Source organism: Burkholderia sp. L27(2015) (assembly GCF_009765705.1).
Lineage (GTDB): Bacteria > Pseudomonadota > Gammaproteobacteria > Burkholderiales > Burkholderiaceae > LMUX01.
In genome coordinates this window covers 1-56,449 of sequence record NZ_LMUX01000020.1, presented here as the reverse complement: position 1 = coordinate 56,449, position 56,449 = coordinate 1, and the positions used below count along the sequence as shown (strand labels likewise).

At 58.6% G+C, this 56,449-nt stretch carries 55 protein-coding genes and 2 tRNA genes (1 of these 57 cut by a window edge); 18 read left to right on the top strand and 39 right to left on the bottom strand.

Going from position 1 to position 56,449, the window contains the following annotated elements; genetic code table 11:
* From GSQ77_RS17340 to GSQ77_RS17330, 3 genes are all read right to left on the bottom strand, one after another.
* On the bottom strand, positions 1-622 hold the 5' portion of the coding sequence (locus tag GSQ77_RS17340) for a TauD/TfdA family dioxygenase (RefSeq protein ID WP_158904026.1). Its footprint begins 326 nt before the window's first position; only the first 622 of its 948 coding nucleotides appear in the window; the start codon lies at positions 620-622; its stop codon lies beyond the left edge, outside the window.
* Between the two features lie 249 nt (positions 623-871).
* Complete coding sequence (locus GSQ77_RS17335) at positions 872-1,144, bottom strand: hypothetical protein (protein WP_158904025.1); 273 nt, start codon at positions 1,142-1,144, stop codon at positions 872-874.
* Between the two features lie 175 nt (positions 1,145-1,319).
* Positions 1,320-2,225 carry a LysR family transcriptional regulator gene (locus GSQ77_RS17330; protein WP_158904024.1) on the bottom strand — a complete coding sequence of 302 codons (906 nt, stop codon included), beginning with the start codon at positions 2,223-2,225 and terminating at the stop codon, positions 1,320-1,322.
* 193 nt (positions 2,226-2,418) lie between these two features.
* On the opposite strand from GSQ77_RS17330, the gene gcl reads away from it, so the two are divergent.
* The 4 genes from gcl to pyk all read left to right on the top strand — a co-directional run bounded on the left by gcl (position 2,419) and on the right by pyk (position 7,367).
* Positions 2,419-4,164 carry a glyoxylate carboligase gene (gene gcl / locus GSQ77_RS17325; RefSeq protein ID WP_158904023.1) on the top strand — a complete coding sequence of 582 codons (1,746 nt, stop codon included), beginning with the start codon at positions 2,419-2,421 and terminating at the stop codon, positions 4,162-4,164.
* 2 nt (positions 4,165-4,166) lie between these two features.
* On the top strand, positions 4,167-4,946 hold the full coding sequence (gene hyi, locus GSQ77_RS17320; RefSeq protein WP_158904022.1) for a hydroxypyruvate isomerase: 780 nt from the start codon (positions 4,167-4,169) through the stop codon (positions 4,944-4,946).
* Between the two features lie 85 nt (positions 4,947-5,031).
* Positions 5,032-5,940, top strand: a complete 909-nt coding sequence (glxR, locus tag GSQ77_RS17315; protein ID WP_301951170.1) for a 2-hydroxy-3-oxopropionate reductase — start codon at positions 5,032-5,034, stop codon at positions 5,938-5,940.
* Between the two features lie 5 nt (positions 5,941-5,945).
* Positions 5,946-7,367 carry a pyruvate kinase gene (gene pyk / locus GSQ77_RS17310; RefSeq protein WP_158904020.1) on the top strand — a complete coding sequence of 474 codons (1,422 nt, stop codon included), beginning with the start codon at positions 5,946-5,948 and terminating at the stop codon, positions 7,365-7,367.
* A gap of 108 nt (positions 7,368-7,475) precedes the next feature.
* Here pyk and GSQ77_RS17305 read toward each other — a convergent pair whose 3' ends face one another.
* Positions 7,476-9,047 (bottom strand): NADH-quinone oxidoreductase subunit M, encoded by a 1,572-nt coding sequence (locus GSQ77_RS17305; RefSeq protein WP_158904019.1) that lies wholly within the window; start codon positions 9,045-9,047, stop codon positions 7,476-7,478.
* 578 nt (positions 9,048-9,625) lie between these two features.
* Between GSQ77_RS17305 and GSQ77_RS17300 the strand changes: the two genes are divergently transcribed.
* Entirely contained in the window at positions 9,626-9,874 is a 249-nt protein-coding gene (locus tag GSQ77_RS17300) for a hypothetical protein (RefSeq protein WP_158904018.1), read from the top strand.
* A gap of 92 nt (positions 9,875-9,966) precedes the next feature.
* On the opposite strand, the gene GSQ77_RS17295 is transcribed toward GSQ77_RS17300, so the two are convergent.
* The 10 genes from GSQ77_RS17295 to oxlT form a co-directional block, all read right to left on the bottom strand.
* Positions 9,967-10,743 (bottom strand): fumarylacetoacetate hydrolase family protein, encoded by a 777-nt coding sequence (locus GSQ77_RS17295; RefSeq protein ID WP_158904017.1) that lies wholly within the window; start codon positions 10,741-10,743, stop codon positions 9,967-9,969.
* Between the two features lie 124 nt (positions 10,744-10,867).
* Positions 10,868-12,115: a formyl-CoA transferase gene (gene frc / locus GSQ77_RS17290; protein ID WP_158904016.1), complete on the bottom strand. Its 1,248-nt coding sequence runs from the start codon at positions 12,113-12,115 to the stop codon at positions 10,868-10,870.
* A 96-nt stretch (positions 12,116-12,211) separates the two neighbouring features.
* Entirely contained in the window at positions 12,212-12,643 is a 432-nt protein-coding gene (locus tag GSQ77_RS17285; protein ID WP_158904015.1) for a PAS domain-containing protein, read from the bottom strand.
* Between the two features lie 170 nt (positions 12,644-12,813).
* A complete protein-coding gene (gene frc / locus GSQ77_RS17280) occupies positions 12,814-14,067 on the bottom strand; it encodes a formyl-CoA transferase (RefSeq protein WP_158904014.1) in 1,254 nt (417 codons plus the stop codon).
* A gap of 40 nt (positions 14,068-14,107) precedes the next feature.
* Positions 14,108-15,814 carry an oxalyl-CoA decarboxylase gene (gene oxc / locus GSQ77_RS17275; protein ID WP_158904013.1) on the bottom strand — a complete coding sequence of 569 codons (1,707 nt, stop codon included), beginning with the start codon at positions 15,812-15,814 and terminating at the stop codon, positions 14,108-14,110.
* Between the two features lie 557 nt (positions 15,815-16,371).
* Positions 16,372-17,091, bottom strand: a complete 720-nt coding sequence (locus tag GSQ77_RS17270; RefSeq protein WP_158904012.1) for a GntR family transcriptional regulator — start codon at positions 17,089-17,091, stop codon at positions 16,372-16,374.
* Complete coding sequence (locus GSQ77_RS17265) at positions 17,081-17,302, bottom strand: hypothetical protein (RefSeq protein ID WP_158904011.1); 222 nt, start codon at positions 17,300-17,302, stop codon at positions 17,081-17,083. The genes GSQ77_RS17270 and GSQ77_RS17265 overlap by 11 nt, the downstream gene beginning before the upstream one ends.
* Before the next feature lie 214 nt (positions 17,303-17,516).
* Complete coding sequence (locus tag GSQ77_RS17260) at positions 17,517-18,497, bottom strand: 2-dehydropantoate 2-reductase (RefSeq protein ID WP_158904010.1); 981 nt, start codon at positions 18,495-18,497, stop codon at positions 17,517-17,519.
* Between the two features lie 339 nt (positions 18,498-18,836).
* Positions 18,837-19,823 (bottom strand): LysR family transcriptional regulator, encoded by a 987-nt coding sequence (locus GSQ77_RS17255; RefSeq protein ID WP_158904009.1) that lies wholly within the window; start codon positions 19,821-19,823, stop codon positions 18,837-18,839.
* A 40-nt stretch (positions 19,824-19,863) separates the two neighbouring features.
* Positions 19,864-21,177: an oxalate/formate MFS antiporter gene (gene oxlT / locus GSQ77_RS17250; RefSeq protein ID WP_158904008.1), complete on the bottom strand. Its 1,314-nt coding sequence runs from the start codon at positions 21,175-21,177 to the stop codon at positions 19,864-19,866.
* A 65-nt stretch (positions 21,178-21,242) separates the two neighbouring features.
* Between oxlT and GSQ77_RS17245 the strand changes: the two genes are divergently transcribed.
* The 3 genes from GSQ77_RS17245 (at position 21,243) to GSQ77_RS17235 (ending at position 22,827) form a co-directional block, all read left to right on the top strand.
* Positions 21,243-21,437, top strand: a complete 195-nt coding sequence (locus GSQ77_RS17245; RefSeq protein ID WP_158904007.1) for a hypothetical protein — start codon at positions 21,243-21,245, stop codon at positions 21,435-21,437.
* A 60-nt stretch (positions 21,438-21,497) separates the two neighbouring features.
* Entirely contained in the window at positions 21,498-22,421 is a 924-nt protein-coding gene (locus GSQ77_RS17240) for a LysR family transcriptional regulator (protein WP_158904006.1), read from the top strand.
* 130 nt (positions 22,422-22,551) lie between these two features.
* Positions 22,552-22,827: a LysR family transcriptional regulator gene (locus GSQ77_RS17235; RefSeq protein WP_158904005.1), complete on the top strand. Its 276-nt coding sequence runs from the start codon at positions 22,552-22,554 to the stop codon at positions 22,825-22,827.
* 271 nt (positions 22,828-23,098) lie between these two features.
* On the opposite strand, the gene GSQ77_RS17230 is transcribed toward GSQ77_RS17235, so the two are convergent.
* The 3 genes from GSQ77_RS17230 to GSQ77_RS17220 all read right to left on the bottom strand — a co-directional run bounded on the left by GSQ77_RS17230 (position 23,099) and on the right by GSQ77_RS17220 (position 25,212).
* A complete protein-coding gene (locus GSQ77_RS17230; RefSeq protein ID WP_158904004.1) occupies positions 23,099-23,980 on the bottom strand; it encodes an anti-sigma factor in 882 nt (293 codons plus the stop codon).
* On the bottom strand, positions 23,980-24,516 hold the full coding sequence (locus GSQ77_RS17225) for an RNA polymerase sigma factor (protein WP_158904003.1): 537 nt from the start codon (positions 24,514-24,516) through the stop codon (positions 23,980-23,982). Before GSQ77_RS17225 ends, GSQ77_RS17230 begins: the two co-directional genes overlap by 1 nt.
* Positions 24,517-24,849: 333 nt before the next feature.
* The gene (locus GSQ77_RS17220) at positions 24,850-25,212 is read right to left on the bottom strand and encodes a hypothetical protein (RefSeq protein WP_158904002.1); all 363 of its coding nucleotides are present in this window, start codon (positions 25,210-25,212) and stop codon (positions 24,850-24,852) included.
* A 272-nt stretch (positions 25,213-25,484) separates the two neighbouring features.
* Here GSQ77_RS17220 and GSQ77_RS17215 point away from each other — a divergent pair, with 272 nt between their 5' ends.
* The 5 genes from GSQ77_RS17215 (at position 25,485) to GSQ77_RS17195 (ending at position 27,806) form a co-directional block, all read left to right on the top strand.
* Positions 25,485-25,766: a hypothetical protein gene (locus GSQ77_RS17215; RefSeq protein WP_158904001.1), complete on the top strand. Its 282-nt coding sequence runs from the start codon at positions 25,485-25,487 to the stop codon at positions 25,764-25,766.
* Positions 25,767-25,875: 109 nt separating this feature from the next.
* On the top strand, positions 25,876-26,118 hold the full coding sequence (locus GSQ77_RS17210) for a hypothetical protein (protein ID WP_158904000.1): 243 nt from the start codon (positions 25,876-25,878) through the stop codon (positions 26,116-26,118).
* 391 nt (positions 26,119-26,509) lie between these two features.
* Positions 26,510-26,953: a hypothetical protein gene (locus GSQ77_RS17205; RefSeq protein WP_158903999.1), complete on the top strand. Its 444-nt coding sequence runs from the start codon at positions 26,510-26,512 to the stop codon at positions 26,951-26,953.
* 95 nt (positions 26,954-27,048) lie between these two features.
* On the top strand, positions 27,049-27,234 hold the full coding sequence (locus GSQ77_RS17200) for a type II toxin-antitoxin system HicA family toxin (protein WP_158903998.1): 186 nt from the start codon (positions 27,049-27,051) through the stop codon (positions 27,232-27,234).
* A gap of 152 nt (positions 27,235-27,386) precedes the next feature.
* Entirely contained in the window at positions 27,387-27,806 is a 420-nt protein-coding gene (locus tag GSQ77_RS17195) for a type II toxin-antitoxin system HicB family antitoxin (protein ID WP_158903997.1), read from the top strand.
* Between the two features lie 168 nt (positions 27,807-27,974).
* Here the strand turns inward: GSQ77_RS17195 and GSQ77_RS17190 are convergent, their stop codons facing one another.
* The 17 genes from GSQ77_RS17190 to GSQ77_RS17110 form a co-directional block, all read right to left on the bottom strand.
* Positions 27,975-28,439, bottom strand: a complete 465-nt coding sequence (locus GSQ77_RS17190) for a hypothetical protein (protein WP_158903996.1) — start codon at positions 28,437-28,439, stop codon at positions 27,975-27,977.
* 533 nt (positions 28,440-28,972) lie between these two features.
* Positions 28,973-29,049 (bottom strand) — tRNA-Pro (locus GSQ77_RS17185).
* Between the two features lie 61 nt (positions 29,050-29,110).
* On the bottom strand, positions 29,111-29,542 hold the full coding sequence (locus GSQ77_RS17180) for a MerR family transcriptional regulator (RefSeq protein ID WP_158903995.1): 432 nt from the start codon (positions 29,540-29,542) through the stop codon (positions 29,111-29,113).
* A 50-nt stretch (positions 29,543-29,592) separates the two neighbouring features.
* Positions 29,593-30,006 carry an integration host factor subunit alpha gene (locus tag GSQ77_RS17175; RefSeq protein ID WP_158903994.1) on the bottom strand — a complete coding sequence of 138 codons (414 nt, stop codon included), beginning with the start codon at positions 30,004-30,006 and terminating at the stop codon, positions 29,593-29,595.
* 57 nt (positions 30,007-30,063) lie between these two features.
* Positions 30,064-32,496 (bottom strand): phenylalanine--tRNA ligase subunit beta, encoded by a 2,433-nt coding sequence (gene pheT, locus GSQ77_RS17170; RefSeq protein ID WP_158903993.1) that lies wholly within the window; start codon positions 32,494-32,496, stop codon positions 30,064-30,066.
* A 163-nt stretch (positions 32,497-32,659) separates the two neighbouring features.
* Positions 32,660-33,673, bottom strand: coding sequence for a phenylalanine--tRNA ligase subunit alpha (pheS, locus tag GSQ77_RS17165; RefSeq protein WP_158904223.1), 1,014 nt, complete (start codon positions 33,671-33,673; stop codon positions 32,660-32,662).
* A gap of 167 nt (positions 33,674-33,840) precedes the next feature.
* Positions 33,841-34,200, bottom strand: a complete 360-nt coding sequence (gene rplT, locus GSQ77_RS17160) for a 50S ribosomal protein L20 (RefSeq protein WP_158903992.1) — start codon at positions 34,198-34,200, stop codon at positions 33,841-33,843.
* A gap of 24 nt (positions 34,201-34,224) precedes the next feature.
* The gene (rpmI, locus tag GSQ77_RS17155) at positions 34,225-34,422 is read right to left on the bottom strand and encodes a 50S ribosomal protein L35 (RefSeq protein WP_158903991.1); all 198 of its coding nucleotides are present in this window, start codon (positions 34,420-34,422) and stop codon (positions 34,225-34,227) included.
* A 219-nt stretch (positions 34,423-34,641) separates the two neighbouring features.
* The gene (gene infC / locus GSQ77_RS17150; protein ID WP_158904222.1) at positions 34,642-35,166 is read right to left on the bottom strand and encodes a translation initiation factor IF-3; all 525 of its coding nucleotides are present in this window, start codon (positions 35,164-35,166) and stop codon (positions 34,642-34,644) included.
* A gap of 51 nt (positions 35,167-35,217) precedes the next feature.
* Positions 35,218-37,125: a threonine--tRNA ligase gene (thrS, locus tag GSQ77_RS17145; protein WP_158903990.1), complete on the bottom strand. Its 1,908-nt coding sequence runs from the start codon at positions 37,123-37,125 to the stop codon at positions 35,218-35,220.
* Between the two features lie 270 nt (positions 37,126-37,395).
* Positions 37,396-37,472, bottom strand: a tRNA-Val gene (locus tag GSQ77_RS17140).
* A gap of 131 nt (positions 37,473-37,603) precedes the next feature.
* Complete coding sequence (locus GSQ77_RS17135; protein WP_158903989.1) at positions 37,604-39,874, bottom strand: bifunctional (p)ppGpp synthetase/guanosine-3',5'-bis(diphosphate) 3'-pyrophosphohydrolase; 2,271 nt, start codon at positions 39,872-39,874, stop codon at positions 37,604-37,606.
* A 96-nt stretch (positions 39,875-39,970) separates the two neighbouring features.
* A complete protein-coding gene (locus tag GSQ77_RS17130; RefSeq protein ID WP_158903988.1) occupies positions 39,971-40,324 on the bottom strand; it encodes a RidA family protein in 354 nt (117 codons plus the stop codon).
* A gap of 52 nt (positions 40,325-40,376) precedes the next feature.
* The gene (locus GSQ77_RS17125) at positions 40,377-41,213 is read right to left on the bottom strand and encodes an alpha/beta fold hydrolase (protein WP_254067690.1); all 837 of its coding nucleotides are present in this window, start codon (positions 41,211-41,213) and stop codon (positions 40,377-40,379) included.
* Positions 41,214-41,482: 269 nt separating this feature from the next.
* The gene (locus GSQ77_RS17120) at positions 41,483-42,124 is read right to left on the bottom strand and encodes a CoA transferase subunit B (protein ID WP_158903986.1); all 642 of its coding nucleotides are present in this window, start codon (positions 42,122-42,124) and stop codon (positions 41,483-41,485) included.
* 2 nt (positions 42,125-42,126) lie between these two features.
* The gene (locus tag GSQ77_RS17115; protein ID WP_158903985.1) at positions 42,127-42,837 is read right to left on the bottom strand and encodes a CoA transferase subunit A; all 711 of its coding nucleotides are present in this window, start codon (positions 42,835-42,837) and stop codon (positions 42,127-42,129) included.
* Positions 42,838-42,903: 66 nt separating this feature from the next.
* The gene (locus GSQ77_RS17110; protein WP_158903984.1) at positions 42,904-44,304 is read right to left on the bottom strand and encodes a GntP family permease; all 1,401 of its coding nucleotides are present in this window, start codon (positions 44,302-44,304) and stop codon (positions 42,904-42,906) included.
* 372 nt (positions 44,305-44,676) lie between these two features.
* Between GSQ77_RS17110 and GSQ77_RS17105 the strand changes: the two genes are divergently transcribed.
* From GSQ77_RS17105 to GSQ77_RS17095, 3 genes are all read left to right on the top strand, one after another.
* Positions 44,677-46,116: a sigma-54-dependent Fis family transcriptional regulator gene (locus GSQ77_RS17105; protein WP_158903983.1), complete on the top strand. Its 1,440-nt coding sequence runs from the start codon at positions 44,677-44,679 to the stop codon at positions 46,114-46,116.
* Between the two features lie 107 nt (positions 46,117-46,223).
* Entirely contained in the window at positions 46,224-47,828 is a 1,605-nt protein-coding gene (locus GSQ77_RS17100) for an FAD-dependent monooxygenase (protein WP_158903982.1), read from the top strand.
* Between the two features lie 114 nt (positions 47,829-47,942).
* On the top strand, positions 47,943-48,329 hold the full coding sequence (locus tag GSQ77_RS17095) for a potassium channel family protein (protein ID WP_158903981.1): 387 nt from the start codon (positions 47,943-47,945) through the stop codon (positions 48,327-48,329).
* Between the two features lie 189 nt (positions 48,330-48,518).
* Here GSQ77_RS17095 and GSQ77_RS17090 read toward each other — a convergent pair whose 3' ends face one another.
* From GSQ77_RS17090 to GSQ77_RS17075, 4 genes are all read right to left on the bottom strand, one after another.
* Positions 48,519-49,535 carry an alpha/beta fold hydrolase gene (locus GSQ77_RS17090; protein WP_158903980.1) on the bottom strand — a complete coding sequence of 339 codons (1,017 nt, stop codon included), beginning with the start codon at positions 49,533-49,535 and terminating at the stop codon, positions 48,519-48,521.
* A 13-nt stretch (positions 49,536-49,548) separates the two neighbouring features.
* Positions 49,549-51,252: an amino acid ABC transporter permease/ATP-binding protein gene (locus GSQ77_RS29835; RefSeq protein WP_158903979.1), complete on the bottom strand. Its 1,704-nt coding sequence runs from the start codon at positions 51,250-51,252 to the stop codon at positions 49,549-49,551.
* 59 nt (positions 51,253-51,311) lie between these two features.
* Positions 51,312-52,169: an ABC transporter substrate-binding protein gene (locus GSQ77_RS17080; protein WP_158903978.1), complete on the bottom strand. Its 858-nt coding sequence runs from the start codon at positions 52,167-52,169 to the stop codon at positions 51,312-51,314.
* Positions 52,170-52,239: 70 nt separating this feature from the next.
* Positions 52,240-53,142, bottom strand: a complete 903-nt coding sequence (locus GSQ77_RS17075) for a polysaccharide deacetylase family protein (protein WP_158903977.1) — start codon at positions 53,140-53,142, stop codon at positions 52,240-52,242.
* 586 nt (positions 53,143-53,728) lie between these two features.
* Here GSQ77_RS17075 and GSQ77_RS17070 point away from each other — a divergent pair.
* Positions 53,729-55,144 (top strand): MFS transporter, encoded by a 1,416-nt coding sequence (locus GSQ77_RS17070; protein WP_158903976.1) that lies wholly within the window; start codon positions 53,729-53,731, stop codon positions 55,142-55,144.
* Between the two features lie 181 nt (positions 55,145-55,325).
* Entirely contained in the window at positions 55,326-56,147 is an 822-nt protein-coding gene (locus GSQ77_RS17065; protein ID WP_158903975.1) for an alpha/beta fold hydrolase, read from the top strand.
* A gap of 100 nt (positions 56,148-56,247) precedes the next feature.
* Here GSQ77_RS17065 and GSQ77_RS17060 read toward each other — a convergent pair.
* Positions 56,248-56,449: cupin domain-containing protein (locus GSQ77_RS17060; RefSeq protein ID WP_158903974.1), on the bottom strand; the 202-nt coding region annotated here is incomplete at its 5' end.

Genomic DNA, 56,449 nt, shown 5'->3' with positions numbered 1-56,449 from the left:
GCTCGCCGGTTTCCGGATGAACGCGCACGAGCGGATGTTCGCTGACCAGTGCAGTACGCTGCACCGCATCATCGAAATCACGCGTGGGGGCGGCACCCGCCGGTGCGGTGAAACGATGCACGCCGCGCAGGCCATCGACCAGCCTGCGCACCGGCTCGGACAAAGTCTCGTACGCTCTCACCAGATTGGTCCATTGCGTGTCGCCGCCATACGGTGGAATCGTCACGCCGCGCAATATCGACGCGTAAGGTGGGTTGACCGCTGCGGTCACGTCGGTATGCCAGCCCGACCAGGGTCTGAGTACCGGCTGACCGGCGAAGCGGTTCGCCTTGCGATCCTTGCCGACCGAATAGATCTCGGGATGGCCGTCGACGTGTCCGAATACGGGGTGACCGACGGTCAGATCTCCAAAGTGACGGGCAAACGCGATCTGCTGCGCATGCGACAGAAACTGCTCGCGAAAAAATACCACTTTCCATTTGAGCAGCGCCGCGCGTATCGTCGCGACCTGCGAGTCGCTCAACGAGGCAGCGAGGTCGACGCCGGAAATCTCGGCGCCGATGTGGGCCGATAGCGGTTTTACTTCCACACTGGAATGATGCTCAAGTACGGCTGCGTTCATGCGGTGGTCTCCTGGTGAGTTCGAGACCCTGGCTCATGCCTGGATCACTCACAGGCATGTTAGGCGCCCCCGCCGCCTCGCCCAACCGACTTATTTTCATTTGCAAAGCAGGCTGGCTTGATTAAGCTTGTGACTCGAAGCTTGTGACTCGAAGCTTGTGACCCAAAGCTTGCGCCTCAACGCTTGCCGCCTGAGGCTGACGGCGTGACGCTACCACCGAGCGTTCCCGATCCAAGCGCCAGCCCGTGTCTAAATCGCGCCCTGCTGCGGTTCGCCGGTGCTGATCGCCCGATCGATCAAGCCTTCGTCTGCCGCTTTGCGCGCGGCGCGGTCGAGAAAATCGTCGGTCGATTCCAGTGCGCTCTTGATCGATCCGATCACGCCAAGGATATCCATCACCACCAGCGTCTTGGCCGAATCGGCGGTGCTGATCACCGCGCGCGCGCCGTCGGGACCTTCAGCCAACGCCACACAAAAAGGCGTCGGTTGGCCGTTGATCGTATGCTCGAAAGTTTTAATCATTGCAATTTCCCGGTTAAGAATGTGACGGCCAATGTGACGGCTAGCGATTGTGCTCAAGCCGTTTGGATCGCAGCGTCCCAAAATGGTTGCAATGATCATCGCCGCGCAGTTCGCGACGCACCACACGAACGATGTCAGCGCTAACGCGACGGGACCGCCAGCGCCAAAGGGGGCGCTACGTTTGCCAATAACCTTTCGCGCCATACGCGGCTTTGAGATGCTGGATAAACAAGCGGACTTTGGCCGGTACATGGCGTTGCTGCGAATACACCGCGAGGATGTCGTATTGCGGCAGCGCAAACTCATCCAGCACCGTTTCGAGTTCGCCGCTTTCCAATTGCGATTGGATTTCCCATTGCGAGCGCCAGCCCAGCCCCAGTCCCTCGCTCATCCAGCGATGCAATAGCTCGCCGTCGTTGCAATCCAGATTGCCGTCCACGCGCAGCGTCACCGGCTTGCCGCGTTGCCTGAAATACCAGCCGCGCTGCTGCCCGCCCTGCAGGTTAAAGGCAAGGCAATTGTGCTGGGCCAGATCCTCCAAGGTATGGGGCACACCATATTTTTTGAAATATTCGGGCGTGCCGCATACCACGCGCTGATTGGACGCGAGCTTGATCGCGACGAAACTCGGATCGATATTGCCGCCGATCCGTATCCCCATGTCATAGCCCTCCTGAACCAGATCGACCACGCGATCGGTCAGGTTGAATGAAATCTTCAGATCCGGATGCGCCGCGACAAACGCTCGTGCATGCGGTGCGACATGCTTGCGCCCGAACGCGGCCGGCGCCGACACCACAAGGTGGCCGGTCACCTTATGGCGCCCCTCGGAAATCGCATTTTCGGCAAGCTCCAGTTCGCCCAACAGCTTGCGGCACTGGTCGAGATAGACCGATCCTTCCTCGGTCAGCACCAGCCGACGCGTGGTCCTGTGCAGCAATCGCACACCCAGGCGCGATTCGAGCGCCTCGACACGCCGCCCGACGATTACCGGCGTGACATGCAGCACAGCTGCCGCGGCGGCAAAGCTGCTTTTGTCCGACGCCGTCACAAACGCTTCGATTTGTTTGAATTTATCCACGGTGCAGCGATCTCCCGGTTCAACTCATTACTTCACTCATTACTTCAGCTCATTAGTCCAACACATCGTCCCAGCCCTTCCATTCGATACTTTTGGTACGCAATCCCTATCTTAATCCTCCAATTATCAAATTTGTACCTAGCCACTACCATCGACCCAGGTGAAAAAAACGTTCGATCAGGAGGAAACCAGCATGCCGAAGATGACAGCAGCACAGGCCGCCGTATGGGTGATGCAAAAAGAAGGCGTCGCGCAGGCGTTCGGCGTACCCGGCGCCGCGATCAATCCGCTCTACGCCGCGCTCAAGACCCAGGGCACCATCAAGCATGTGCTCGCGCGTCACGTCGAGGGTGCATCGCACATGGCCGAGGGCTACACGCGTGCGCGTGCCGGCAACATAGGAGTGTGCATCGGCACGTCTGGCCCCGGTGGCACCGACATGATCACGGGCTTGTATTCCGCGCAGGCCGATTCGATTCCAATCTTGTGCATTACCGGCCAGGCGCCGCGTGCGCGCTTGTACAAGGAAGATTTCCAGGCAGTCGATATCGAATCGATCTCCAAACCGGTGACCAAGTGGTCGGTGATGGTGCGCGAGCCGGCGCTGGTGCCGCAGGTGTTTCAGCAGGCGTTTCATGTGATGCGTTCGGGCCGTCCAGGCCCGGTGCTGATCGACCTGCCCTATGACGTGCAAATGGCCGAGATCGAATTCGATCCCGACATGTACGAGCCGCTGCCGGTGTATAAGCCCCGTGCAACGCTCAAGCAAATCGAAAAAGCGTTGACCATGCTCAACGCCGCGCAGCGTCCGTTGATCGTATCGGGCGGCGGTGTCGTGAACGCGGACGCCGCGGCGCTGCTGGTGGAGTTTGCCGAGATCGTCAACGTACCGGTGATCCCGACATTGATGGGCTGGGGCACGATTCCCGACGATCACGCCTTGATGGCCGGCATGGCCGGGCTGCAGACCAGCCACCGCTACGGCAACGCCACCGTGCTGGCGTCGGACTTCATGCTGGGTATCGGCAATCGCTGGGGCAATCGGTTTACCGGTTCGATGGAAGTGTTCACCAAAGGCCGCACCTTTGTCCACGTCGATGTCGAACCGACCCAGATCGGCCGCGTGTTCGGGCCGGATTTCGGCATCGCATCCGACGCCGGAGCGGCGCTCGAACTGTTCGTCGAAACCGCCAGGAAGTGGCGCGACGCCGGCAAGCTCAAGGCGCGCGACACCTGGGTGGCCGAGTGCCAGCAGCGCAAGCGCACCATGCTGCGCAAGACCGATTTCGACAACGAACCGATCAAGCCGCAACGCGTGTACCAGGAAATGAACGCCGTATTCGGCCGCGACACGCGCTACGTCAGCAACATCGGCCTGTCGCAGATTGCCGGTGCGCAATTCCTGCATGTGTATAAGGCGCGCAACTGGATCAACTGCGGCCAAGCGGGTCCGTTGGGCTGGAGCGTGCCGGCCGCGCTCGGCGTGCGGGCCGCCGATGCGAATGCGGAGATCGTAGCGGTCACCGGCGACTACGACTTCCAGTTCCTGATCGAAGAGCTGGCCGCCGGTGCGCAATTCAAACTGCCCTACATCCACGTGCTCGTGAACAACTCCTATCTCGGGTTGATCCGCCAGGCGCAGCGCACCTTCGACATCGATTACTGCGTTTCGCTCGCGTTCGAGAACATCAATGCACCCGAGCTCAAAGGCTATGGCGTCGATCACGTCGCCGTGACCGAAGGTTTGGGTTGCAAGGCGATCCGCGTGTTCAAGCCCGATCTGATCCGCCCAGCGCTCGAGCAAGCGCGCAAATGGGTCAAGGAGTATCAGGTGCCGGTGGTCGTCGAAGTGATACTCGAGCGCATCACCAATATCGCCATGGGCACCGAGATCGACAAGATCAACGAGTTCGAAGAAATCCTGGATATCAAGGAATAGTCATGACCAAACTTGCCGCAAACCTGACGATGCTTTTTACCGAAGTGCCGTTTATGAAAAGGTTTGAACAAGCCGCACTGCATGGTTTTCGGGGTGTGGAGTTTCTGTTCCCGTATGCGTTCCACATGGCCGAGATCGGCGATCAGCTCAACCTGTATCAACTCGATCTCGTGCTGCATAACCTGCCGGCCGGCGATTGGGCCGCGGGTGAGCGTGGCATCGCCTGCCATCCGAAGCGAGTCGGCGAATTCAAGGAAGGCGTGGACGAGGCGATCCAATACGCCAAGGCACTTGGCGTGAAGCAGCTCAATTGCCTGAGCGGTATCGTGCCGCCGGACCTGCCACGGGAACAGGCGTTAGCCACCCTGGTCGAGAATCTGCGGTTCGCTGCAGACAAGTTGAAAAAGGAAAACATCCGTCTGCTGATCGAGCCGATCAATTGCTTCGATATTCCGGGGTTCGTGCTGACCGGCACGCACCAAGCGCTAGACCTGATCGCGCAAACCGGCTCGGACAATATTTTCGTGCAGTACGACATCTATCACATGCAACGCATGGAAGGCGAATTGGCCCAGACCCTGCAAGAGAACCTCGCCCGTATCAAGCATGTGCAGCTCGCCGACAATCCGGGCCGATTCGAACCCGGCACCGGCGAGATCAACTATCGCTTCCTGTTTGCGTGGCTGGAGGAGATCGGCTACGACGGATGGATCGGCTGCGAATACAAGCCCAAAACGAACACCGTGGATGGGCTGAAATGGCGCGCCGAGCATGGCGTGTAATTTCGGCGCTGGCGGGCGCGGCCTAGCGGCGGCGCGCGTGTCTTAGCGGCGGCGCACGCATTTATCCCTCATCCAAACACGAACCATCGGTAATCAGGAGTCGAGCATGGCAAAAGTCGGATTCATTGGTCTTGGCATCATGGGTACGCCCATGGCCGCCAATCTGCAGGCAGGCGGCCATCAATTGTATTTGCACGATCGGCGCCCCCTACCCGTAGAGCTGACCGGTCACGGCGCGGTCACGTGCGCTTCGGGCGCCGAGGTTGCGCAACAGTCCGATATCGTGATCGTGATGGTGCCCGATACGCCTCACGTGCAAGCGGTGCTGTTCGATGCGCACGGCGTGGCGTCGGGCCTTTCGTCCGGAAAAATCGTCATCGACATGAGTTCGATTTCGCCGATCGCGACCAAGGAGTTCGCGAGCAAGATCAATGCGCTCGGCTGCGACTACCTGGACGCTCCGGTGTCGGGCGGCGAAGTTGGCGCCAAGGCCGCCTCGCTGACCATCATGGTCGGCGGTCCGGAAAAAGCGTTCGACAAGGTCAAGCCGCTGTTCGAGCTGATGGGCAAAAACATTACGCTGGTGGGCGGCAATGGCGACGGGCAGACCACCAAGGTCGCCAATCAGATCATCGTCGCGCTCAATATCCAGGCGGTCGCCGAGGCGCTGCTGTTCGCTTCGAAAGCGGGCGCCGACCCGGCCAAGGTGCGCCAGGCGCTCATGGGCGGTTTCGCATCGTCGCGCATCCTGGAGGTACACGGCGAGCGCATGGTCAAGCGTACCTTCAATCCCGGCTTTCGCATCGAGCTGCATCAGAAAGATTTGAATCTCGCCTTGCAAGGCGCCAAGGCCCTCGGTATCTCGCTGCCCAACACGGCTACCGCGCAGGAACTGATGAACGCGTGCGCGGCGCACGACATGGGCCAGTTGGACCACTCGGCGCTGTGTCGCGCGATCGAGCTGATGTCGAACCATCAGATCGCGCAAGGCTGAAGCTCATGAGACGACAACGCAAAGCCAAGATCATCGCCACCCTGGGCCCTGCCAGCAGCGACCAGGCGATGATCCGCAAGCTGTTCGACGCGGGCACCGATGTGTTTCGCCTGAATTTCAGTCACGGCACTCACGAAGACCACCGCCGTCGGCTCGAAGCCGTGCGTGCGGTCGAGCGCGACGTGGGCCGCCCGATCGGCATTCTTGCCGATATGCAGGGCCCGAAGCTGCGCATCGGCACATTTGCCGAGGAGCGCGTCGAGGTACAAGCGGGCCAGCAATTCGTACTGGATCGCGATCCGACGCCGGGCAATAGTTCGCGCGTTTATCTGCCCCATCCCGAGTTATTCGACGTGGTCGCACCGGGCCAATCGCTGTTGATCGATGATGGAAAAGTGCAGCTTGTGATCGACAGCGTCACCGCTGTGCGGATCGTGACGCATGTGGCCAACCGCGGCATCCTGTCGAACCGCAAGGGCGTCAACGTGCCCGACGCTGTGGTGCCGATCGCGGCACTCACCGAGAAGGATCTGGTCGACCTCGATTTTGCGTTGTCGCTTGGCGTCGACTGGATCGGTCTTTCGTTCGTGCAAAGCGAAGCCGATGTGCTCGATGCGCGCAAGCTGATCGGCAACCGCGCCGGCTTGCTCACGAAAATAGAAAAACCGCAGGCACTGGGCGAGCTCGAGTTGATCATCAATGCCAGCGATGTCGTGATGGTGGCGCGCGGCGATCTGGGCGTGGAGCTGCCGCCCGAGCGCGTACCTGGTGTGCAAAAGCGCATTCTTCGCGTGTGCCGGCAATTCGGCAAGCCCGTGGTGGTGGCGACGCAGATGCTGGAATCGATGGTGGATTCGCCGGTGCCGACCCGCGCCGAAGCGTCCGATGTCGCCAGTGCGATCTATGACGGTGCGGACTGCGTCATGCTGTCGGCCGAGTCGGCCAGCGGCAAGCATCCGGTCGCGGCCGTGGCGATGATGAATCGCATCGTGGTGGAGGCCGAGCGCGATCCGTTTTATCGCAAGCTCATCGATGCGCAACACGAAACACCGCTATCGACGCGTCAGGATGCGATCTGCGCGGCGCTGCGCGAAGTCACGCAGATCATCGGTGCGGTCGCCAGCGTGACCTACACCTCGTCGGGTGCGACCAGCCTGCGAGCGGCACGCGAACGCCCGGGCGCGCCTATCGTCAGCATTACGCCGCATGTTCACATAGCCCGGCGCCTCGCGGTTGCCTGGGGCGTGCACTCTACTGTCAGCCCCGATGTGCAAAACGTCGATGAGATGGTGAGAGCGGCGTGCGATGCGGTGGTGACCGAGGGGTATGCGGTGGCGGGCGATCAGATCACGATCGCCGCCGGGATGCCGTTTGGGCAAGGCGGCACGACCAACCTGCTGCGTGTGGCCGAAGTCGGGGCTATGTGAACGCGCTACAGGGGCCTGCTACAGGGGGGCGCTACATGAGCGGGCTACATGAGCAAACAACGTAATCGGCGCAACACCCTGGCCGAGGCCGCCCCCCTCCCCGAGGGTTCACGCCGGAGGGCGTGAATCTTGGACTTCGCTTGGAGCGGGCTGGCTCGCGTTGCGGGTCGGTTCATTCTCCGCCGGTTGCTTCGAGCGCTGCGCTTGCGTGAGCATATTCGCGGACGACGCACCGATCGCATCCGTGAACGGTCGCGGATATACGCCCACGAAGAGCACCAATGCGGCCATCGCGCCCAGCATCACAAATTCGCGCTTGCCGATGTCGCGTAGTCGCGCCACGTTATGGTTAGCCACCGCGCCGAAGAACACGCGTTTGTACATCGACAAGGTGTAAGCGGCACTCAGAATGAGCGTCAGCCCGGCCAATGCGCCGATCCAGAAACTGAACTTGATTGCACCCAAGATCACCAGGAACTCGCCCACAAAGCCCGATGTGCCTGGCAGGCCGACATTGGCCATCGCGAAGATCATCGCGAACACCGCGAATTTCGGCATCACGTTGGCGACCCCGCCATAGGCGTCGATCGCTCCGGTATGCATTCTTTCGTGGAACATCCCGATGCAAAGAAAGAGCGCACCCGAGACAAAACCGTACGAAATCATCTGCACTATCGCGCCTTCAGCCGCGACCCCGTTGAAGACGAAGAGACCCAGCGTCACGAGTCCCATATGCGCGACCGACGAGTAAGCGGCCAGCTTGCTCATATCGACTTGTGCGAGCGCGACGAGGCTCCCGTAGATAACCGCCACCAGTGACAGCACGATCATCACCGGTGCGAAGAAATGGCTGGCGTCGGGCGTGATGGGCAGAGAGAACCGCAAGAAGCCGTAGGCGCCCAGCTTCAGCATGCTCAGCATGACGGATGCGCCCGTCGGCGCTTCAAGATGGACTTGCGGCAACCACGTATGGACCGGCCACATCGGTACCTTGACCGCGAAGGCCGCGAAGAAGGCGATGAAGATCAGCAGTTGCGCCGTAAAGCCGAGCTGCAAATTCCGCCAAGCGTCCATATCGAAGGTATGCGATTGCTGGTGCAGATAGAGCAGCGCAACCAACATCAGTAGCGAGCCGATCAACGAGAAGAAGAAAAACCTCATCGCAGCCGCTACCCTGCTCGCGCCGCCCCAAGCGCCGATCAACAAGTACATCGGGATCAAGGTCGCTTCGAAAAACACGAAAAACAACATGCCGTCGAGCGACGCGAATACGCCCGTCATCATGCCCGAAAGGAACAGGAACGACGCGAGATACTGCGCAACGCGATAGGTAATCACGTTCCACGACGCGATCACAATGATGAGCGTTGTGAATGCCGTTAGCACCACCAGCCACAAGGAGATACCGTCGATCCCCAGGTGATAGGCAATGTTGAACTCGGGTATCCAGTCGTGAAGCTCGACGAACTGCATGGCCGCGGTGGCGTCGTTAAAGCCCGCAATCAGCGGGATCGTTAACAACAGACTCACGATAGAGCCTATGAGCGCAAGCCAGCGCGAGGCTGCCGGCTTACTGTCCGAGCCTGTCAGCAAGATGAGAATGCCGAATAGGATGGGAACCCAGATCGCCAGGCTCAGATACGGAACGGGAAACGTGCTTAAAAGCGGGACGGATTGCATTGAATGACAGGGCCTTGTAATTCTTGCGACGCTCCCAGGCGGCCTGGGAAAATGAAAGCTTTGTAAGAAAATCGGATAAAAAAAACTGTTCCCGGGTGCAACGCGGCTGCCGCTGTAAGGAAGCCATCACACCCAACAGGACCTGAATTAAGCCCAAGGGTTAACGAGGATAATTCAATCTCAATTATTTTGCAGCGCACCAAAATAAGGGCCTGGCAATTTGGTTGAAAGCCTTTATTTTCGGGGGTTTCAGGGCGCTCCCAACACAACGGAATGCGCGCTCGCACATTTCCTGCTTGGGCGTTACGCGAATTTGATGGGGGTCAGAGCAACTGCGGGCACGTTTTGACGTCAAATCGCTCGCCGTCGGACGGTGGCTTCGATTACGCTAAACCATACAATTACCTTTCAATTTTCGTCGATGGCTCGGGAAAACTGTCGCCCCTGTTTCGCCGCGAGACAGCTCATCCGCGCACTGGCCGCGCGATCCCGGGCCGCATGCACGCAGCCAAATCGGGAAATCCCGGACATCCAGAATCCATGGTTCGCGCTACGCTGGTTACAGGAGGAGGCAAACCATGAGAAAAGCATTCAACCTTGCCGTAGCCGCGATCCTTGTTTTTGTTATTTCGGATCGCGCATTCATGCATGCGCAAGCAGGGGAACCGGCCTCGATAACATGTGCAAAAGGCGCTGAGCTGGTCAAATCGGACGCGTTGGGAAAGGGCTATCCGGAGATCATGTCCACTGCGCAGAGTGAAAATTTCCTATCGAATTGCCTGGTTACCGGCCGCGCGAACGTGGGCGATCTAATCGCGCGCAATTAAAACCCATGATGCATGGCGGGCAGGCGGGCGGCATCGGCTCCAGTCAGCCTATCCATTTCGCCTACCTCTGGCCTATTTCGCCTATCGGCCTATCAATCGACACTCAGTGTGTTCGAAAGCGTGCCTATGCCGACGATGCTCACTTCCACGGTTGCGCCGTCCTTGATGGAACCGATGCCGATTGAAGTCCCGCAGGCAATCACGTCCCCTGGCAGCAATGTCATGTCCCGAGAGATCATGCTGACCTGCTCGGCCGGCGAAAAAACCATATCGGACAAGGGATAGTTCTGGCGTTCGACGCCATCTAGCGTGGTGACCACGTTGGCGCCAGCCCACTCGAAATCAGTGGCGATAGCCGGTCCGATGCAGCCGAACGTGTCGTAGCCTTTGGCCCGACACCATTGAGCGAAATTCGGGTCTTCGTTGAGCAGATCGCCCGCAGTCACGTCGTTGACGCAGGTATAGCCGAAGATATAATCGGCAGCGTCCGCCACGGACACATTGCTGCACGCCCGGCCGATCACGATGCCCAACTCCCCTTCATACGCAATTTTCCCACCATAGCCGACCGGTCGACGGATCGCCTCGCGCGGCCCCGCGAGGCTGGTCGACGGCTTGATCAAGAATAGCGGATGCTTGGGAATCGACTTGCCGAGCTTGGCCGACAAGGCGTGGAAGTTATTCCACAACGCGACGATCTTGCCGGGCACGCACGGGCTCAGCAAAGTCAGCGCATCAAGCTTATGCACTCGACCTGTCGCGACCGGCTTGCCGAAAAGATCACCTTCGTATTCGCTCACGGCGTCGCCGTCGAGGACACCAAAGCCAAGCGTATCCCGACCCATTGTGTAACGGACCCATTGCTTCATTGATTTTTTCCTTTCTTCGACCGCGGGCTCATTCAACGAAAAATTCGCAGCCAAATTATTTAGTTATGCATAATTTATATGAAAGTCCTCCGGAAACGAAATGCCCCGCCCCCGGCCACTACCCTCAGATTACGTGTTCGCTTCTAAGCGTCTCGATGTATTGGTCGCTATACCCGAGCTGCGCGAGTATGTCTTCCGTGTGTTCGCCAAGCAAAGGCGAACGGGTCACGTGGGTCGGACTATCCGACAGCTTGATCGGATTGCCCACCGTCAGATATTTGCCGCGCTTGGGATGGTCGACCTCGACGATAGTCCCGGTCGCCCGCAACTCGGTGTCTTCGGCAATCTCCTTCATCGACAGGATAGGTCCGCACGGAATATCGTACTGGTTCAGGATTTCCATGGCCTCGAACTTGGTCTTGGTCATGGTCCATTGCTCGATGCGCGCGAAGATCGGTTTCAGATGCAGCAGTCGCGCAGCCGGTGTCGCGTAGCCGTCGTCATGGATCCAACTTTCTTCGCCGATGACCTTGCAGATAGCCGGCCACACCGCGCCCTGGGTGATGAAATAAATGTAGGAGTTGGGATCGGTCTCCCAGCCCTTGCATTTCAGGATCGAACCCGGTTGGCCGCCGCCCGAGGCATTACCCGCGCGGGGCACCGCGTCGCCAAATTTCGCGTCGGGATATTGCGGATACTCATGCATCGTGCCGGTGCGCTCAAGCCGCTGCTGATCGCGCAGCTTGACGCGACACAAATTGAGCACGGCGTCCTGCATGGCCGCCAGTACCTTCTGGCCACGCCCGGTGGTATTGCGCTGGAACAGTGCCACCATGATGCCCAGCGCCAGATGCAAGCCCGTGCCGCTATCGCCGATCTGTGCCCCGGTGACCATCGGCGGTCCATCATCGAAGCCCGAGGTCGAAGCGGAGCCGCCGGCACATTGCGCCACGTTCTCATAGACCTTGCAGTGCTCGTATTTGCCTGCGCCGAAACCTTTGACAGACGCCACAACCATACGCGGGTTGAGCTCGTTGATGCGCTCCCAGGTAAAACCCATGCGATCCAGCGCGCCCGGCGCGAAGTTCTCGACCAGCACGTCGCAATGCTTGATCAGGGTTTCGAGGATTTCCTTGCCCTTCGCGGTTTTGGTGTCCAGCGTGATCGAGCGCTTGTTGTGATTGAGCATCGTGAAATACAAGCTATCGACATCGGGAATATCGCGCAATTGCGCGCGCGTCGCATCGCCCTCGCCCGCGCGTTCGACCTTGATCACGTCGGCGCCGAACCATGCCAGTAACTGCGTACAGGTGGGACCCGATTGCACGTGGGTAAAATCCAATATCCGAACGCCTTTGAGTGCCTCGCTCATCGTCTTCTCCTTCCTGCTCAAAAGGCCATAGTGCCGCGGCCGCGGTCTACCAGTGCCGGGTGCCGCGGTCTACCGATGCCGGCGCCGCGGTCTACTTTACCCTGCCGACTTGGCTTCCAATTCGGTCAAGCGTTTGCGCAAACTGCGCTCTTCGTTAAAGCGCACCGTCTCGTCACGCATGATGGCCGCAATCCCCGATACTTTTTTCTGCGCGTCGTACAGCATCGCCACGGTAAATGCGATCGACATCGCACGCCCATCCTTATGCACCGCCGGCACGCGCAGCACATCGTGACCATAGCGAGTCTGGCCGGTTTCCATGGTCTTGTTATAACCATCCCAATGGCGTTGGCGCAAGCGCTCGGGAATGATCAAGTCGAGCGACTGCCCGATCGCTTCCTCGCGCGTAAAGCCGAACATGAACTCTGCGGCCGGGTTCCACAACGTGATGGCGCCGTTCGCATCGGAAATGACGACGGCGTCGCCAATCGACGCGATCAGCTGCTCGAAATCTATGGTTGATTGCATCTGGCTCTCCGAAGGGTTTCAATTGGCTATCTTAAGCGAATACGGCGCCCACATCGGGCGCCGTATTCATGAGTTCCGAAGCGCCACCGCTGGATATCCGGTGTGAGATCCGCAGCCCCCGGCTTGCAATTCGCCCGGCGGCTGTAGATCGGCGCAACCTACCCTAGCCCTTAAACCGCATTAGCCGTATGCAACTTGGCGATTTGTTCCGAGTTGTAGCCAAGGCCGGCCAGCACCTCGTCCGTGTGTTCGCCCAGCAGCGGAGACCCGGTGATCTCGGGTTTCATGTCCGAGAACTTGATCGGGCTGCCCACCGTCAGATAGGGGCCACGTTCCTTATGCTGGACTTCCACAATGGTCCCGCTGGCGCGCAACGACTCATCGTTGGCCAGTTCTTTCATCGTCAGCACCGGTGCGCACGGAATATCGAATTTGCGCAGAATATCGACTGCTTCGAACTTGGTCTTGTCGGCAAGCCATACTTCGATCGCGGCGAAAATTTCGGTGATATGCGGCTGACGTGCCTGGGCCGTCGCGTAGGCCGGATCGTCGATCCACTCAGGCTTGCCGAGCGCCTTGCAGATCGGCGCCCAAGCGTGACCCTGGATCGTGAAGTAGATATAAGCGTTCGGATCGGTTTCCCAGCCCTTGCACTTGAGCACCCAACCCGGTTGGCCGCCGCCACCCGCGTTGCCGCCGCGCGGCACGACATCGCTGAATTCGCCATGCGGGTATTGCGGATACTCTTCCAGGAAACCCAGACGGTCCAGGCGTTGCTGATCGCGCAGTTTGACGCGGCACAGGTTAAGCACGCTGTCCTGCATCGAGACCGCCACGCGCTGGCCCTTGCCGGTTTTTTCGCGGCCGATCAGCGCGGTCAAGATACCGATCGCCAGATGCATACCCGTGTTGCTATCGCCCAGCGCCGCAGCGCTGATCGTCGGCGGGCCGTCCCAGAAACCGGTGGTCGAAGCCGCACCGCCGGCGCATTGCGCGACGTTTTCGTAGACCTTCAAGTCGTCATAGTGGTGACCGTCGCTGAAACCCTTGACCGATGCAACGATCATCTTCGGATTCAGTTCCTTCAGAACCTCCCACGAGAATCCCATGCGGTCCAACGCGCCCGGACCGAAATTCTCGACCAGCACGTCGGATTCCCGAATCAGCTTTTCCAGTACTTCCTTGCCTTCGGGTTTCTTCGTGTCCAGCGTCAGCGACCGCTTGTTGCTGTTGAGCATCGTGAAGTACAACGCGTCGACGTCGGGGATGTCGCGCAACTGAGTGCGCGTTACGTCGCCCGAACCGGGACGTTCAACCTTGATCACGTCGGCGCCGAACCAAGCCAACATCTGCGTACATGCCGGACCCGCTTGCACGTGGGTGAAGTCGATGATCTTGATGCCCTCGAGGGGTTTGCTGCTCATTTGGTGTTCTCCTGGGTTGGATAGCCTGGGTTGATAGCTTTTATTTCTTTTTCGCGCTTTGCGGGTTCAAATTCGTCAGACGTCCGCTCTCGGTACCTGCGGCTTCGTCGATAACGGCGTTGATCAGTGTCGGCTTACCGGATTCGATGGCTTCACGAAGCGCACGGGTCAGCTCTGCCGGCGTCGTGACGTGGCAGCCGATGCCACCGAATGCCTCTATCATCTTGTCGTAGCGGGCACCCTTGACGAACACCGTGGGCGCCACATCCTTGCCGCCCGTCGGGTTCACGTCGGTGCCGCGATATACGCCGTTGTTATTGAAGACGATCGTGCAGACCGGCAGGTCATAGCGGCAGATGGTCTCCAACTCCATGCCGCTGAAGCCGAACGCGCTGTCGCCTTCGATCGCCACGACCGGCTTGCCGCTGGTGACCGCAGCGCCAATCGCAAAGCCCATCCCGATGCCCATGATGCCCCAGGTACCGGAGTCGAAACGCTTGCGCGGTTCGTACATATCGATGATGCTGCGCGCGTAGTCGAGCGTGTTCGCGCCTTCGTTGACGACGTTGATGTCGGGGCGCGTCTTCAGCACGTCGCGAATCGCACGCAGGGCGCTATGGAAATTCATCGGAGACGGATTTTGGTCGAGCGTGGCCGCCATCTTCGCCAGGTTCTTTTCCTTGCGCTCGGCGATCGCTCCCGTCCATTCGGCGTTGGGCTTGGCGAAGCCGGAATCGATGCCGGCCAGCAGCGCCGACACGCAGGAGCCGATGTCACCGATGACCGGTGCTGCGATCGCCACGTTGCTGTCGATTTCCGTGGGCGAGATGTCGACCTGGATGAACTGCTTCGGTCCGCCCCAGGTCTTGCCCTTGCCATGCGACAACAGCCAGTTCAGGCGTGCACCGATCAGCAGTACAACATCGGCCTCGGCCAGTACGAACGAGCGTGCGGCTGAAGCCGACTGCGCGTGGGTGTCTGGCAACAGGCCCTTGGCCATCGACATTGGCAGATAAGGAATGCCGGTCTTTTCCACGAGCGCGCGGATGTCCGCATCGGCCTGAGCGTAGGCTGCGCCTTTACCCAGCAGTATCAACGGCCGCTTGGCGCCCTTGAGCACCTCGAGCGCGCGCTTGATCGAATCGGGCGCGGGGATTTGACGCGGAGCGGCGTCGACTACGCGCACCAGCGATTTCTTCCCTTGCACTGCGTCCAACGTTTGGGCCAGCAGTTTCGCCGGCAAATCCAGATATACGCCGCCGGGGCGGCCGGACACCGCCGCACGGATCGCGCGCGCTACGCCGATGCCGATGTCTTCGGCATGCAGAATACGGTAGGCGGCCTTGGCATAGGGCTTGGCTGCGTTGAGTTGGTCCATCTCTTCATAGTCGCCCTGCTGCAGGTCGACAATTTCTCGCTCGCTCGACCCGCTGATCAGGATCATCGGAAAGCAGTTGGTGGTTGCATTGGCCAGCGCAGTCAGGCCATTCAGGAAACCGGGCGCGGACACGGTCATGCAGATCCCGGGCTTTTGCGTCATATAGCCGGCGATCGCCGCCGCGTTGCCCGCGTGCTGTTCATGACGAAAACCGATGAAGCGCATGCCTTCGGCTTGCGCGAGGCGCGCCAGGTCGGTGATCGGAATGCCGACCAGACCGAAGATGGTGTCGATGTCGTTTAGTTTCAAAGCATCGATGACCAGATGGAAACCGTCGGTCACTTCTTGTGCTTGTGCGTCGTTTGTCATATTGAGATGTCTCTCCGTCTTTTTATGACTGCTAGATGGTGGTGTGCGATTTCACTGATGTCCCGACCCTGTCGTAGCGCGCCAGCTAGCTGCGAGTTGCTCAGGACCCTGTGATATACAATATTTCATACACAAAATTAATTCAACACATTTTTTACTGATTCCAACGTTGCTGCGTCGCAATATTGCCGTCAGCGCCAGCCCATAACAAAGCGGCTATTTATTTGGTGCATTGCACTCAAATACTTGAAACCTATGAGAGTTTTGTCTCGTTAAGATCCTGCTATCGTGAATGCGCCCCATTGCTGAAGCGCACGCATCAATCCCGCCGTCTTAACGCATCGGTATTAGATATATCACATACTGGATTTTATAAATAGGCGCGTTTCCCCTGCGTGGCGTGCTTGGGACGTGTTTGCGGCGCGTACGCGCGGTCACACACGGGGCGCACGCGCCCGCGCGGGGTCAACGAGAGAAAGCGATGGGCGCAAAGCCAAGCGGGCCGCTCGGGAACATGTCCCGGGCGGCCCGCAATGAGGGTCGTGCAGCGTATCTAGTTAGTCGAGAAAATCGCAGTTGGCTTCGACGTACACAGCCAAGTCGAGCGAATGGTCGCGTACCAGCCGCTCCACCAGTTCGGTGTCGCGCGCTTCGAGCGCTTCGATGATGCGCATGTGATCGACGATAGAACGCGAGGCACGGTCGCTCTGCGAAATCGTCATCTTGCGTATGGCACGGACATGCACAAAGATGTTCCGGATGGTGTCGAAGATGATCTGCGACTTCGCCAGTTGCACAATCGCCTGGTGGAACTCGATGTTGGCTTCGGAATACTCTTCGATATGCGTCGCCGGCGTGTCGTCGCGGAAATTGTCGAACATGTGCCGCAACTGGGCAATTTCCTCGTCGGTAGCGCGTATCGTGGCCAACCTAGCCGCCATGCTCTCCAGAGCCGCCCACATCTGGATCATTTCAACGATTTCCTGCTTCGTCTTGCGCAAAATGTAGACGCCGCGCCGAGGCACGGTGCGCAGGAAGCCTTCCTGCTCGAGCAAGGTCATCGCCTCGCGTATCGGCGTTCGGCTTACACCGAGCGCTTCAGTCAAATCTTTCTCATCCAGCCGGATCTCTTCTCGAGACCCGTAAATATCGGCTTCGGCGATGGCTTGCCGCAGCTTTATATAAGCCTGATCACGCAGCGAAATACCGGCGTTGATCGGCTGTAGCGCCAGTCTTAGGGGCAGTGGACGCGCGACATTTGGAATATCAGCAGACATTGAATGATTGTTTTCCTACATTCCGATGACCGGTCGAGATAGCCTTACCGGAACCGCCGCGCGATTCTTCAGCTTCCAGACCAGCGAAACGACCATTGTTCTGCGCGTGCTTGAGCACGGTGGCAGGAATGGTTACCGTCATCAAATACGTCATGCCAGCACCGAATGCGATCACACCGATAGCCAAGGCTGCTAAAAGCGACGTTGCCATGTTGAGCTCCAGAGAAAATGATTTAGAGACCCAATTATATGTTGCGTCGCATCATGGCGCAATGAATTTCAAATACAATATATCAGAGACTTCGCTAAAAGTGTTACAAGATGTATACGGGTTTACTTGGTGTTTCGCGGAGTTTTGTAGGCTCTCTTCCGGATTTCCTCCGCGTTCTCCCCGGGTTTTCCCGGGTTTGTCCCGATTTTAGCTGTCAGGCAGCCCGCCTTTGCGCAATGAACTCGCGCTGCTTGATCAGCGCGAGCACCACATCGATGGTTGGCGTCGCCTGCCCTACCAGCCGCCCCATCTCCTGTATCACCGTGAGCAGCGGATCGATTTCCATCGGCCGGCCGCTTTCCAGATCTTGCAGCATCGATGTCTTATGAGCGCCGACAGCGCCGGCGCCATCGATGCGTTTATCCACGCTGACCCTGAAATGCACACCGAGGCGTTCGCCGATCGCTTGCGCCTCCTTCATCATTGTGTGTGAGACGGCGCGCGTGCCGGGGTCGCCAGTAATGACGTCGAGCGTGGCATGCGTCAAGGCGCTGATCGGGTTGAAGCACAGATTCCCCCACAGCTTGAGCCAGATCTCGTCGCGGATGTTGTCGCGAATCGGGGCGTCGAACCCCGCCGCCTCCATGACTTCGTGCAAGTGTTGAATCCGCGGGGTGCGTTCGCCGTTGGGCTCGCCGATCGGGAATTTCTTGCCGTACACATGCTTGACGACCCCGGGCGCGACCAGTTCGGCCGCGGGATACAGCACGCAACCGATGGCTCGCTCGGGGCCGAGGTGTTGCCATTGCAAACCGCCTGGGTCGACGCTTTCCAGCGTGGTGCCGGCGAATTCAGCGCCGTGGCCGTGAAAATACCAATAAGGAATGCCGTTGACCGCGGTGACGATCGCGGTGTCCTTGCCCAGCAGAGGCTGGATCGCCGTCACGACCGATGGCACCGAATGCGCTTTGAGTGCGATGATCACGTAGTCCTGCGGGCCCAGTTCGGCAGCATCGGCGGTACAGCGTACCTTGACGACGCGCTCATCATCGCCGATCTGCAAGCGTACGCCGTGTGCCTGCATCGCAGCCAGATGCGCGCCACGCGCGACAAAACTCACGTCGGCGCCGACCGTGGCCAATTGCGCGCCCAGATAGGCCCCAATCGCTCCCGCTCCATAGACACAGATCTTCATGTCATTTCTCCTGATCAATTGAATGCGTTTTATATTGATATATTACATACTACATATCAGAAGTTTGAAAGGCAAGGTGCTTATTGATCAGTTATTTGAATAAAATCAATGATTTAAGTCAGAAGACGCAGTGTGAAGGACGAGCGTCGTCCGGGCGCAAGTTCTGGTGGGTTCAGACGAGGGAATGGGACTACTTGGCAGGCTATCGGATGAAGCGCCGATCGGCACCCGGCTTGGCTCGAACGCCTGCGATCATGAAGATATAGGCGCGGGCGCCGACCGGTTTCCTACTGACCAGCTATTTTCCGCCGTCAACCGAGGGGACAGGCGAAGGCGGCTTTAATTGGCCGCCGCTAGTGGGGACGTTTCGAACGAGGCCAGCAGGTGTGCCAGTTGCGCCCAGATCGCCGTGGCATTGGGACGCAACGAGCGGCCTTTGCGGCGCACCAGCATGATCGCAACGCGAATCTCCGGTTGCAGCGGACGTACTACCAGGCGCTGACTTTCCAAAAGCGATAAAGTCAGCGTCGGCACCACGCCCAGCCCGAGTCCGACTTCGACCATGCGGAACACCGCGCTGGCGTGGGCCAACTCCTGAACAGCGCCCCGCGGCACGCCATGAACTGCGAGCGCGTAGTCGAACTTGGGACGGCTACCGGAATCGTCATCGAGCGTTACCAGCGGCAGGCCGGTCAGATCCTGCCACTCGATCACAGGATTGGCTGCCAGCGGATGATTAACCGGCAACACAACGCAAAACGGGTCGAAAAACAGCGGCTCGGTGAGCATATCGTCGGCCTCGGGCGGCTCGATAACCACGCCGAAATCCGTTTCGCCGCTGCGCACGCTTTCCAGAACGTGCGGTTGAGCCTTGTCTTTGAGCACCAGCGAGATATTCGGGTACGTATTACGACACCCGGCAATACACGATGGCATCAAAATCGAAGAAAGAATAGGACTACTTGATACATGGACCACGCCGCGCTGCCCGTCTTGAGCTCCGTGACTATCACGCAGTGTCGCCTCGATTTCTTCGAGCAGCGGCGAAACACGAGCCACCAGATAATGGCCCGCCTGGGTCAGCGCGACTTGACGCGTGGTGCGATCGAATAACCGCAGATGCAGCTCATCCTCCAACTCGCGTATGCAGCGGCTTACCGCCGACTGCGTCAGCCCGAACTCGTCTGCAGCGCGCGTGAAGCTGGCTTTACGGGCGACCGTAACGAAGATCTTGAGCTGGCGCAACGAGATATTCGCTATCTCGCTGGCGCTCAGGCGAGTCTCCACTTGCGCGGTGTCACGGGACAGGGGGGCCGAGGTTAGCATGGAACCCTACGTAACGAGATGGTGGGAATCGTGCTCAAGTTCACTCGTGCGACCCTTCCGGCCATTGCCGAAAGTGCGACGCTTCGAGATCGCTGGCGATCGCGGTATTGGCAATCCAACGTCGACGCATCGGCGCCAGCACAAACTTGGCGGACAGGCCAGCTACGATGGAGATCACTGCCGTGGAGATAAACACCGCATCCCAGGAACCACCTGTGGACAACACCGAGGCCAGCGGCACCAGCAGCGCAGCCGTGCCCTTGGCCGTGTAGAGCGTGCCAGCGTTGGCCGCAGCGTATTTACTGCCAAACGTGTCTGCGCAGGTCGCCGGGAAGATCGAGAAAATCTCGCCCCAGCAAAGGAAGATCATCGCAGCGAAAAACATGAAGGCGTACGGATCATGACCGAACTGCATCATGCCCAGCAATGCCACCCCTTCACCGATGAAAATCAGGAACATGGTGTTCTCGCGACCGATCTTGTCCGAAAGGAAACCGCACAGGGGGCGCGTTAAGCCGTTGAGCAAATTATCGATCGACAGCGTCATGGTCAGCAGCGGCAACGTCAAACCCATGAGCACCACCGGCAGCTTGGCGAAACCATATTCCTTGGCGATGGGCCCGAGCTGAGCGGTCGCGATGACTCCGCCGGCAGCGACGAACACGAACATCAGGTACAACACCCAGAACACCGGCGCCTTGACCATTTGTCCCGGCGTATAGTCCACCTTGGTCGACACCAGGCGCTTGAGGACCGCGACATTGGCCGGCACCTTGGGTCTGACCAACAAGGCGCCCAGCACGAAGATACAAACGCCCTGGAAAATGCCGAAGAACATGAAGGTATGTTCGTAGCCCGAGCTCTGGATCATATTTCCAATCGGAATGACCGTGACGGCCGCGCCTGCGCCAAAACCTGCGGCAGTCAAGCCGGCAGCCAGGCCACGCTTATCTGGAAACCATTTGAGCGCATTGCCCACGCAAGTACCGTAGACGCAGCCTGCACCGATACCGGCAATCACAGCGGCGGCGTAGAGTTCTGGAAGCGTGGTGGCGTGTGCGTCGATCACCCAGCCCAATGCGGCACCGACCGCACCGATCAACACCACAGGACGAGGGCCGAATTTATCGACCAGCCAGCCCTCCACGGGCACCAGCCATGTCTCGACAACGATGAATATCGAAAAAGCGGTCTGGATGGCCGCGCCGCCCCAATGATTTTTTGCTTCCATCGGGACTACGAATAAAGTCCATGCATATTGAAGGTTAGCAACCAGCCCCATGCAGAGGATGCCGATGGTTAATTGAGCCCATCGGCTATGCAGTCTTGAACTGACCACGGATGAGTCGGCCATGACGGTGTCTCCTTATATTTTTTTCACTATTCCGGGCTTTTCGTGCGAAAGCTACGGGGTTTTCCATGCGTATGCTCAAAAATCATCAAGTCACCGTTTTTAAGCGGCGCCCGGCTCAATGCGAAACCAGAAATTTCGCTCCAAAACGGCCCAAAAAACGCTTGAAAGCTACGTTTTTCGGCGTTAAAGAGCTTAAGCCCGCATTGGCTCGTGCTGCCCGGCTCCTGAGTGACTTCATGCTGACCGAGAAAAACAATTAGGCATAGTTAAAAATTCTTATTATATTGATAAGTGATAACTTATGGATTGGACGCACGATTATGAAGAACGCTACGCTGAGGCAACTGAAGGTTTTCGAGACGGTCGCACGACGTTTGAGCTTCTCACGCGCAGCCGAAGAGCTCTACCTGACGCAGCCCGCGGTCTCGATCCAGGTCAAACAACTCGAAGGCCACGCCGGTCAGCCGCTGTTCGAGCAATTGGGCAAAAAAATATATCTCACGCCGGCCGGCTCGGAAATGTTGCGCTACGCGCGCGCCATCATCCAGCAATTCCATGAGGCCGAGGAAGCGATGGCGCGCTTGCAAGGCATTTCGGGCGGCAAGCTGAACGTGTCGGTGATCAGCGCCGGCGATTATTTTTTCCCGAGGCTTTTGGCGGAGTTCACTCGGCGTAATCCCGGCATTACGCTGAACTTGGCCGTTCATAACCGCGAGGAATTATTGCACCAGCTCAACGACAACCTGACCGACCTGGCCGTTATGGTACGTCCGCCACAGGATCTGGACACGACCAACCTGTCCTTTGCACCCCACCCTTACGTGATCGTGGCGCCACCCGATCACCACCTGGTGCGCAAGAAGAATATCCCCATTTCGGCACTGGCGAAAGAACCGTTCGTGGTGCGCGAAAAAGGCTCCGATACGCGTAACTCCATGGAAGAGGGTTTCGCCGGGCGCCTGCCCAACCTCAACATCGCGATGGAAATCACCAGCACGGAAACCATCAAGCAGGCGGTTATCGCGGGCATGGGCATCAGTTTTCTGTCGGCCCACACGATCAGCCTTGAACTACAGGTCGGCAACTTGGCCGTGCTCGACGTTCAGGGTTTTCCGGTTTTGCTGAACTGGTTTTTGGTGCACCGCAAAAACAAACGGTTGCCGCCGGTCGCCGAAGCGTTCAAAAACTTTTTGCTCAGCGAAGGAGCAAGCCAGATCGAGCATATCACGCGATTGCGATGGTAAAGGCGTCATGGGCCTGAAGCACCATGCATAATTGATTATTTATGGTTTTTCAAAAAAACTTTAACTATCGCAAATATATTGGGACTTCTATTCTTGGCTTAACCAATTTCGTTAAGCGAGGAGTCTCAACATGGGCCAAGCCAATCTCCATCTTCACGCAAGCGCCGTGCGTCCCGACGAGCATGCCCAACTGTGCGCTTATAACACGGCGTTCGGCGAACTGGGGCTTCGGTTCCGCTGGGACTCAGCCACTTTGAGCGATTTCCAACATGCCCGCGACGAAAAAGAAGCGATCGCGCGCTATCTTGAGACGCATCAGCCGTATTTGCTTAAAGCTTACGACGTCGATTTCCTGAGTCAGCTTATCCTGGATAAGAAGAACCAGCGTTTTCAAACTGGCGCGTGACACGCTGCGGGGCTGGACCACGCATCCAGCCGCAAGCCGGACGACATCCCTGCGTTCGACAAAACATTGATCGAGGAACTGGCGCAGCACAGGAAAGCGGCCTGACGAACGGGCGAAGCGCGGCGCGGCTCGGCCAATAGCGCCACGCTTCGTTTCGGTCCTTAGATGTGAAACAGGCCACACGTTTTCGGGTGGCCTGTTTTTATTGGAACGGTGTGATCGCCGTCGCAGCCTGCGCACCGCAGCCTAGGCACTGCGGCGAGCGTGCCGTTCAGCTCATCGGTAGAGGTGGCAGTTGGGTCCCGAGCTGACCGAACAAGGCCGGGGTGGCGCCATTGGCGAGATGCGCACCCACCGCCTGCAAGTCGATGCCGGCATCTTTGGAAAGCAGCGCGTAACTTAGTTTTCCGCGCCGCCACGTGACGACGTTCATACTTCCGACCTGCTGAGTCTGCACGGCCTGATCGGGCCGGCTATCGCCGATCACGCACAGCGCTACGGGGTTACCATGTTCCGGCAAATAAACGATCTGCACAACCGGACGGTTACGAAAACGCAAGCGTTGCAATTGTTTGAAACTCAACCCGGTTTCGCGCAGATCGGGCACTTCGACGGCGAGCGCGTCGTCGCGATGAATCTGGCTGACCGTCTCGGCCGTCAGTTTAGGATCGTCGCTGACATTCGCCAGCGTGTCGCGCGTGTACATATCCTGATAGCCCACCACGGCCTGGATCCAGGGCAGCGGTTGTGCGGGCTTGACCGGTACAGCCTCCGATACGAACCCCGGCATGAACTCCGGCGCAAACCTCAGTGCCGCGCCGCAAAAAAACGCGCCGGCCACGAAGGCCACGGCCAGCCATGCCAGCGTTGAATGTTGACGCGTACTCGGCACGCGCGGTGCGCCGACCGGCGGGGACGGCGCACGCACAGGCTGGCGTAGCAATTCGTCAAGACGTCGCGTAAGCGATTCAGGTACAGGCGGTATCGCCTGACGGGCAAAGGCTGCCTGGTACGGCAGACGGGATGCGCGCAGCGCAGCCACGCGCGCACCGACCTCAGGCGACGCTGCGATAGCCGCCTCGACCTCGGCGCGCTGCTCGGGCGATACATCGTCGTCCACATAGGACATCAGCAGGATATCGTCGATATTCATTAGATCGTGTCCCTGGTCCGTGCGGCATCGCTGCCCGGATCGCCACGGAAGTGTTCCCCTATGGTCAGGCGGGCGCGCGACAAGCGGCTCATTACCGTGCCGATCGGTACCTCGAGCACGTCGGCCGCTTCGCGATAGGTCAAGCCCTCGACAGCGACCAGCAATATCACGACCCGCTGCGCGTCGGGCAAGGCGTCGACCGCCGTGAGAATCTCGCGATGCAGCAGGTCGACCTGGGGATCGACTGCGTGAGGATCGGCGATGGTTTCGATCAACGCGTCATTCCACTCCATGCTGGCGCGACTACGAATCCGGCGCGAGCGCACTTCGGTGATCCAGAGCGAATGCACGATAGAAAACATCCAGCTCAGCGCCGAAGTATCGGCTTGAAATTGATGCGTGCGTTCGAGTGCTCGCACGCAGGCGCGCTGCACCAAATCCTCCGCATCGTGCTTGTCGGTCGACAAACGCAATGCGAATGCCCACAGACGCGGCAACAGCGTCGGCAACATTGCCGGTAGATCTTCGCCTGTCATCGACGTCATTCCTGGCTGCGGTACCGGTCTCGGCATGGGGTATCAAAACACGCAAACAGCGGGAGGGAGACGGATAACCCTAGCCCGACTGCAATAAAACAATGCGCTCCGGGCGGCATTGTAGCAGCACAGTTTACTGAGGGGCAGGCCTATGACAGGTGGCAAGCGCATCGTCGGATCTTGGGTGCTTGGTTGGGTGCTTGGTTGCGCCCTTACTTGGGTGCTTCAGTCGCTCGCTTTTTGACCGCGCGCCGCGGTCCGATTCTTGCGGCGCGCGTTTGATTCATGCGGCACGTTCTACCGCCGCAACGCGATTACATCGTGCAGTTCCGCTTACTGCTTGACGGTGTGCCAGATGTTCTTGAAATTGTCGCCACTCATGTCACCGGGCTTTTTGTCCGACGCGTAGCGATACAGGGGGTGGCCCTTATACGTCCATTGCTGACCGTCCGCGGTGGGTATCAGGCCCAGGTCGCCGCTAGCAGTGTCGGACGAGGAGGCCAGCGCTGCCGGCCAAATCGCTGCGCAAGCGCCGGAGCAAGCGCTTTTGCCTGGGGTGGTGTCTTTGTCGAAGGTATAGAGCGTCATGCCTTTGTCGTCGACCAGCATGCCGTTGGACGCCTTGGGGGCCGCCGCGAAAGCTTGAATGGAAAGCCCGCACAAGGCGAGCAACAGCAGGGGTTTGAGCTTGAGCATGATCGGAGTCCTGTTATTTAGTGAGGGACGATTTCGAATGTAATGCGGAAGAACGTACGGACGCTTCGACCTGTCATCACGTCAACAAAACGCCGGGGTGCGTGGGTTTATTCCATTGTTTCTGTTGTTTATATCGATTTCTTTGGCGAGCATACGTTGGTCGACAGGAGCGGCATTTCGACTTAAGCTGCTTTGCCCCGCATCCACTGGGGGTGACGCGAAACAATACGACGACCCCATACCACGCAACATGCCTTATGCAGGAGAGGAAGATGGCCAGCTTCACCACGCGGATCGAATTAGACGACGTAAAACTCGGCGACTACTACACGCTCGACGATGAGATGCACCGCCGCGGCTTTACTCGCACGATCAAGGGTAGCGATGCTGTTTACAAGATGCCCGAAGCAACCTACAACTTCGTCGGCGATATCGAAGAACAAGCCGTCTACGACAAAGCGGTTCAAGCGATCGCGGCGCTTGGCCGTACTGGCGGCATCGTGGTGACCAAGTCCGCGGGACGGGTTATCGGCGGCTTGCATAAGGTGGCGTAACCACCACACCACGTATGGCGCCGCACATTGGCCGAGCCGCGATATCGATACGATGATTTCACTGGGAGCTGTTCATCGATCACTGCGCGCCGACCTACCGGGAGCCATCATGAAAATCGTCAAATTGATTATCCAAACGGCCTTGGTGCTTTGGCTCTTGACGTTCGTCGTGACCATTACCTCCACGCTGTCACCCCCTACTCTCCTTTGGGCGTTGCTGCTGCTGTCCGCGATTGTGCTGCTGGTCGCGCGTAGTGCAGTGGAGCGGACTATCGTCGCGTCACGGCGAGTCGGGACCGTGGTGAAAAGGTCGACCGGGGAAAACCCGCATCAGATGGAAATGGATACTTAGGCTTGCGAGCCAGGTAGTGTCCAACCTATGCTCTCTTTGGCGATCGGATATGACTAGCCCTATCGTAGAGGTCGCGACCCCATCGGCGCATGTCTCAAAATAAGTACATTTTCCCGAGGCCCCCTGTGCGTAACTCGTAAGTTATCCACAGAAAGTGTGCATATTGTTGTGGATAAGTGGGTATGGAGTACGCGCAAACCATTATCCCGTAAGGCGTTTGTTAAGTTGCCGCTTAATCCATCGGGACGGGAAATGCGAATGGGACATTTTCGGTAAAGCTTACTTCTTACCCGGCGGCACCGTCTCCATCGAAGCGGCACGGTGTTGGGCAATAGCGGGATGCGCTAGCTCTTAAGGCATAGAATGTGTTTCCGATGTACAAGGAGACGCTATGTCAATTTATTCCGACATCACGGAAAGCCTCAACAAGGCTGCCAACGAGAGAAAACAGTATGCCCGCGAATTGAACGCAGTCGCGGCGGCTTTTGCGCTTGAAGCCAACCGCGTTTTAGGTGCTGGCGACGCCGTTGAATATGGCGCGATGTTGGACGACGGTGAATTTGTGCCTGCGACAATTGGCCCGCTGAACGAGACGCAAGGCGCGCAATTCGTGCTCGCGGTTTCGTTCCAGGTTGATTCCGCCGAAGAGGTAAGGCACTTCCCGGTCGTCGTTCAAAAGACCAAGGCCGTGGGCATGCAGCTGTTTGTCGCGGGCCGGCATGGTCACACTGTAGCCGCGGATCAGCCCTCTTCTTTTATCGAACCGAGCAATGACCTGTCTGCTGCTATCTGGGATTGGGTTCGAGACGTGAAGGCCGAGTCGCAACTGGTTTAGCTGGCAATAATACAACATAATTGTTGTATTTCATCTTAAGTAATGCAACAATTATGTTGTATTGTTTGACCTCCGATACAGCCAAGCGGAGGTTTATGAATTACAGCGAGTTCAAGAGGTGGCTGAAGAAACAAGGTGCGACATTCGAAAATAGCAAATCGGGTTCCAGCCGCTCCCAAGTAACTCTTAACGGCAAATCAACAGTCTTCCCCGATCACGGTGCCAAGGAAATAGGAAAAGGACTGGTTGAAGCGATTAAGAAGCAACTAGGATTGAAATGAGACCAACAGCCCCGCGGGGCTGTACCTCAGACTCGTTGGATGCATGAGCCTACGAAGTATCTGTTGCTGATGTGTACGCCTTAAGCCGAAACTCATGCTGAAGCTCGATCCTCAAAAATTGACGCTACGACGAAAAGCAAGGAGCGCCCCGAATGTTGACTTACCCAGTAAAACTGGAACCGGACACGAACAATTCGTTGCTGGTGACCTTCCCCGATATCCCTGAAGCGATCACTGCTGGCGATAATGAACAAGATGCTCTAGCGATGGGCCTGGACGCTTTGATCACTGCTCTGGAATTCTACTTCGATGCCAAGTGCGCGATCCCGCTGCCATCTAAAGTGCGCAAGGGTCAACCTTCTGTCACCTTGCCCGCGCTAGTTACTGCCAAGGTACTTCTGGCCAACGAGATGATCGCCCAGGGCGTGCGCAAGTCTGAACTGGCGCGCCGCCTCGACGTGCACATGCCACAGGTAGACCGACTGCTCGATCTGAAGCACTCGTCCAAACTGGATGCTATCGAATCTGCATTCAAGCAACTGGGCAAGACACTGGAAGTGTCGATCGCCTAGCACGATGATCTCACGATCCATCTATCCAATTTCAGATTGAGCGCCCATGTCCACCTTGTCGACCAAGTGCCCGTATTGCAACGGGGACGACACATCCGGCGCTGAAATAAAAAACCCCGCACGTTGGCGGGGCACATCGTTCAGGTGAAGACGAGTCTATGGATAACGCTAGGCTAATGCAGATTTTTCTCTCCTGTCGAGCGCCCAATCAAACGCCCAATTCGACAAATTTTTGATAGCTGCCGCAAAAGAAGCCGGTTGATCCGCGTCTACCGCGAGGCGCTCCCCAGATGGCGTAATCAGACTTACGCCATGCTTGGTTCTGGCTATCTGCATATTGAGTCGCAAAACAGTATCTGCGTCGCCATCGAACCTTACATTAATTACAAAAGGCGCGATTTGCTGATTATTCAATTTCCCAATCTCGCCGGGGATAAACTCTCCCTCGTCGGAAAGGTGCCCCAGTTCCACCTTACCTTGGGCTTCCCAGGCTCGTTCCAACTCTCGCACAAATCCCGCAGCGGTAATTTTCAGGTCATTGGCATAATCGACCTTCTTCTTAGCCGCTTCATCGATGATTCCGGCCAAATCGGCATAAGTCCCCATACGCCCCCCTTTTTTATAGAGACCCATTTTAGACCATGTGCTCACGCAAAGTTTGACGTCAAATTACAAGCGAAAAGTCGTACTCGACGGGCCGACGATGCATTGCCAGGGATACTTTCCAGCGTGGTCAAAAATCCGATAACGTACCGCGCACATTTGAAAATGCGATGACGCGCGATTGATTTCCTCGGATGGCAGGTCCCTTCCCGGGAGAGCTACGACTGTTTGGCAACTACGCTCAAGTAACTGCTCTTAGAATTAACGACCGTAGAATTTCTATTAGCAATGCTAATATTCTTTGCCCGGCCCGCTTATGATTAGAATCAGGCGCGGCTATACGTACGTTGTTGCACGCGTAATGTCATAGGTATCACACAGCATGGACGATGCTACGGCAATCTTGAGCCGCTGCGTATTCATTGCTTTTACGGCGCATTGCTTTTACGGCGCATTGCTTTTACGGCGCATTGCTTTTACGGCGAGTCGAACTCGAGTTTAGCAAAGCGTCGCGCCAAAAGAAAAAAGGACTTACAGCCGAAGCTGTAAGTCCTTCATCTACTTGGTCGGGGCGAGAGGATTTGAACCTCCGACCACCTGGACCCCATCCAGGTACGCTACCAGGCTGCGCTACGCCCCGAAGACCGAAATTGTATCAGAGTTGCCTCATCATTCAAACATCAAACTCTACACAAAACCCTTTAAATCTCATCCGTCTCATTAGCCGCATCTTCATGCTCGACGAGTTCCCCGCCGAGCGAATGAAGTATCTCCAACAACGCGCCGCGCAGTTGCGCAACATCCACCGGTATCATCTCCGGCCCGCCCACATCACGAAGCGCCGCCTCGGCTTCCGCCGTATCGCGTCGGTTGGTCTCACGACTATCGAGCCGATTGCGCGCGCCATTGATCGTGAAGCCCTGCTCATACAATAGTTCGCGTATGCGTCGTATCAATAGCACTTCATGATGCTGGTAATAGCGCCGATTGCCACGGCGCTTCACCGGCTTGAGCTGCGTGAACTCCTGCTCCCAATAACGCAGCACATGCGGCTTGACGCCACAAAGCTCGCTGACTTCACCGATAGTGAAATAGCGCTTGGCAGGGATCGGGGGCAGTGCGACTTTTTCCATCGTCACGGGCTCGTGGTTTTCAACGTCGGTCGCGCAGTGCGTTCAGCGAGCTATTGGCGTACCGGCACCGCGGGCTCAGCGCCGCTTTCCACCAGAGCTTTGAGTTTCTGGCTCGCGTGGAAAGTAACCACTCGACGTGCAGCGATCGGAATGGCTTCGCCCGTCTTGGGATTGCGCCCAGGACGCTGGGGCTTGTCGCGCAACTGGAAGTTGCCGAAGCCGGACAGCTTGACGCTCTCGCCGTTTTCCAATGCATCGCGAATCACTTCGAAAAAAGCTTCGACCATATCCTTGGCCTCACGCTTGTTCAAGCCCACCTGGTCGAACAGCAGTTCGGCCAGCTCGGCTTTGGTGAGCGTCGGTGTATCCGTGAGGGTGCTTGTCTGCATCTGATGATCACGAAGCTGTGCGCTGCGCTGCATAGATAGCAAGGCTTCAAATTCACTCGAGTTCATTTCGTTCATATAAAAAAAATGGGCGCCAAGCTGAGATACGGTTGAGGGAATCGTAAAAAACGCCGCTCAGCCGCGCAACCTTGCGCCATATACTCGAGCCAGCCGTTCGACCATAGTTTTGATCGCCAGATCGACTGTTTCGTCCTGAAGTGTCCCGCCAGTATCTTGCAAGGTAACCCGGAACGCAAGGCTTTTCTCATGGGAAGCAAGGCCACCTGACACCTCCAATTTCGGTCGAAATTCGTCGAACAGCACCACCCGCGTAACTGCCTTGCAGGCGTCTTCCCGACGAGCCTTTTTCAGCTCGTCCAACAAGGACTGGGCACTGATTTCCTGCCCGACCACGACCGCGATGTCGCGACGCACGGGAGGGAACTTCGGGACGTCAACCGGCTGCGGCAAGGCGCGTGCGATCAAGGCGTCGGCCTCGATTTCGAACACGACCGGCGCGTGCGGGAGGTCATATTTTTGCTGCCAGCGTGGGTGCAATTCGCCTACCCAGCCGACCACGGTACCGTCGAGTTCGATCTTGGCGCTGCGACCCGGATGCAACGCCGGATGCTCGGCGGGCAAGAAGCGCGCAACAGCCGGCGCGAGCAAGGTTTCGATGTCGCCCTTCACGTCGAAATAGTCGACCAGGCGATGCGGCGCGCCCCACTGTTCGTCCACAACCGGGCCATAAGCGAGCGCACCCACCATGCTCGGTTGGCTGAAACCTTCGACCGTCAATTCGCCGGCCGTGATGCTGGGATGGCGGTGAAATACCCTGCCCACTTCAAACAAACGGATGCGCTCGGCCTTGCGGTTCAAGTTGTAGCGCAGCGTGTTGATCAGGCTGCCCAACAGCGAGCTGCGCATCACCGACATCTGACTCGCGATCGGATTGAGCAAGCGCACCGGGTCGGTGTTATTGGCGAAATCGCGTTCCCACTGTTCGTCGACAAAGCTGAAGTTGATGGTCTCGGCGTAATCGCGCGAGGCCACTTGATGGCGTATTGCGTGCACACCGCGACGCGTCTCATTGGTCGGCCGCATTGCGTTGGCGGCCACAGGTGGGCGCGCCGGAATTTTTTCGAAACCGTAGATGCGCGCCACCTCCTCAATCAGGTCCTCTTCGATTTCGATGTCGAAGCGATACGACGGCGGCGTGACGACGAACGCATCGTCGCGCCGCTCGAAACTCAAGCCCAGCCGTGTGAAAATATTCGTGATCTGTTCCGCGCTGATCGCAACACCGATGATGCGGTTGGCCCGCGAAACACGCATCGTCACCGGCGCGCGCGTGGGCAGATTGACGATCTGGTCGTCGACCGGCCCGGCATTGCCGCCGCAAATTTCCAGGATCAGCGACGTGATGCGTTCGAGGTGTTCGACCGTGGTCGCGTAATCGACGCCACGCTCGAAGCGATGTGCCGCATCGGTCGAAAAACTATAACGGCGAGCGCGTCCGCGTATGCTGTCGGGCCACCAGAACGCCGCTTCCAGATAGATATGGCGCGTGTCGAGCGTCACTGCGGTGCTGTCGCCACCCATGATGCCTGCCAAGCTCTCGACCTGGACTTCGTCGGCAATCACGCCGACCTGCTCATCGACTTCGACCGTGTTGCCGTTGAGCAGCTTCAGGCTTTCGCCGGCACGCCCCCAACGCACATCGATCGAACCGTGGATCTTGTCGAGATCGAACACGTGCGACGGGCGGCCCAGTTCGAGCATCACGTAGTTCGAGATATCAACCAGCGCCGAGACGCTGCGTTGACCGGCGCGCGCCAGGCGTTCGACCATCCATGCGGGGCTCGCCGCACGTGCATTGACGTTGCGAATCACACGTCCAGAAAAACGTCCGCATAATTCGGGCGCGGAAATCTTGACCGGCAAGCGATCGTCGATCGACACGGGGGCAGCGATAAACGCCGGCACCTGCAGCGGCGTCTCGGTGATCGCCGCCACTTCGCGCGCGATGCCGAACACCGACAGGCAATCGGCTTTATTCGGCGTCAGCTTGATTTCGAATATCGTGTCGTCGAGATCGAGTACTTCGCGAATGTCCTGCCCCACCGGTGTATCCGCCGGCAGGATCAACAGACCGCTATGGTCTTCAGTGAGCTTGAGTTCGCGCGCGGAGCACAGCATGCCCTGGCTTTCGACGCCACGCAGCTCGCCGAGCTTGATCACGAACGGCTCACCACCCGCTTCCGCCGGTGGCAATTCAGCGCCCACCAGTGCGCACGGCACCTTGATGCCGGGCGCGACATTGGGTGCGCCACATACGATGGTCAGTATCGTGCCGGTGCCCACATCCACCTGGCAAACATTGAGCCGATCGGCGTTCGGATGTTTCGCGATCTCAAGCACGTGGCCAACCACCACTTTACTGGTGGGAGGCGCAGCCGGGCGTTGCTCTTCGACTTCGAGGCCGGCCATGGTCATGGCGTGACCGAGCGCATCGCTCGACAAGTCGGGATCGACAAAACTGCGCAGCCAGGATTCGGGGAATTGCATGAGTATCTAGTATTCGGTGTGAGTAACTATCAAGCGCGATCAAGCTCGCGCAAAACTCGCTTTGAACTCAGCGCGATCCAAATTCAGCACGATTCGAAGTCGGCTCGGTTCAAAGTCAGCGTGATTCAAAGTCGATGATTCAAAGTCGACCCGGCGGGCAAACTCAAGCGAATTGCTTCAAGAAACGCAAATCGTTTTCGAAAAAGAGCCGCAGATCCTGTACGCCATAACGCAACATCGTGAGTCGCTCCAGCCCGCTGCCAAACGCAAAGCCGATGTAGCGTTCCGGATCGAGGCCCATGTTGCGGATCACCGATGGATGAACCTGACCCGAGCCGGAAATCTCCAGCCATTTGCCGGCGTTCTTGCCTTGCTCGAACTTCATGTCGATTTCGGCTGACGGCTCGGTGAACGGAAAATACGATGGGCGAAAGCGCACCTGAATATCGTCGCGCTCGAAGAAGCGGCACAGAAAATCGGTGTACACGCCCTTGAGATCGGCGAAGCTGATGTCCTCGGCAATCCACAGCCCTTCCACCTGATTGAACATCGGCGAATGGGTCGCGTCGCTGTCGACGCGGTACGTGCGACCTGGCGCGATCACTTTGATCGGCGGGTGATTCATGCGTGCATAGCGCACCTGCATCGGGCTGGTGTGCGTGCGCAACAGCAGCGAGCGGCCGTCGTTATCTTTGGCGTCGACGTAGAACGTATCCTGCATCGAACGCGCGGGATGGTTCTCCGGACTGTTCAACGCAGTGAAGTTGTACCAGTCGTTTTCGATTTCGGGACCGTCGGCCACGTCGAATCCGATGGTGCGGAAAATTTGTTCGACGCGCTCCCAGGTGCGCATCACGGGGTGCAGGCTGCCATTGCCGATACCGCGTCCGGGCAAGGTGACGTCGATCGCCTCCGTCGCCAGCCGCTGATCCATCAGCGCATCGGCCAGCGCCTGACGACGCGCGGTGAGCGCTTCTTCAACCTGCTGCTTGATGATGTTGATACGCGCGCCTTCAGCCTTGCGCGTTTCAGGGTCGAGCTTGCCCAGACCTTTGAGCAACTCGGTCAGCTTGCCGGCTTTGCCAAGGAAACGCGCCTTCTCGTTTTCGAGCGTCGCAGCGTCAGAGGCGGTGGCGAATGCGGTCCGTGCATCCGCGACAATCTGTTCCAGATCCATGAGGCCCTTCATGTAAGCGTCTATCCATGCGCAGACTAGGCTGTCGCACCAACAAAAACGGGGCTCGGTAAGAGCCCCGTTTCACCGCACAGCCAGGGCGAACCCAGCACTGCGGCTTACTTCGCAGCGTGCGGCCGATGTTGCCACCGGCCACACGCATGCCGCAATTAATGCGCGACGGTGGCCTTTACCTGATTCACGATCGCGGTAAAAGCAACTTTATCGAACACAGCCATATCGGCCAGCACCTTACGGTCGAGTTCAATCGACGACCGTTTCAGGCCATTCATGAACACGCTGTAGGTCATGTCGTGCTGACGCACGGCCGCATTGATACGCGCGATCCACAAACGACGGAACACACGTTTCTTGTTGCGGCGGTCACGATAGGCATATTGCCCAGCGCGCATGACGGCTTGTTTGGCGATACGGTAGACGTTATTGCGACGGCCGCGATAGCCCTTCGCCAAGTCTATGATTTTTTTGTGACGGGCCCGTGCGGTAACCCCACGTTTAACTCTAGGCATAGTTTGCTCCTGTGAGTGTTGGGATTATGCGTAAGGCATCATGGCACGAACTGAAGCCATGTTCGATTCATGAACGCCTACGGTACCGCGCAGATGACGTTTGTTCTTCGTCGTCTTCTTGGTCAGGATGTGGCGCTTGAAGGCTTGGCCGCGTTTAACGGTACCGCCCGGACGCACCACGAAGCGCTTTGCAGCACTCTTCTTGGTCTTCATCTTTGGCATGACAACAACTCCAGGTTTTCTTAGATGAGCGTGGGTGTGCGGCTGTGCCGCCCTTTAAAAACCTACGTTCACTCACTGACGGCGCCGCGCTGACACTCAGCGTGACGCCGCTTCCGGCATGGCAACCCTAACGCCATCCGGAAAATCGAAACGATACACACGCTTAAAGTGAACACTAAGGTTCACATCAACGTTGGCATCGACCGAATCGGGTACAGCCTACTTCTTCTTTTTAGGCGAGAGCACCATGACCATCTGGCGCCCTTCCATCTTCGGCATTTGCTCGACCTGACCATATTCGTCAAGGTCGGTACGCAACCGCTCCAGCACACGCATGCCGATTTCCTGGTGGGCCATTTCACGACCGCGAAAACGCAGCGTGATCTTGGTCTTGTCACCCTCATCCAGGAAACGGATCAGATTGCGCAACTTGACGGAATAGTCGCCGTCATCGGTGCCCGGGCGGAATTTGACTTCCTTGACCTGGATCACCTTCTGTTTGAGCTTCGCTTCGTGGGCTTTTTTGGATTCTTGGTATTTGAACTTGCCGTAGTCCATCAACCGGCAGACCGGCGGAACCGCTTGCGGCGCGATTTCTACCAGATCCACATCCGACGCTTCCGACAGACGAAAGGCATCAGCAAGCTTCACAATACCGAGAGCCTCACCCTCGATCCCAACCAGACGCACTTCAGGCGCCGATATTTCGCCGTTGATGCGATGTGCAGACTTATCCGTAGCGATGTTACGTTTCCTTTAAAAATAAAAAATTTAGCCGTGCTGCAAAGCGACGGGTTACTTGAATGACTGCACATCCTTGCGCAATACTTCAAGGAACGCATCGACCGACATCGTACCAAGGTCGATTCCGCCACGGGCACGCACGGCTACCGTGTTCGTATCACGCTCTTTATCGCCGACCACCAACAGGTAGGGCACTTTTTCCAGCGTGTGAACGCGTATTTTATAGCTAATTTTCTCATTGCGCAAATCAACCTGCGCCCTAAGCCCTTGTTTTTTCAACGATTGGGTCAAACTCGAGGCATATTCGCCCTGATTTTCGCTGATATTGAGCACCATTGCCTGAACCGGCGCCAGCCAGGCAGGCATTGCACCGGCGTGGTTTTCGATCAACATGCCGATAAAACGCTCCAGCGAACCGACGATCGCGCGGTGCAGCATCACCGGCACCTTGCGGGTATTGTCTTCGGCCACATATTCCGCGCCCAGGCGCGCCGGCATCGAAAAATCGACCTGCATCGTGCCGCATTGCCACGAGCGCCCGATCGAATCTTTCAGGTGGTATTCGATTTTAGGGCCATAGAATGCACCCTCGCCCGGCAATTCTTCCCACTCCGAGCCCGAAGCGCGGATCGCTTCGCGCAACGCGTCTTCGGCTTTGTCCCAGACGGCGTCCTCGCCGATGCGCATATCGGGGCGCAATGCGAGCTTGATCGCAACGTCGGTGAAGCCAAAATTTTCGTACACCGCCCGCACGACCTTGTCGAAACGCGCAACTTCGCCCTGGATTTGATCTTCGGTACAGAAGATATGGCCGTCGTCCTGCGTAAAGCCGCGCACGCGCATCAGGCCATGCAACGCTCCGGACGGCTCGTTACGATGGCACTGGCCGAACTCGCCGTAACGCAACGGCAAGTCGCGGTAGCTACGCAAATCGGAATTGAAGATCTGCACATGCCCCGGGCAATTCATCGGCTTGAGCGCATAGCTGCGATTTTCCGACTCGGTGGTGAACATGTTGTCTTTATAGTTCTCCCAGTGCCCGGTCTTTTCCCATAGCGAACGGTCGAGAATCTGCGGCGCCTTGACTTCCGAGTAGCCGCTGTCCACGTAGACGCGACGCATATATTGTTCGACCTGCTGCCAGATGCTCCAGCCCTTCGGATGCCAGAACACCAGGCCCGGCGCTTCTTCCTGGAAATGGAACAAATCGAGCTGCTTGCCCAGTTTGCGGTGGTCGCGCTTCTCGGCTTCCTCCAGCATGTGCAAGTAAGCTTCCTGGTCTTCTTTCTTGACCCAGGCCGTGCCGTAAATACGCTGCAGTTGCTCGTTGTTGGCGTCGCCGCGCCAGTAGGCACCCGCCACCTTCATCAGCTTGAAGACCTTCAACTTTCCCGTGGACGGCACGTGTGGGCCGCGGCACAAGTCGGTGAACGCGCCGTGCGAATACAACTTGATTTCTTCGTTGCCGGGAATCGCGGCGATCAGTTCGGCTTTGTATGCCTCGCCGATACCCTTGAAATACTCGATGGCCTCGTCGCGCGTCACCACACGGCGCGTAACGCGCTCGTCTTTTTTGGCGATCTCCAGCATGCGCTTTTCGATCTTCTCGAGATCTTCGGGCGTGAATGGCCGGCTGTAAGCGAAGTCGTAGTAAAAGCCGTTGTCGATCACCGGACCGATCGTGACTTGCGCTTCTGGAAATAGCTCTTTGACAGCGGCCGCGAGCAAGTGCGCGGTCGAATGGCGAATGATCTCCAAGCCCTCGGCGTCCTTGTCGGTCACGATGGCCAGTGATGCATCGTGATCGATCAGGGTGCTGGTATCGACCAGCACGCCATCGAGCTTGCCGCCTAATGCTGCCTTGGCCAGGCCCGGGCCTATCGATGCCGCCACTTCGGAGACCGTGACCGGCTGCTCGAACTGGCGCTGCGAACCATCAGGCAAACGTACTGAGATCATGCTGCTCCCTCCGCCACCGCTGCAGCGACGACTGATAAAGAAAATTCGAAACGGCGTGCCCGGTGCAGCGTGGGCGAAAAAAACTGAACAAAAAAAATGCGGCCCGTCGAGGCCGCATTTCATTTTCCAACATGTGCTGGGCCCTTGACTAGCGTCGCTCCGTGATTGTAGTAGGAGTCGTTCGCAACGTCATAGAGACGGGCCTCATTATTTAAGCTGCATTCATGTACTGCATTCGATTCGGGCATGCTGCCCCGAACCTGTTTTCGTTGGTAGGCTCGATTGGACTCGAACCAACGACCCCCACCATGTCAAGGTGGTGCTCTAACCAGCTGAGCTACGAGCCTAAGGAGAAAGCGATTATAAGGAGCTTTGCAGGTTTTGCCAAGTGTCTCGTGAGTTTTTCCTGCACTTTCCTGGCGCCTCCGCTTGGACTCCGATTCGACTCCCGCTAGCCCCCATTCAGCACGATCGCAAATTACGCTTTACGGTCGGCTCGCACCACGCCGGAAATTTCTTCGAGCAATATGCGCGCGCGCTGCACCTGCGCACCGCTCGATACTTCGATGGTGAACTGCATGAACGCGGTGTTGCGTTTAGAGGCGGTCTTCACGCCGATCACATTGATCTTCTCGCGAGCGAACACCTCGGAGATGTCGCGCAACAAACCCTGGCGGTCCGACGCTTCGATCGCGATATCGACGGGATACACGCTCGAGCCTTTGCCGCTCATCACCTCGTCGGACCACGCCGTTTGCAACACGCGTTCGGGCGTGCGCGCCTCCAGCCGCAAAAAGCTGGGGCAGTCACGGCGATGAATCGAAACGCCTTTGCCGCGTGTCACGAAGCCCGCGATTTCGTCGGGGGGCGCCGGACGGCAACACCGCGCCAGCTGTGTCATCAACGCGCCTACGCCGACCACCAGCACGCCGCTCGATGCGCCTTGCGCGACGCTCGCTCCGCTGCTTTTCTTCGGAATCAGCGCCGGCTCGTACGCGGCCGGCTCCACTGGCGGCGCATCGTGCAGCGCATTCTCGACGTGGCGCAGGCTGAATTCCTCCTTGCCGACCTGCACGAACAATTCATCGGTCGACTTGAAACCGAGCTTGCCCGCCAGTTCGTCCAGGTTGACCGAAGTCTTGCCCTCGCGCTGCAAGGTCTTTTCCACCAGCGCCCGCCCGCTCGCTACGGTTTCCTCGTGTTCGATCGTGTTGAACCACGCACGCACCTTGGTGCGCGCGCGCGGGCTTTGCAGATAACCGAGCTGCGGGTTAAGCCAGTCGCGCGACGGCCCGCCCTGTTTGATCGCGATGATTTCCACGGTCTGGCCGTTGCGCAATGGGGTTTGCAAAGGCACCATCGCGCCGTCCACGCGCGCACCTCGGCAGCGATGGCCGAGTTCCGTATGCAGGTGGTATGCGAAATCGACCGCGGTCGACCCTTGCGGCAAGGCGATCACGCGAGCCTGCGGCGTGAGCACATAAATGTGATCGTCGATCGAGGCATTCTTGAGTTGCTCCCACGGTTCATCCGCGGCGCCACCTTGCGTGCCACCTACAGTCCCACCCGCAGCACCACTGCCCGGCGCCGCATCGCCCACTTCGTCCTTCCACGCGAGCAATTGACGCAGCCACGCGATTTTCTCGTCGTACTCGTCGCTGGCACTGACATGCCCGCTGTAGCCTCGCGCGCCCGCCTCCTTATAGCGCCAATGAGCGGCCACGCCATATTCGGCAAAGTGGTGCATATCCTGGGTGCGAATTTGCACTTCGAACGCACGGCCGTCGTCGCCGACCACCACCGTATGCAGCGACTTATACCCGTTCGGCTTGGGCCGCGAAATATAGTCGTCGAACTCCTTCGGGATCGGTTGCCAGAGGTTATGAACGATGCCCAGCACCGTATAACAATCCTTGATATCCGGCACGATCACGCGAAACGCACGCACGTCGTAAAGGTCGGCAAAATCGATTTCCTTGCCGCGCATCTTGCGCCAGATACTGTAGATGTGTTTGGGCCGCCCGCTCACTTCGGCACTGATGCCGGCGGCCGCGAGTTCCTGTTGCAGCCGCTCGATGGCGCCCGTGACATACCCTTCGCGCTCGACGCGTTTCTCGTCCAGCAGACGCGCAATCTGCTTATAGGTCTCGGGCTCCTGGAAACGGAATGCGAGATCTTCGAGCTCCCATTTCAATTGCCAGATGCCGAGCCGGTTGGCCAGCGGCGCGTAGATATCCAGCGTCTCCTGCGGCAGGCCTTCGATCGGCTCGCTCTTGGTAGCGGCGTGATAGCGCAGCGTCTGCAGACGGGAGGCCAGCCTGATCAGCACTACGCGGATGTCCTGCGCGAAAGCCAACAGCATCTTGCGCAACGCCTCGACCTGCACGCGTCGCTGCGCGGCCGCATCGCGCCGTTCTTGCGGCAGTTGCGCGCCGGCCGCCGCCTTGACACTCACCACGCCCAACTGCAGCAGCTTGCGCACATCGATCACGATGCGCGCCACCTCGTCGCCGAACCGCTCGGCCAACACCTTTTCCGGATGCTTGATATAGGCGGCAAGCGGAAACAGGATGGAGGCGAGCTGAGTCGGTTTATCGACCCGCAACTTCTCGATGATCTGCGCCGTACCCAGCGCATGGTCGATCAGGCTTTCCCCGGACGACAGCACCACCTCGCCGGCCTGCTCGCGCACGAACGCCACCGCGTCTTCGAGAGACGCGGCGAGTGTTTCGGTCGGTTCAGTTTGCATAACGGCGAAAACGAAAAATACTGCTGCTTAAGGGAAAAGCTACGGAAAAGCCACGGATAAACTACGGATAAGTTGTTCTCAGCGAACAAATAATGCTTAACCGCGCTGAGCCGCTACAACCACCACCTCGACAAGACAAGCCGGATTCGCCAGCGGCGCCTGCACGGTGGCGCGCGGCGGCGTGTGCCCCTCCACCACCCAGCCCTCCCACACGGCATTTAGTGCCGGGAAATTCGCCATATCGGTGACGAAAATCTGCGTCGACAAGATCAAGGTCTTGTCGCTATTGGCTTCGGCCAGCAAGCGATCGATATGTGCCAGCACCTCGCGGGTCTGCCCGGCCATATCCTGTTTAGTGTCTTCGGCGATCTGGCCGGCCAGATACACCGTGCCATTGTGAATCGCAACTTCCGACAAACGTTTTCCGACATGCAAACGGGTCACTGCCATGATGGGTCTTCCAGTTAAAATTTTAAAAAGTACTGCGGTTCCAACTAAAAACTCAGCGTGTTGCAACTGATGCAACCGCGCTGTTGCCGAGCAAAAACGCTTCGAGAATACGCAACTGGTCATCGTGTACAAAGGTTGGTGCGTGTCCTACGCCGGGAATCTCGACCGCGCTCACATGGTGCCCGCGCTGCTGCATCTCGGTCACAGTCTCGCGTGTCAGCAAATCGGAATGCTCGCCGCGCACCACCAGCATCGGCCCCTTGAACGCTTCGAACACTTGCCACAAACTCGCCTCGCCGGCCACCACCATTTCCGGCGTGGTTTCCAAGAACGGCTTCGCCAGGTCAGGATCGTAACGCGCGACCCAGTGGCCTTCATGCTCGCGCAGCAGCGGCTGGTTCAGCGTGCGCCATTCCTCGGGCGTATGCGGGCCGAAGTCCTGCGCGAGCACCGCGAGCTGCTCGATACCTTCCTGCTCGCTGCCAAAGCGCACCACCTGCCCCAGGTAAGCACCGATGCGCTCAAGCGCGATCGGCTCGAGCCGGGGACCGACATCGTTGATCGCCATGCGCGCGATCGGCGAATTCGGCAAGCCGGCCAGCACCATACCGATCAAGCCACCCATCGAAGTGCCGAACCAGTCGACCGTGTCCACACCCAGGCGGGCAATCAGCGTCACCATATCGGCCACGTATTGCGGCATCACGTAGAAACTCGGATCGAGCAGCCAGTCCGAACGTCCGCGACCCACCACGTCGGGGCAGATGACCCGGTAATGGTGCCTCAAGCGGTGCGCCATCGCGTCGAAATCGCGTCCGCTGCGCGTTAGGCCGTGCACGCAAATCAGCACGCGCGGGTTGTGAGGATCGCCCCATTCTGTATATGCCATCCGGTGCAATCCCGCCGGACTGATACAGCGAACGCTATTGAAGTGCGGTTGCAACGGGGCGTGCGCCGAAACGCCAAGATCGGGTTGCTGCGCAGCATCGCCTGGGCTGTGCGGGGTAGGCTGAGTAGCCTGCGTAGGTACAGCCAGCGGCTCGAACATCAGATTTTCTCCTCAGATACCGGCAAACGCCGCTATTTTGCGCCAAAAAAAAGGGCGGATCGCTCCGCCCGTTTTGACTGCAGCAGCTATTGCTGCAGATGAGCGACTCTTCAGGCAATCGCGCTGGTATCGACCGGCGCGCCGGTTTTCTGCTTGACCTCATCGACCGTCACGCCAGGTGCCAACTCGACTAGTTTGAGCCCTTCCGGGGTGACATCCAATACGCACAGGTCAGTAATGATCTGGTTCACCACACCCACGCCCGTGAGCGGTAAATTGCACGCTTCGAGTATCTTGTGCTGGTCGCCCTTGGCAACGTGCTCCATGATCACCACCACACGCTTCACGCCAGCCACCAAGTCCATCGCGCCGCCCATGCCCTTGATCATCTTGCCCGGGATCATCCAGTTGGCCAAATCGCCATGCTGGCTGACCTGCATCGCCCCCAGGATCGCCAGATTGATGTGCCCGCCGCGTATCATCGCAAACGAATCGGCCGACGAGAAAATCGACGAGCCCGGCAGCGTGGTCACCGTCTGCTTGCCCGCGTTGATCATGTCCGCGTCCACTTCGTCTTCATACGGCGACGGGCCGATGCCCAGCAAACCGTTTTCCGATTGCAGCCATACTTCGATGCCCGTGGGCACATGGTTGGCCACCAGCGTGGGCAGCCCTATGCCAAGATTGACGTAAAAACCGTCCTTCAATTCCTTGGCCGCGCGCGCCGCCATTTCTTCCCGAGTCCAGGCCATCGTTATTCTCCTTTTTTCCCGCTGCGCACGATCCGCTGCTCGATGCGTTTTTCCGGATGCGCGTTCACCACGATGCGCTGCACGAAGATCCCCGGGGTATGAATCGAATCCGGGTCCAGCTCGCCCACTTCGACGATTTCCTCGACTTCGGCTATCGTGATCTTGCCCGCCATCGCGCACATCGGGTTGAAGTTGCGCGCCGTGCGGCGATAAATCAGGTTGCCCGATTTGTCGGCCTTCCAGGCCTTGACCAGACCGATATCGGCCGTCAACGATTTTTCCATGACGTAGTTTTCGCCATCGAATTCGCGCACTTCCTTGCCCTCGGCCACGATCGTGCCGTAGCCCGTCTTGGTGAAAAACGCCGGTATGCCCGAGCCGCCGGCGCGCAGCTTTTCAGCCAGCGTGCCTTGCGGTGTGAATTCCAGTTCGAGTTCGCCGGCCAGGTACTGGCGCTCGAACTCTTTGTTCTCGCCCACGTACGACGAAATCATCTTCTTGACTTGACGGGTTTCCAGCAGCAGGCCCAGACCAAAACCATCCACCCCGGCGTTGTTGCTGATGCAGGTCAGGTTCTTCACGCCGCTAACGCGCAGCGCGGCAATCAAGGCCTCGGGGATGCCACATAGGCCGAAGCCGCCAACCGCGAACGTCTGGCCATCCTTGACCACGTCCGCTAGCGCCGCTTGGGCGCTGGGATAGTGCTTGTTCATCGAAAGTCCTCCTGTATGAGCTTTATGCGCGCCTGAGCGTTGCCGACGGAAAAATCAAACGCTGAATCAAACCAGGCCGGTCATGTAGTACACGGCGATCACGAAAAACACCGCGAGCGTCTTGATGATCGTGACTGCAAATATGTCCCGGTACGACTGCCGATGCGTCAGGCCGGTGACCGCCAGCAGCGTGATGACCGCGCCATTGTGTGGCAAGGTATCCATGCCGCCGCTGGCCATTGCAACCACACGGTGCAACACCTCCAGCGGAATATGCGCGGCCTGTGCACCCTTGATGAAGGTGTCTGACATGGCCGCCAACGCGATACTCATGCCGCCCGATGCGGAACCGGTAATACCGGCCAGCGAGCTGACCGACACCGCTGCATTGACGAGCGGATTGGGGATGCCCTTGAGCGTATTGGCTACCACCGCAAACCCCGGCAGAGCGGCGATCACGCCGCCGAAACCATATTCCGACGCGGTATTCATCGCGGCAAGCAGCGCACCGCCGACAGCCAGCTTGGTGCCATCGGCAAAATTCGTACGAACCCGGCCAAACGCGGTCAACAACACCAGCACGATGCCGAGCAGTAATGCGCCTTCAACCGCCCAAATCCCGACGACCCCGGGCACCGCGGTGGTGAGCGGCGTATGCACGCCGGGTAAGACGTCCGCGGGCACCGAATAGCTGCTGCCGTACCACTGCGGGATCAACTTGGTCAAAGCGAAATTGGCGACGCCAACCAGTATCAACGGAGCAATCGCCAGCAGGGGATTGGGCAGATGCGCGGCTTGGACGCGCTGCGGTTCGTTGACAAGCGAGGTGCCGTAGCCTTCGCCGGTAGCGGTGACCGAGCGGCGGCGCCACTCCAGGAATGTCAGCCCGACTACGATGATGAACAGCGAACCGATCGTGCCTAGCCACGGCGCAGCCCAGCCTGTGGTTTTGAAGAAGGTGGTGGGGATGATGTTCTGGATTTGCGGCGTGCCGGGCAGAGAGTCCATCGTAAACGAGAACGCGCCCAAGGCGATGGCGCCCGGCATCAAGCGCTTTGGAATATTGCTTTGACGGTACATCTCGGCGGCAAACGGATAGACCGCGAACACAACCACGAAAAGCGAGACGCCGCCGTAGGTGAGTAGCGCGCATACCGCAACGATCACCGCATTGACACGGCCCTTACCGATATAGCGTATCGCCGCTGCGACAATCGACTCGGAAAAGCCCGATAGCTCGATCACTTTGCCAAACACGGCGCCGAGCAGGAACACGGGAAAGTAGAGCTTGACGAAGCCCACCATCTTTTCCATGAAGATACCCGTGAACACCGGTGCGACAGCAGCCGGTTCGGTCAACAGCACGGCGCCGAGGGCAGCCAGCGGCGCGACCAGGATCACGCTGTAGCCGCGATAAGCCGCCAGCATCAAGAACACTAGAGCAGCAAGAACAACAACGAATGACATGAGGTCTCCAAAAATATTTTTTGTGTTCCGCGCCGCGGAAGTTTTTCTATTCCGTCGTCGCGGAAATTTTATGTTCCGCGGCCACGAAAAACGGGCGTCGGAAGAAACGGGATTGCGTGCGCTTTGGCGCATCGGAATACGTCACGCAGTTTCCGTGCCAGGGGCGGCGCCGCCTGGAGAATCCTCTCGCACGGGCCTCGCGCGTTCGCCGCGTTTCTTATTTCGTCTCGATATGGAGATATTTATTAAGATGTCATGCTACCCCGCGGTCGAGAAATGCTTATATATAATGGCGGCTCGGAAATCTCTGTATAGAGATATCGCGTCTCCATATCAAGACGTCCAGGCAATATCAATCAGTTGGAGACATGCATGCGGGAGGACTGGAGCAACGTGCCCGCCGACTACGGCGACGTACTGCGGCGGGCGATGGACTCGTTATTCAAGACCTTCGAGAACTCGAGCGAGGGCACGGTGATCGTCGATCAGGACGCACGCATCGTCTGGATAAACAAGCGTTATGCGGCGCGCTTCGGCTATGCCGATCCGCGCGAGGTGATCGGCCGGGATTGCGAAACGGTGATCCCGAATAGCCTGATGCGCGAAGTGGTGGCGACCGGCAAGCCGATTCTCCTGGACTTGCTCGATACCGCGCCCGAGCCGCTGATCGTCACGCGCTTGCCGCTCAAGGACGATCACGGCATCACGATCGGTGCCATCGGCTTTGCGCTGTTCGATGAAATGAAGGCGCTCACGCCGCTGTTTTCGCATTACTCGCGTGTGCAGCAGGAGCTCATCGCGACCCGTCAATCGCTGGCGCAAGCGCGCCGCGCCAAGTATTCCTTCGCAAGTTTCGTCGGCACGAGCCCGGCCAGCGTCGAAGTGAAGCGGTTGGCCCGCCGTGCCGCGCAAGTCGACTCGCCGGTGCTGCTGCTGGGCGAAACCGGCACTGGCAAGGAACTGCTCGCCCACGCGATACACGGTGCATCGGCGCGTTCGGCCAAGCCGCTCGTCACGGTCAATGTCGCGGCCATCCCCGACACGCTGCTGGAGGTTGAATTCTTCGGCGCCGCAGCAGGCGCATACACGGGTGCCGAGCGCAAGGGCAGGGTGGGTAAATTCGAACTGGCCGACGGTGGCACGTTGTTCCTCGACGAAATCGGCGATATGCCGCTGCCGCTACAGGGCAAGCTGTTAAGGGTGCTGCAGGACAAGGAGTTCGAGCCGCTCGGGTCGAACCGGATCGTGCGCGCCGATGTGCGCATCATTGCGGCGACTTCGGCGGATCTTCCCGTGTTGGTGGCTGCAGGCAGGTTTCGCGCCGACCTGTTTTACCGGCTCAATGTGCTGACCATCAATGCGCCGCCCTTGCGTGAACGTCTTTCCGATATCGGTACGCTGGCCTATGCGATTCTGGAAGATCTCTCGGAGCAGGCGCGTCCCGGGCGGTCGTGCAATTTTTCTCTCCAGGACGATGCGCTGCAGTTGCTGTGCGCCTACTCGTGGCCCGGCAATGTACGGGAGTTGCGCAACACGCTGGAGCGCGCTGTGATGTTATCGGACAGCGAACAGATCGACGCCCGCGTGCTGGCACGCTTCATCGACTCCGCGCGCCTGCCGCCGCCATTGCCGGTCGAAGCGGAAGATAGCCTCGCACCGTCCTATGCACAGGCGATGGCGGCTTTCGAGTATGGCTTTCTGCGCGACGCGTTGCTTGCTAGCGCGGGTCGTGTGCCGGATGCCGCGCGCCGCATCGGCATGGGTCGTGCGACGCTGTACAAGAAAATTGCGGCGCTAGGCATCGAGATCTGAGGCAAAGCTTGAGCATTCGGTTAGGGAACGTCGATTTCCGCTTTGGATCGCACGGCAATGTGCCATAGTTAAAGTCGGGGTGCTCAATGAACCGTGAGGAGCCGATTATGGAAGACGTGGATGTCCTGATCGTAGGTGCTGGACCGGTTGGTTTGCTGCTTGGAACCGAATTGCAGCGTGACGGAATTGCGGTGAGCGTCATTGACCGGATGCCGGCAAGGGGGTTTTTCTGCAAGGCGCTGGGTGTTACGCCACGCACACTCGAAATATTCGACGATCTGGGCATCGTTGATCGCGCGATCGAGGCAGGCGTATGGCTCACCGGCGTCCAAACGTGGGTCGACGGAGCTATCGTGCCGGCGCGTAGCATGCGCATGCCGGAACACGGCTTGCCCTACGGGTCGCTTTCGCTTGCGCAGTACGAGACGGAGTGGCTGCTCGAAGCGGCATTTACCGAACATGGCGGGCACGTGAGTTATGGCTACACGCTGGACAGTTTTTCCGAAATGGACGATGCGATCGAAGCGCACCTGACGGGGCCTCAGGGCGAGGCGTGCACCGTGCGTTGCCGATGGCTCGTCGGGTGTGACGGGGCGGGCAGCAAGGTACGTTCAGCACTGGGCCTGCCGTTTGAAGGCGAGAAATTTCCGCAGACGTTTGCTCTGGCCGACGTGGACGTGGACTGGGCGTTTCCGCGTGGGCCGATGTATCGCTTCGAATGGAGCGATGCTGCGCGTGCCAATGCGTCACTCGCGGCGGTGCCCGTTCGTGGCTCTGCGCGGCGCTACCGGCTTTCGATGATCGTACAAGAGGCGCGGACGGCTTCGTTGGCGGGTGTTACGGCACCGGACTTCGATATGATGTCCTCACTATTGCTACCCTCGCTGCCGCAGGGAACGCGGCTGTCGTCGATGCGCTGGTCTTCGGTTTATCGAGTAAGTCATCGCATCGCACCGGCTTACGGAAAAGGGCGCGTGTTTATTGCCGGCGACGCCGCACATATCCATCCGCCCGTAGGCGGGCAGGGCATGAACACCGGGCTGCAAGACGCGCATAACCTCGCGTGGAAACTTGCGCTCGTGGCGAAAGGCAGCGCGGGTCCGGAACTGCTTGCTAGTTACTCGGCGGAACGGCATCCCGTCGGCCTCGACGTCGTCCAGTCGACGAGCGCGGCGCTCAATGCCGTTCTGGCCCGGAAGGCAGCCAATCCGGCGATGCGCGAGACGCAACTGCTGATCGCGTACCGCGGCAGCGCGATCGTGTCGGACGCTTGCCCGGACGTGGCGCTTGAGTTGCCGGCACCCGGCGACCGACTGCCGGATGTGGGCGGCTTGTCTCAGCGTTTTGTCGGATACCCTCGGCGACTCCACGAGTTTGTCGGCAATGGACGACACACGTTGCTCGGTTATGCAGATGCGGCTGGCGAGCAATATGACGCGTTCGTCGATGGTTGTCGCGCGCTTGCTGCGCTGTTGCCTGGCGCCGCGTCGGCTGTGCTTGTCACTGCGCGGGGTTGCGAAGTGCAGGGCGACGAACTGATGACGGTGTTGACGGATAGTGCAAACGAATTCGCCGACACATTCGGCGCGCCGGGGGGCATGGTATGGATAGTGCGACCGGACGGCCATATCGGATGGCGAACTCGTGACTGCTCGGGGGATTTGGTCAGCAATTTTTGCGAACACTACGAGCGGCTGAAGCGCCCGGCTTAAGCGTTGGCGAGGCCACGACATAAAGATGTAATAACGTTGTCGAATCTGCCTTGTTACCATTTCGAGTTTAGGCTCGGGAAAAAGAGAGCCCGGGAAATCTGTGAGGTTCATGACATGGACGATGCAGGCAACGAAGTTGTTCGCGCCCGAATCCAGCCGCGCCAAGCCATTGCCGAGTTTGCCAAGGTACTTTGGCACCTGCGCGCTATTCTGGCGATGCTATTGATACTGTTCCTTGCTTTGTCAGCCGCGATGTATTCGGTTGGGGGGGCAGTCGATACGGCTACACGCACACCCTCATCGGTGGGCCAAACTTTCTACTTTTGCGCAGTCACGGCGCTGACCATTGGCTACGGCGACGTGATACCGACCACCACGCTCGGGCGCATAGTCGCGGTTTCGCTTGGACTACTCGGCGTGTTGATAACGGGTGTAGTAACTGCTTCCGCTGTTTATGCTATCCAAGTGGCTGCGCGCCGGGCGGGATTACGGCTTGACTAGGCTCGACTACACTCATTGAAACTTAATATTTTGTGATTTAGTACGGCTGCCCAGGCGAATTCCCGCTGGATTTCACGGGGCATGGTTGGCAAAAGGCTGCTAAGTCGCCGATCCGTGCGTTTCCAACCCGCACCAGACCATCCAAGAGCAATCTGGCGCAAGCAGGAGCGAGCGCAAAAAAACCGACCACTACATAGCTAAAATTTCCCTCACCGCACTATCGATGAATTTAACATCAACAGCGTTGGCCGCAGGGCCGCCCGCAAAATGCCCCCAAACCGACTCGATAGGCCGCAACTGCGCGTTGCGCATTTTCGCAACCTCATACTCACTATCTTCCGGCGGAAAATACAGATCTGTGCGCCCGGGCATCACAATAGCCTTCGCAGTGATACTGCCCAATGCCCGATCGAAATCGCCCTTATAAAGCGGATTCGCGGAAATATCGCCGTGCTGCCAGCTCCACATCATCGACAAAATATTGTTCGCGTCCTTCTTCAAGAAATCGCCCTCCCAGAACTGGGTAATAAAGTCCTCGAGAGAGCCATATCCCATCGCTTCCATGTCGAGCCGTTGACGCAGAAACGCCTGCGAAAATCCCCACCCTGCAAACACACGTGCAGCAGCGCGCATTCCACGCGTCGGCGGTGCATCGTAGAACCCGTCCTTGAACTCTGGGTCCAACAGTAGTGGCGCCTTAAGCCCTTCGAGAAACACAAAGTTGTGCCGCGAGCATCGCGCCGCTCCGCAGAACGGCAGAATGCGCTCGACCATATTCGGATACATTGCGGCCCAATGGAACGCCTGCATCGCGCCCATCGACCAGCCAGTGACGAGTTTGAGCGACTCGATGCCAAACTTCTCGGTCACAAGGCGATACTGCATCGCGACGTTGTCGTAGAGCGTCACATGCGGAAAGCGGCCACGATCATAAGGCTGCGGATTGTTACTCGGCGAAGTCGATACGCCGTTGCCGAACATATTCGGCACAATGATGAAGTACTCGCGCGGATCGAGCCCCATGCGTTCCCCAATCAGCCACTCATTGTCGACATGGCTGCCGCTATAAAACGTCGGATAGACAATCGCGTTGTCGCGCGCCGCATTCAGTCGGCCATACGTCTTGTAGCTGAGCAGCATGTCAGGCAGCGTCGCGCCGGATTGCAGCACGACGCGGCCAAGATTAAAAGTTTCGAAGTCCGTCATTTGAACCTCCTATTTAATTGGCGACGACGTTAAGGAATTTTCGTGTGCGCTCGTGAGTCGGGTTGTCGATGACCTGCCGCGGCGTCCCTTGCTCGATAACTTCGCCGCCGTCCATGAAGACGACGCGGTCGGCGACATCGCGGGCAAAGCGGATTTCGTGCGTGACCACGACCATCGTCATGCCGGCATCGGCCAGCCCACGCATCACGCCCAGCACTTCTCCGACGAGTTCTGGATCGAGTGCCGAAGTCGGTTCGTCGAAGAGCATCAACTTGGGCTTGATCGCGAGCGCACGCGCAATCGCCACGCGCTGCTGCTGCCCGCCCGATAGCCGATGCGGCAGAAAATCCGCATGCGCGGCGAGGCCTACGCTCTTCAACAGCTCCCGGCCCAGCGCTTGCGCTGCGGCGCGCGGCACGTCATAGACCTGCCTTTGTGCTTCAACGATATTGTCCAGCGCACTCAAATGACTGAAGAGATTGAAATGCTGGAACACCATGCCCACGCGCGCTTCGGCGCGTGCACGTGCGAGGTTGTGCAGGGGCCGCACCGTGCCGCCGCCACCCGGCACTTCGCGATAACCCACATACTGCGAATCGACCTTGATCGTTCCCCAGTCAAGCGGTTCGAGATGGTTAATGAGTTTGAGCAGTGTGCTTTTACCGGAACCGCTCGGGCCGAGGATTACGACCACTTCGCCATGCGCGATCGACAGGTCGACGCCGCGCAAAATCTCGCGCTTGCCATACGATTTCCAGACGTTCCTGCACGCGACAAACGGTTCATCGCGGTGCCGCGGCGTGCGACTTTCGGCAGGCAGCAGCGTACCGATCCATGCGTGATCGTTCGCCTCCGGCTCTTTGGCGGGGACCGGCAAAACAATCGGTGCGTCGAGCGGTTTCACATCACGCGTCGATGCGCGCAGTCCGAACCAGGAGAACGTGACCGTTCGGTCGCGCTCGTGATCGAAGATGCGTTCGAGCCACACCTGAAGCAACGAGATCCCGCTGGTCAGGACCAGATAAATCACCGCCGCCGCACCGAACACGGTAAAGAACTTGAAGTTCTGCCCGACCACCTGTTGCGAGCGAAATGTTAGCTCGTTGACGAAGATTACCGACGCGATCGACGTTAGCTTCAACATGCCGATGGTGTCGTTGGCGAGACCCGGGATCACCGCTCGCATCGATTGCGGCAGGATAATGCGGCGTAACGTTAGCAACGGTCCCATGCCGAGTGCGGCGGCCGCGGTCGATTGCGAACGGTTCACCGACAAGATTCCAGCACGAAACAGTTCAGCGCTGAATGCCGCCTCGTTCAATGCAAAGCCGATAACCGCAGTCGTGAATTCATCGAAACGCAAACCGATGAGCGGCAACGCGTCGAAGATGAACACGAGTTGCAGTAGTTGCGGTGTGCCGCGCACGAACCAGATATAACCCCACGCCGCTGAGTTCAAGGACTTGAACCGCGACAGCCGCATCAGCGCAAGACCGAGCCCGAGCACGAGCCCGATAGCCATCGCTATCAGCGTGATCTTTACCGCGATCCATGCGCCGCCGAGCAGGAACGGCGAGCCGACATACCCGGCCAGCTCCTTGAAACCGTCTAGCACCTGAACGCGATCGAGACCGGCGGCCATCGCCGGCTGCAATACGAACATGGCAACCATACCGAGGGCGCCGACGATCTTGTGTTTGATACGCAATGCCTTCATTTCCGAACCTGATCTGTGACGCTACCGGCACACGACGCGGTGTGCCGCGCAGGCATGCTTTATTGAGTAAGCAGTGTGGTCGGCGTTTCCAGCGACGGATCTACGTCGTACTGCTGAAAGGTCTTCTTCTGCGTCTGATTGGCCTGCATGATTTTGAGTCCGTCGGATACGGCGGCGATCATGTCGGCATTGCCCTTTTTCACGCCCACGCCGATCTTCATGCCGCTCGTCACCATGAAGCCGCGCGTGTACATCTGTGGGTTCTGTTTCGCGAGACCGTCGACGAGCGCCAGGTCGTACATCATGACATCGGCGCGCTGGCTTGCGACGAGGCGCGCGCCTGACGCGATATCGGCGGACGTCATGATGGTTACATCAGGCTTGCCTTCGGCCTTGCATTTGGCGCCTTGCGCTTGCGCCATCGTCAGTTCGACAGTGCCGATGCCGGCGGTCACCGTGAGGCCGCAGAGCTTGGAGATGTCATCGATCTTCTTGGGGTTACCAGCCGCCACCAAACCGCCTGTGCCGGCCTGCATATACGTGACGAAGGTCGTTTCCTTCGCGCGTTCCGGCGTGTAGTACAGCAAGTCCCACATCACATCGATCTGTCCGGCACGCAGTGCGGGCAGCAGCCCCGGCCAGCCGGCAGTGAAGAATTCCGTCTTCACGCCAGCGCAGTCAAACACGGCCCGGGCCATGTCGGCATCGGCGCCGATGATCTTGTTGAAATCCTTGTTGTCACGAAACGCATACGGCGGCGACTCGGGGTCCACCCCTATCTTGATGGTCTTGCCCGCAAGCGATGGATATTTTTGAGCCACCTTGGACGGTTCGCATGATTGCGCTGACGCGCCTTGTGCGAGGAGAAGGCCGGTGAGAGCGCATAACAGCAGCTTGATTGCCTTTGACATGAACATGGCGAATCCTATAGAGGTTGAACGAAATACGCGTGGAAGAGGCGGTATAGCGAAGTGAGAATGAAGTGGTCTAATGGCCGAGCAAGTCCATATGACTTGCAATCGAACCCGGCGTAGTAATGGAGATGCGGCCGTCGTCGCGCGCGCGGGCAATATGTTCGAGCGCGCGTCGCAAGTGACATAAACGATGCGGCTGTCCCATTAGGTATGCATGCAACGCAATGCCCATCACCAGCGGCTGCCGCGCAGATTGCCGCAGCATTTCCTCGAAGTGATCGATTACCAGATCGGCGAACGACTTCGCGTCCATTTGGCGCGCGAGGATCATCGGGATATCGTTGACTTCTTCCGGATACGGAATCGCCCACAGCGGCCGACCGTTGCGCGTAAGCAGGCGCGTCGGCTGATCGTCGTGACACCAGTTGAGCGTGTACTGGTAACCCGCTTCGGCCACCAGATCGCTGGTGACCTGACTCTCCGATAGCCACGGCGATAACCAGCCTGCTGGCTGCTGCGCGCTTTGCGCTGCGATCCGCTCGCGACATGCCACGATCAGCGCGCGTTCGTCGTCTTCAGTCAGCGTTCCTTGTCGTTCCGAATTCGTATGGCCGTGCGCGACGAGTTCATCGCCACGCTGAGCGAACGCGGCGACCAGCTCAGGGCAGTGATCGTAGAGCGCCGTGTTGATGATGGCCGCGGTCGGCAGCGCGAGGTCATCGAAGAGATCGAGGCAGCGCCACGCGCCCACGCGCAATGCGTACTCACGCCACGTGTGATTTAGCACATCCGGTTCGGGCATCACCGGACCGATAGTCGGCCCCAGTCCTTCGCCGAACGCAAAGTGCTCGATGTTGAAGCCGATATAGACCGCTAGCCGGGAACCGTCAGGCCAGCGATAAACAGGGCGGCTGTTGATCGGTGAATATTGAAAGCGCCCGTGCTCGGGCAGCGAACGATGTGCGGGGGAATCCATGGTCCAGTGAGTCCTGTCGAACGGCGCGTACGCCTGTGTTCACGTCAGAACCCATGGTAGCGAAGCCAAAATAGCCGCATAGAGCTTGCTGCGAACAAACTCTTGTACACATGCGCATGGAAGGTCATTACTCACAACGTCACGCGGTGAAGAGCGACTTCCGGATGATCGCGTGCACCTCCCAGTAAGAGATTAAAAAGCAATGTCCGTGCCATCGATAACAATGCGGTTAGCACTACTGCGCTGCGTTACAACCGTGCGCCGCGAGGTTCGAGCCGTAGTTGAAGCGCGGAAGCATTTGCAGATAACGCACCTCCAGCAGGTCACCGGGCTTCGCGTCCTTCACGATACCTCTGGACCCTCCGGCGAACCTTGCTACGTACGAAAAGCTTGCGACAGATATTGCGAATATCCTGACTTCCGTGAGGAATTTTTGCTGAGGTCGAGTCCACCTGGAACAGGCTTCCACCATGGCAAGACAATTTGTCTAGTAATTGACAATTTGTTTTTTTTCGCTTGTAATCGCGGTCAGCGACTCAACGATGCAATCGTTCAGGAACACCACCATACCGCGGAGAAGGAGCTGATGAAAACCACCATCGACGGAGTACCTGGCGATTCGGCCGGCACTACAGCGGCGGCTGAAGCGGGACCCGAGACACGCGGCGCGAGCGCTGACCAGTTGCTCAACAGCCTTGATCACTCGGCGTTCACGACTAAGCATTGGGCGATGTACATCACCGTGGCGCTGGGCCATTTCTTCGATGGCTTCGATATCAACATGATGGGGCTGGTGCTGCCCGGCATCATGGCGAGCTTTGCGTTGAATGGACGTCAGGCCGGAGTGCTCGCCTCGAGCGTGTTTCTCGGCATGTTCGCGGGCTCGGTGCTGATCGGTATTCTCGCCGATAAATACGGCCGCAAGCGCGCGCTCGTCGGCGCGATACTGGCCTACTGCCTGGTGAGCTTGGCGACCGCATGCGCCTGGAGCCATACGTCGCTGCTCGCGTTGCGCATTTTGCAGGGCGTAGGGCTGGGCGCGGAAGTGCCGCTCGTGTTCACGTACCTCTCCGAATTCATGCCCACCCGTCGCCGCGGTCTGCTGCTGGCCTCGAGTGTATTTTTCTGGCAGGGCTCGAGCTTTTTTGCGGCGTTCATCGCGATCTTGGTAGTGCCGGCGTTCACCTGGCGCGGGATGTTCGTGGTGGGCGCATTGCCCGCCATTGTGTTGATGCTGATGTGGCTGAGGCTGCCCGAGTCGGTGCGGTTCCTGATCAACCGCGGCGAACTCGGCAAGGCCGAAACGATAGTCGCGAGTTTGAGTACGGTTGAGCCGCGCTCGGTCGCGAGCGCCAGCCGGCCACCGGTGCATGATCCGGCGCGCCTGCGCGAGATATTTTCAGGTGGCTATCTGAAGCCGACGATCGGTATCTGGCTGATGCAGTTTGCCGGTGGGGCCGTATTTTTCGGGCTGGCTATCTGGTTGCCGTCGATTTTCGCCAAGATGGGCTTTCCCATCGTCAAGAGTTTCGCCTTCACCGGCGTGATTGCCGGCGCGGGTGCGCTCGGCAACCTCGGCGGCGGGCTGTTGCTCGAGCGATGGGGGCGGCGCAACGCGGTGTCGCTGTTTTTCGTCATCGGCGGCATGCTGATGTTCGTGTGGGGAAACGCGACTACTCCCGGTGCGCTGCTCGGACTGGGAGCGTTGACTGCCTTCTTTGCGTCCGGCGCGGCGGGCGGCCCCTTGTTTGCTTACACGAGCGAGGTCTATCCGACCCGCTACCGCGCCGCCGGCACCGGCTGGGCGGCCGGCTGGCAGCGCATCGGCGGCATCGTTGCGGCACCGGTGCTGGGTTCACTACTAGGCGCGGGCGTGCCGGGCTATACCTTTTTCGCGGTGCTCGGCGGTGTGTTGCTGGTCGGCGGGGTCGGGGGCTATGCGCTCGGTTATGAAACGAAGGGCAAGTCGCTCGAACAGATCACCGCCGATCTGACGCGGTGAAGACAGCACTTGGCTCGACGGGGTCGATCCAACGGGCTCGATTCAAGGGGCTCGATTCAAGGGGCTCGATTCGACGGGCTCGATTCGAGAATGATAGGAGTAAGACGGACGCATGACGGCGCGGGATTCGTCGCTGCCGGCCGGCAGCACCGCCATGCGAGAGCGGATCAAGGAGAGGTAAATGGCATATTTCAACAGCGGCTCGCGCCGCCTGCATTACGAAGCGCTCGGCGACGGTACGCCCATCGTGCTGGTGCATGGCTTCACCAATTTCGGCCTGTCGTGGATGCAGCAATTGCCCTTGCTCGTGCATAGCGGCTACCGTGTCATCGTGCCGGACCTGTATGGTCATGGCTTGTCGGATCGGGCCGCAGGCGTCGCGAGCGTCGAGACGCTTGCCGCAGACATGATCGCGCTGCTGGATCATCTGTCGCTCGACCGGGCGATCATCTGCGGGTTGTCGCTGGGTGGCATGGTGGCGCAGCAGTTGGCGCTCGATTATCCGCAGCGTGTCTCGTCGCTCGTCATCGCCAACTCGCGCGCGAAGTTTTCCGATCCGCACCTGAAAACGGTGGTCGAGGGCTGGATTGCCACCTTCGACAAGCCGCAGGGCCCGGAACTCCGCCTGCAGGCGACCTGGCCTATACTGCTGAGCGAGCGGTTTCGCGAGAGCCCTACGGGGGAAGCGGCGCTCGCCATGTGGACATTGCTGGCGCGTGGCAACAGCGGCGCCTCGTTGTCGAACGTGGCACTCGGCATGCTGTCGTTCGACGTTCTCGATCGGCTAGTCGCGATCCGTGCGCCGACCCTGGTGATCAGCGGCGAACATGACAAGCTGTTTCCGCCAGCGCAGGCGAAGGAAGTCGCGGACGGCATCCCCGGCGCCACGTTCCACGTGATTTCGGGTGCCGCCCATATCTCGTGTCTCGACAGCCCAGCGGCGTTCAATCGGCTGCTCGCGGACTTCCTGTCCGACGTCGCCCCAACAGCTTTGTCACGTTAGTGGAGCGTGAAGCCAGTGCGCATCGATATGCACGGGCTTTGCTCCACGCGCGTAGGACTACTCGCCTTGCCAACTTGGCGAGTATTAATTGGATCTGCTCCTAGTGAGGTTCTAACACAATATCTCGTGGTCCTCCCGATTGGACCATGATGTAGACGACGTCCTCGTCAGTTTCATTTTTGACGTGATGACTGACGCCAGGACCGACAGCGTAATAATCGCGCACATCGATCTTCTTCACTTCGTCGCCTACTCTAAACTCGACTGTCAACACACCCTTGACTACAGTGAAGCGGTCACTC

What these genes read in the sequence shown, in the direction of transcription:
- GSQ77_RS17335 (WP_158904025.1), bottom strand. Translation starts at nt 1,144, where the DNA reads ATGATTAAAACTTTCGAGCATACGATCAACGGCCAACCGACGCCTTTT.
- gcl (WP_158904023.1), top strand. Translation starts at nt 2,419, where the DNA reads ATGCCGAAGATGACAGCAGCACAGGCCGCCGTATGGGTGATGCAAAAA.
- hyi (WP_158904022.1), top strand. Translation starts at nt 4,167, where the DNA reads ATGACCAAACTTGCCGCAAACCTGACGATGCTTTTTACCGAAGTGCCG.
- pyk (WP_158904020.1), top strand. Translation starts at nt 5,946, where the DNA reads ATGAGACGACAACGCAAAGCCAAGATCATCGCCACCCTGGGCCCTGCC.
- GSQ77_RS17305 (WP_158904019.1), bottom strand. Translation starts at nt 9,047, where the DNA reads ATGCAATCCGTCCCGCTTTTAAGCACGTTTCCCGTTCCGTATCTGAGC.
- GSQ77_RS17300 (WP_158904018.1), top strand. Translation starts at nt 9,626, where the DNA reads ATGAGAAAAGCATTCAACCTTGCCGTAGCCGCGATCCTTGTTTTTGTT.
- GSQ77_RS17295 (WP_158904017.1), bottom strand. Translation starts at nt 10,743, where the DNA reads ATGAAGCAATGGGTCCGTTACACAATGGGTCGGGATACGCTTGGCTTT.
- frc (WP_158904016.1), bottom strand. Translation starts at nt 12,115, where the DNA reads ATGAGCGAGGCACTCAAAGGCGTTCGGATATTGGATTTTACCCACGTG.
- GSQ77_RS17285 (WP_158904015.1), bottom strand. Translation starts at nt 12,643, where the DNA reads ATGCAATCAACCATAGATTTCGAGCAGCTGATCGCGTCGATTGGCGAC.
- frc (WP_158904014.1), bottom strand. Translation starts at nt 14,067, where the DNA reads ATGAGCAGCAAACCCCTCGAGGGCATCAAGATCATCGACTTCACCCAC.
- oxc (WP_158904013.1), bottom strand. Translation starts at nt 15,814, where the DNA reads ATGACAAACGACGCACAAGCACAAGAAGTGACCGACGGTTTCCATCTG.
- GSQ77_RS17270 (WP_158904012.1), bottom strand. Translation starts at nt 17,091, where the DNA reads ATGTCTGCTGATATTCCAAATGTCGCGCGTCCACTGCCCCTAAGACTG.
- GSQ77_RS17265 (WP_158904011.1), bottom strand. Translation starts at nt 17,302, where the DNA reads ATGGCAACGTCGCTTTTAGCAGCCTTGGCTATCGGTGTGATCGCATTC.
- GSQ77_RS17260 (WP_158904010.1), bottom strand. Translation starts at nt 18,497, where the DNA reads ATGAAGATCTGTGTCTATGGAGCGGGAGCGATTGGGGCCTATCTGGGC.
- GSQ77_RS17255 (WP_158904009.1), bottom strand. Translation starts at nt 19,823, where the DNA reads ATGCTAACCTCGGCCCCCCTGTCCCGTGACACCGCGCAAGTGGAGACT.
- oxlT (WP_158904008.1), bottom strand. Translation starts at nt 21,177, where the DNA reads ATGGCCGACTCATCCGTGGTCAGTTCAAGACTGCATAGCCGATGGGCT.
- GSQ77_RS17245 (WP_158904007.1), top strand. Translation starts at nt 21,243, where the DNA reads ATGCGTATGCTCAAAAATCATCAAGTCACCGTTTTTAAGCGGCGCCCG.
- GSQ77_RS17240 (WP_158904006.1), top strand. Translation starts at nt 21,498, where the DNA reads ATGAAGAACGCTACGCTGAGGCAACTGAAGGTTTTCGAGACGGTCGCA.
- GSQ77_RS17235 (WP_158904005.1), top strand. Translation starts at nt 22,552, where the DNA reads ATGGGCCAAGCCAATCTCCATCTTCACGCAAGCGCCGTGCGTCCCGAC.
- GSQ77_RS17230 (WP_158904004.1), bottom strand. Translation starts at nt 23,980, where the DNA reads ATGAATATCGACGATATCCTGCTGATGTCCTATGTGGACGACGATGTA.
- GSQ77_RS17225 (WP_158904003.1), bottom strand. Translation starts at nt 24,516, where the DNA reads ATGACAGGCGAAGATCTACCGGCAATGTTGCCGACGCTGTTGCCGCGT.
- GSQ77_RS17220 (WP_158904002.1), bottom strand. Translation starts at nt 25,212, where the DNA reads ATGCTCAAGCTCAAACCCCTGCTGTTGCTCGCCTTGTGCGGGCTTTCC.
- GSQ77_RS17215 (WP_158904001.1), top strand. Translation starts at nt 25,485, where the DNA reads ATGGCCAGCTTCACCACGCGGATCGAATTAGACGACGTAAAACTCGGC.
- GSQ77_RS17210 (WP_158904000.1), top strand. Translation starts at nt 25,876, where the DNA reads ATGAAAATCGTCAAATTGATTATCCAAACGGCCTTGGTGCTTTGGCTC.
- GSQ77_RS17205 (WP_158903999.1), top strand. Translation starts at nt 26,510, where the DNA reads ATGTCAATTTATTCCGACATCACGGAAAGCCTCAACAAGGCTGCCAAC.
- GSQ77_RS17200 (WP_158903998.1), top strand. Translation starts at nt 27,049, where the DNA reads ATGAATTACAGCGAGTTCAAGAGGTGGCTGAAGAAACAAGGTGCGACA.
- GSQ77_RS17195 (WP_158903997.1), top strand. Translation starts at nt 27,387, where the DNA reads ATGTTGACTTACCCAGTAAAACTGGAACCGGACACGAACAATTCGTTG.
- GSQ77_RS17190 (WP_158903996.1), bottom strand. Translation starts at nt 28,439, where the DNA reads ATGGGTCTCTATAAAAAAGGGGGGCGTATGGGGACTTATGCCGATTTG.
- GSQ77_RS17180 (WP_158903995.1), bottom strand. Translation starts at nt 29,542, where the DNA reads ATGGAAAAAGTCGCACTGCCCCCGATCCCTGCCAAGCGCTATTTCACT.
- GSQ77_RS17175 (WP_158903994.1), bottom strand. Translation starts at nt 30,006, where the DNA reads ATGAACGAAATGAACTCGAGTGAATTTGAAGCCTTGCTATCTATGCAG.
- pheT (WP_158903993.1), bottom strand. Translation starts at nt 32,496, where the DNA reads ATGCAATTCCCCGAATCCTGGCTGCGCAGTTTTGTCGATCCCGACTTG.
- pheS (WP_158904223.1), bottom strand. Translation starts at nt 33,673, where the DNA reads ATGGATCTGGAACAGATTGTCGCGGATGCACGGACCGCATTCGCCACC.
- rplT (WP_158903992.1), bottom strand. Translation starts at nt 34,200, where the DNA reads ATGCCTAGAGTTAAACGTGGGGTTACCGCACGGGCCCGTCACAAAAAA.
- rpmI (WP_158903991.1), bottom strand. Translation starts at nt 34,422, where the DNA reads ATGCCAAAGATGAAGACCAAGAAGAGTGCTGCAAAGCGCTTCGTGGTG.
- thrS (WP_158903990.1), bottom strand. Translation starts at nt 37,125, where the DNA reads ATGATCTCAGTACGTTTGCCTGATGGTTCGCAGCGCCAGTTCGAGCAG.
- GSQ77_RS17135 (WP_158903989.1), bottom strand. Translation starts at nt 39,874, where the DNA reads ATGCAAACTGAACCGACCGAAACACTCGCCGCGTCTCTCGAAGACGCG.
- GSQ77_RS17130 (WP_158903988.1), bottom strand. Translation starts at nt 40,324, where the DNA reads ATGGCAGTGACCCGTTTGCATGTCGGAAAACGTTTGTCGGAAGTTGCG.
- GSQ77_RS17125 (WP_254067690.1), bottom strand. Translation starts at nt 41,213, where the DNA reads ATGGCATATACAGAATGGGGCGATCCTCACAACCCGCGCGTGCTGATT.
- GSQ77_RS17120 (WP_158903986.1), bottom strand. Translation starts at nt 42,124, where the DNA reads ATGGCCTGGACTCGGGAAGAAATGGCGGCGCGCGCGGCCAAGGAATTG.
- GSQ77_RS17115 (WP_158903985.1), bottom strand. Translation starts at nt 42,837, where the DNA reads ATGAACAAGCACTATCCCAGCGCCCAAGCGGCGCTAGCGGACGTGGTC.
- GSQ77_RS17110 (WP_158903984.1), bottom strand. Translation starts at nt 44,304, where the DNA reads ATGTCATTCGTTGTTGTTCTTGCTGCTCTAGTGTTCTTGATGCTGGCG.
- GSQ77_RS17105 (WP_158903983.1), top strand. Translation starts at nt 44,677, where the DNA reads ATGCGGGAGGACTGGAGCAACGTGCCCGCCGACTACGGCGACGTACTG.
- GSQ77_RS17100 (WP_158903982.1), top strand. Translation starts at nt 46,224, where the DNA reads ATGGAAGACGTGGATGTCCTGATCGTAGGTGCTGGACCGGTTGGTTTG.
- GSQ77_RS17095 (WP_158903981.1), top strand. Translation starts at nt 47,943, where the DNA reads ATGGACGATGCAGGCAACGAAGTTGTTCGCGCCCGAATCCAGCCGCGC.
- GSQ77_RS17090 (WP_158903980.1), bottom strand. Translation starts at nt 49,535, where the DNA reads ATGACGGACTTCGAAACTTTTAATCTTGGCCGCGTCGTGCTGCAATCC.
- GSQ77_RS29835 (WP_158903979.1), bottom strand. Translation starts at nt 51,252, where the DNA reads ATGAAGGCATTGCGTATCAAACACAAGATCGTCGGCGCCCTCGGTATG.
- GSQ77_RS17080 (WP_158903978.1), bottom strand. Translation starts at nt 52,169, where the DNA reads ATGTTCATGTCAAAGGCAATCAAGCTGCTGTTATGCGCTCTCACCGGC.
- GSQ77_RS17075 (WP_158903977.1), bottom strand. Translation starts at nt 53,142, where the DNA reads ATGGATTCCCCCGCACATCGTTCGCTGCCCGAGCACGGGCGCTTTCAA.
- GSQ77_RS17070 (WP_158903976.1), top strand. Translation starts at nt 53,729, where the DNA reads ATGAAAACCACCATCGACGGAGTACCTGGCGATTCGGCCGGCACTACA.
- GSQ77_RS17065 (WP_158903975.1), top strand. Translation starts at nt 55,326, where the DNA reads ATGGCATATTTCAACAGCGGCTCGCGCCGCCTGCATTACGAAGCGCTC.